The 57,671-nt window shown below is 62.4% G+C and carries 26 protein-coding genes (1 of these 26 running past the window's edge); 14 read left to right on the top strand and 12 right to left on the bottom strand.

Annotation, left to right across the window (positions count from 1 at the left end):
* A protein-coding gene (locus tag AC07XZ_RS21050) for a DUF2797 domain-containing protein (RefSeq protein ID WP_102687417.1) crosses the window boundary here: on the top strand, positions 1-404 show its final stretch. It extends 427 nt beyond the left edge of the window; the window shows 404 of its 831 coding nt (coding positions 428-831); the start codon falls outside the window, past its left edge; the stop codon is at positions 402-404.
* Between the two features lie 10 nt (positions 405-414).
* A complete protein-coding gene (gene pepN / locus AC07XZ_RS21045) occupies positions 415-3,072 on the top strand; it encodes an aminopeptidase N (protein WP_102687418.1) in 2,658 nt (885 codons plus the stop codon).
* Between the two features lie 322 nt (positions 3,073-3,394).
* On the opposite strand, the gene katG is transcribed toward pepN, so the two are convergent.
* Positions 3,395-5,662, bottom strand: coding sequence for a catalase/peroxidase HPI (gene katG, locus AC07XZ_RS21040; protein ID WP_102687419.1), 2,268 nt, complete (start codon positions 5,660-5,662; stop codon positions 3,395-3,397).
* Between the two features lie 326 nt (positions 5,663-5,988).
* On the opposite strand from katG, the gene AC07XZ_RS21035 reads away from it, so the two are divergent.
* Positions 5,989-8,025 carry a TonB-dependent receptor gene (locus tag AC07XZ_RS21035; protein ID WP_102687420.1) on the top strand — a complete coding sequence of 679 codons (2,037 nt, stop codon included), beginning with the start codon at positions 5,989-5,991 and terminating at the stop codon, positions 8,023-8,025.
* 49 nt (positions 8,026-8,074) lie between these two features.
* On the opposite strand, the gene AC07XZ_RS21030 is transcribed toward AC07XZ_RS21035, so the two are convergent.
* Positions 8,075-10,285 carry an LTA synthase family protein gene (locus tag AC07XZ_RS21030; RefSeq protein ID WP_102687421.1) on the bottom strand — a complete coding sequence of 737 codons (2,211 nt, stop codon included), beginning with the start codon at positions 10,283-10,285 and terminating at the stop codon, positions 8,075-8,077.
* A gap of 437 nt (positions 10,286-10,722) precedes the next feature.
* On the opposite strand from AC07XZ_RS21030, the gene AC07XZ_RS21025 reads away from it, so the two are divergent.
* Together AC07XZ_RS21025 and AC07XZ_RS21020 are read left to right on the top strand one after the other, a co-directional pair.
* Complete coding sequence (locus tag AC07XZ_RS21025) at positions 10,723-11,736, top strand: ABC transporter substrate-binding protein (RefSeq protein WP_102687422.1); 1,014 nt, start codon at positions 10,723-10,725, stop codon at positions 11,734-11,736.
* 157 nt (positions 11,737-11,893) lie between these two features.
* Complete coding sequence (locus AC07XZ_RS21020; protein WP_007956881.1) at positions 11,894-12,310, top strand: organic hydroperoxide resistance protein; 417 nt, start codon at positions 11,894-11,896, stop codon at positions 12,308-12,310.
* 83 nt (positions 12,311-12,393) lie between these two features.
* On the opposite strand, the gene AC07XZ_RS21015 is transcribed toward AC07XZ_RS21020, so the two are convergent.
* The 4 genes from AC07XZ_RS21015 to AC07XZ_RS21000 all read right to left on the bottom strand — a co-directional run bounded on the left by AC07XZ_RS21015 (position 12,394) and on the right by AC07XZ_RS21000 (position 15,902).
* Positions 12,394-12,870 carry a copper chaperone PCu(A)C gene (locus AC07XZ_RS21015; RefSeq protein WP_007956880.1) on the bottom strand — a complete coding sequence of 159 codons (477 nt, stop codon included), beginning with the start codon at positions 12,868-12,870 and terminating at the stop codon, positions 12,394-12,396.
* On the bottom strand, positions 12,870-13,475 hold the full coding sequence (locus AC07XZ_RS21010; protein WP_085748385.1) for an SCO family protein: 606 nt from the start codon (positions 13,473-13,475) through the stop codon (positions 12,870-12,872). Before AC07XZ_RS21010 ends, AC07XZ_RS21015 begins: the two co-directional genes overlap by 1 nt.
* 151 nt (positions 13,476-13,626) lie before the next feature.
* Complete coding sequence (locus AC07XZ_RS21005; RefSeq protein ID WP_102687423.1) at positions 13,627-15,045, bottom strand: efflux transporter outer membrane subunit; 1,419 nt, start codon at positions 15,043-15,045, stop codon at positions 13,627-13,629.
* A 62-nt stretch (positions 15,046-15,107) separates the two neighbouring features.
* Entirely contained in the window at positions 15,108-15,902 is a 795-nt protein-coding gene (locus tag AC07XZ_RS21000; protein ID WP_102687424.1) for a helix-turn-helix transcriptional regulator, read from the bottom strand.
* A gap of 490 nt (positions 15,903-16,392) precedes the next feature.
* Here AC07XZ_RS21000 and AC07XZ_RS20995 point away from each other — a divergent pair, with 490 nt between their 5' ends.
* The 5 genes from AC07XZ_RS20995 to AC07XZ_RS20975 all read left to right on the top strand — a co-directional run bounded on the left by AC07XZ_RS20995 (position 16,393) and on the right by AC07XZ_RS20975 (position 47,457).
* A complete protein-coding gene (locus AC07XZ_RS20995) occupies positions 16,393-22,803 on the top strand; it encodes a non-ribosomal peptide synthetase (protein WP_102687425.1) in 6,411 nt (2,136 codons plus the stop codon).
* Positions 22,804-22,988: 185 nt separating this feature from the next.
* Positions 22,989-35,987, top strand: coding sequence for a non-ribosomal peptide synthetase (locus AC07XZ_RS20990; RefSeq protein ID WP_102687426.1), 12,999 nt, complete (start codon positions 22,989-22,991; stop codon positions 35,985-35,987).
* Positions 35,984-44,284, top strand: coding sequence for a non-ribosomal peptide synthetase (locus AC07XZ_RS20985; RefSeq protein ID WP_207252674.1), 8,301 nt, complete (start codon positions 35,984-35,986; stop codon positions 44,282-44,284). Before AC07XZ_RS20990 ends, AC07XZ_RS20985 begins: the two co-directional genes overlap by 4 nt.
* 66 nt (positions 44,285-44,350) lie before the next feature.
* Complete coding sequence (gene macA / locus AC07XZ_RS20980; protein WP_102687428.1) at positions 44,351-45,499, top strand: macrolide transporter subunit MacA; 1,149 nt, start codon at positions 44,351-44,353, stop codon at positions 45,497-45,499.
* 2 nt (positions 45,500-45,501) lie between these two features.
* Complete coding sequence (locus AC07XZ_RS20975; protein WP_102687429.1) at positions 45,502-47,457, top strand: MacB family efflux pump subunit; 1,956 nt, start codon at positions 45,502-45,504, stop codon at positions 47,455-47,457.
* 65 nt (positions 47,458-47,522) lie between these two features.
* On the opposite strand, the gene AC07XZ_RS20970 is transcribed toward AC07XZ_RS20975, so the two are convergent.
* Entirely contained in the window at positions 47,523-48,293 is a 771-nt protein-coding gene (locus AC07XZ_RS20970; protein WP_102687430.1) for a helix-turn-helix transcriptional regulator, read from the bottom strand.
* A gap of 255 nt (positions 48,294-48,548) precedes the next feature.
* Between AC07XZ_RS20970 and AC07XZ_RS20965 the strand changes: the two genes are divergently transcribed.
* A complete protein-coding gene (locus AC07XZ_RS20965; protein ID WP_102687431.1) occupies positions 48,549-48,776 on the top strand; it encodes a hypothetical protein in 228 nt (75 codons plus the stop codon).
* Between the two features lie 16 nt (positions 48,777-48,792).
* Here the strand turns inward: AC07XZ_RS20965 and glcF are convergent, their stop codons facing one another.
* From glcF to glcD, 3 genes are read right to left on the bottom strand one after another with little or no spacing between them, the layout of a single operon-like run.
* Positions 48,793-50,010 carry a glycolate oxidase subunit GlcF gene (gene glcF, locus AC07XZ_RS20960; protein ID WP_102687432.1) on the bottom strand — a complete coding sequence of 406 codons (1,218 nt, stop codon included), beginning with the start codon at positions 50,008-50,010 and terminating at the stop codon, positions 48,793-48,795.
* Between the two features lie 3 nt (positions 50,011-50,013).
* Positions 50,014-51,078: a glycolate oxidase subunit GlcE gene (gene glcE, locus AC07XZ_RS20955; protein ID WP_102687433.1), complete on the bottom strand. Its 1,065-nt coding sequence runs from the start codon at positions 51,076-51,078 to the stop codon at positions 50,014-50,016.
* Positions 51,078-52,577, bottom strand: a complete 1,500-nt coding sequence (glcD, locus tag AC07XZ_RS20950; RefSeq protein ID WP_102687434.1) for a glycolate oxidase subunit GlcD — start codon at positions 52,575-52,577, stop codon at positions 51,078-51,080. The genes glcE and glcD overlap by 1 nt, the downstream gene beginning before the upstream one ends.
* 350 nt (positions 52,578-52,927) lie before the next feature.
* Here glcD and AC07XZ_RS20945 point away from each other — a divergent pair, with 350 nt between their 5' ends.
* Positions 52,928-54,055, top strand: coding sequence for a saccharopine dehydrogenase family protein (locus AC07XZ_RS20945; RefSeq protein ID WP_102687435.1), 1,128 nt, complete (start codon positions 52,928-52,930; stop codon positions 54,053-54,055).
* Between the two features lie 2 nt (positions 54,056-54,057).
* Entirely contained in the window at positions 54,058-54,549 is a 492-nt protein-coding gene (locus tag AC07XZ_RS20940; protein ID WP_085748370.1) for a DUF2269 family protein, read from the top strand.
* Between the two features lie 54 nt (positions 54,550-54,603).
* Here AC07XZ_RS20940 and yghU read toward each other — a convergent pair whose 3' ends face one another.
* Positions 54,604-55,443 carry a glutathione-dependent disulfide-bond oxidoreductase gene (yghU, locus tag AC07XZ_RS20935; protein WP_102687436.1) on the bottom strand — a complete coding sequence of 280 codons (840 nt, stop codon included), beginning with the start codon at positions 55,441-55,443 and terminating at the stop codon, positions 54,604-54,606.
* Positions 55,444-55,609: 166 nt separating this feature from the next.
* Positions 55,610-56,455, bottom strand: a complete 846-nt coding sequence (locus AC07XZ_RS20930; RefSeq protein WP_102687437.1) for a helix-turn-helix transcriptional regulator — start codon at positions 56,453-56,455, stop codon at positions 55,610-55,612.
* 97 nt (positions 56,456-56,552) lie between these two features.
* Here AC07XZ_RS20930 and AC07XZ_RS20925 point away from each other — a divergent pair, with 97 nt between their 5' ends.
* Positions 56,553-57,509 carry a threonine dehydratase gene (locus AC07XZ_RS20925; RefSeq protein WP_102687438.1) on the top strand — a complete coding sequence of 319 codons (957 nt, stop codon included), beginning with the start codon at positions 56,553-56,555 and terminating at the stop codon, positions 57,507-57,509.
* The last annotated feature ends 162 nt before the right edge of the window (positions 57,510-57,671 follow it).

Here is a 57,671-nt window from a genome sequence, read left to right as displayed (position 1 = left end):
CGATCATGCGCGTTTCGACGCGGCAGCAGTCGGGTTTCGTCGAAGACCTGTTCCGCAGCCAGGTGGCGGACAAGACCAACTGGCGCGCCTTGCTCAAAGGCGACGCGGCGGCGGTGGATCTGGCGCAGGTGCGCGATCAACTGTTCGAAAGCTGCGCCCCGGGTCTGCAAGGTTTGCAGGAGCGATTCGGTCTCCAGGCCATTCAGACAATTGCCGATGTCGAGCCGTTGGAAATCCGCTACCCGGTCGAGCAGTACCCGGCCAAGATCGTCAGCTTCAACCTGGACAAGAACCCGATTGCCGAAGGCACGCTGCTGGGGATCAAGGGCCAGTACCTGATCTTCGACACCGGCGTGATCAACATTCGCAAGTACACGGCCTATCAGCTCGCCGTGCATCAATAAGGACTTCAGCATGCGCACCGAACAACCGAAGATGATTTACCTGAAGGACTATCAGGCGCCCGAGTACCTGATCGATGAAACACACCTGACCTTCGAGTTGTTCGAGGACCACAGTCTGGTCCACGCGCAACTGGTGATGCGCCGCAACCCGGCCCGTGGCCCGGGCCTGCCGCCGCTGGTGCTCGATGGCCAGCAGCTGGAATTGCTCTCGGTGACCCTGGCAGACCAGGAACTGAGCGCGAGCGATTACCAACTGACTGAAAACCACCTGACCCTGCAACCGGCCAGCGAAACCTTCACGGTCGACACCAGCGTCAGGATCCACCCGGAAACCAACACCGCACTGGAAGGCCTGTACAAGTCCGGCACGATGTTCTGCACCCAGTGCGAGGCCGAAGGCTTCCGCAAGATTACCTATTACCTCGACCGCCCGGACGTGATGAGCAAGTTCACCACCACCGTGGTCGCCGAGCAGCACAGCTATCCGGTGCTGCTGTCCAACGGCAACCCGATCGCCAGCGGCCCCGGCGAAGACGGCCGACACTGGGCGACCTGGGAAGACCCGTTCATGAAACCGGCGTACCTGTTTGCGCTGGTGGCCGGTGACTTGTGGTGCGTTGAAGACAGCTTCACCACCATGACCAACCGCAACGTGGCGCTGCGCATCTACGTCGAGCCGGAAAACATCGACAAGTGCCAGCACGCCATGAACAACCTGAAGAAGTCGATGCGCTGGGACGAAGAGGTCTACGGTCGCGAGTACGATCTGGACATCTTCATGATCGTCGCCGTGAACGACTTCAACATGGGCGCGATGGAGAACAAGGGCCTCAACATCTTCAACTCCAGCGCCGTGCTGGCCCGTGCCGAAACCGCTACCGACGCCGCGCACCAGCGCGTTGAAGCGATCGTCGCTCACGAATACTTCCACAACTGGTCGGGCAACCGCGTGACCTGCCGCGACTGGTTCCAGCTGTCGCTCAAGGAAGGCTTCACGGTGTTCCGCGATGCCGGTTTCTCCTCTGACATGAACTCGGCCACGGTCAAGCGCATTCAGGACGTGGCGTACCTGCGTACCCACCAGTTCGCCGAAGATGCGGGTCCCATGGCCCACGCCGTGCGCCCGGACAGCTTCATCGAGATTTCCAACTTCTACACCCTGACCGTGTACGAAAAGGGCTCGGAAGTGGTCGGCATGATCCACACCCTGCTGGGCGCCGAAGGCTTCCGCAAAGGCAGCGACCTGTACTTTGAACGCCACGACGGCCAGGCCGTGACCTGCGATGACTTCATCAAGGCCATGGAAGATGCCAACGGCGTCGACCTGACCCAGTTCAAGCGCTGGTACAGCCAGGCCGGCACACCTCGTCTGGCGGTGAGCGAGTCTTACGACGCCGCCGCGAAAACCTACAGTCTGACCTTCCGCCAGAGCTGCCCGGAAACCCCGGACAAGGTTGAAAAACTGCCGTTCGTGATCCCGGTGGAGCTGGGCCTGCTCGACAGTCAGGGCAACGAGATTGCCCTGCGTCTGTCCGGTGAAGCCTCGGCCCAAGGCACTAGCCGAGTGATCTCGGTGACCGAAGCCGAACAGACGTTCACCTTCGTCGACATCGCCGAACAGCCGCTGCCGTCGTTGCTGCGTGGCTTCTCGGCGCCGGTGAAACTGAGCTTCCCGTACAACCGCGATCAACTGATGTTCCTGATGCAGCATGACACCGACGGTTTCAACCGCTGGGATGCCGGTCAGCAACTGTCGGTGCAGGTGCTGCAAGAGTTGATCGGCCAGCAGCAGAAGGGCGAAAGCCTGGTGCTCGACCCACGTCTGGTTTCCGCGCTGCGCACCGTGCTGTCGGACGAGTCGCTGGATCAGGCGATGGTCGCGGAAATGCTCTCGCTGCCAAGCGAAGCCTACCTGACCGAAATCAGCGAAGTCGCCGACGTGGACGCGATCCACACCGCCCGCGAATTCGCCCGTCAGCAACTGGCGGACAATCTGTTCGAGGCGCTGTGGCTGCGTTATCAGGCCAACCGCGACCTGTCGAAGCAAACCCCGTACGTGGCCGAGGCCGAGCACTTCGCCCGTCGCGCGTTGCAGAACATCGCGCTGTCTTACCTGATGCTCAGCGGCAAGCCGGAAGTGCTGGCGGCAACGCTGGAACAGTTCGACAGCTGCGACAACATGACCGAGCGCCTGACCGCGCTGGCGGTGCTGGTCAACTCGCCGTTCGACGAGCAGAAAGCGACCGCACTGGCCAGTTTCGCCGAGCACTTCAAGGACAATCCGCTGGTCATGGATCAGTGGTTCAGCGTGCAGGCCGGCAGCACCTTGCCGGGCGGTCTGGAGCGGGTGAAAGCGCTGATGCAGCACCCGGCGTTCAACATCAAGAACCCGAACAAGGTGCGTGCGCTGGTCGGTGCGTTCGCCGGGCAGAACCTGATCAACTTCCACGCGGCGGACGGTTCGGGTTATCGCTTCCTGGCGGATCTGGTGATCGAACTGAACGGCTTCAACCCGCAGATCGCGTCGCGTCAATTGGCGCCGCTGACGCGCTGGCGCAAGTATGACGGTGCTCGTCAGGCGCTGATGAAGGCGGAGCTGGAGCGGATTCTGGCTTCGGGGCAGCTGTCTAGTGATGTTTATGAGGTGGTTAGCAAGAGCTTGGCTTGAGGCTGGTCGTTTGGGGTTGGTCTTGAGATGGTGTTTCAACTTTAGATCCAGCCCTCACCCTAACCCTCTCCCGGAGGGAGAGGGGACTGATTGCGGGATGCTTCAGATTTACGCCGACCTGATCCTGCTTTACCGAATCTATAATCGACTCGATTCTTCAGGTCGATGTATCGCGCAATACACCTCGGTCGGCTCCCTCTCCCTCGGGGAGAGGGCTGGGGTGAGGGGGTTGGGTTTCAGCTCCACCGCATTACTTCCGCAGAACCGGCTATAAAAAACGCCGCTCGATGAGCGGCGTTTTTTGTGGGTGGATGAAAAAGGTTTATTGGCGCAAATCAAATCGATCCAGATCCATCACCTTCGCCCAAGCGGCAACGAAGTCGTTGACGAACTTTTCCTTCGCATCGGAGCTGGCATACACCTCTGCCAGCGCCCGCAGCACCGAGTTGGAACCGAACACCAGATCGACCCGGGTCGCCGTCCACTTCACGCTGCCGGTTTTACGGTCGCGGCCTTCGAACTCGGTTTTCGACGTCGGTTTCCATTCCACGCCCATGTCCAGCAGGTTGCGGAAGAAATCGTTGGTCAGTGATCCGGGCTTGTCGGTAAAGACCCCGTGTTTCGTCTTGCCGACGTTGGTGTCCAGCACGCGCAGGCCGCCGATCAACACGGTCATTTCCGGCGCCGAAAGGGTCAGCAGTTGCGCCTTGTCGATCAGCAACGCTTCGGCCGGCACGCGGTAGGTGTTGGCGGCGTAGTTGCGGAAGCCGTCGGTGTGCGGTTCAAGGAAACCGAACGACTCGACGTCGGTTTGCTCCTGAGTCGCATCGGTGCGCCCCGGATTGAACGGCACGGTCACCGTGTGCCCGGCGTTTTTCGCCGCTTGTTCGACACCGGCATTACCCGCCAGCACGATCAGGTCCGCCAGCGAGACTTGCTTGCCTGCCGCCCCGGCGTTGAACTCGTTCTGAATGCCTTCGAGGACTTTCAGCACCTTGTCCAGTTGCTCCGGCTGGTTGGCCTGCCAGAACTTTTGCGGTGCCAGACGCAGACGTCCGCCATTGGCACCGCCGCGTTTGTCCGAGCCCCGGAAGGTCGATGCGGCCGCCCAGGCAGTGGAAACCAGTTCCGAAACGGACAGCCCCGAGGCCAGTACTTTGCCTTTCAGAGCCCTGATATCGCTGTCGTCCACCAGTGGATGCTTGGCCTCGGGAATCGGGTCTTGCCACAGCAGTTCTTCCTGGGGCAATTCCGGGCCGAGATAACGCGACAGCGGGCCCATGTCACGGTGAATCAGCTTGTACCAGGCGCGGGCGAAGGCGTCGGCCAGTTGATCGGGATTGGCCAGGAAGCGCCGCGAAATCTTCTCGTAGGCCGGGTCGAAACGCAGGGCCAGGTCGGAGGTAAGCATGGTCGGGTCGATGCGTTTGTTCGGGTCGTGGGCGTGGGGAATGGTGCCGGCCCCGGCGCCGTTTTTCGGTTTCCACTGATGGGCACCGGCCGGGCTCTTGGTCAGTTCCCATTCGAAGCCGAACAGGTTTTCCAGATAGTTGTTGCTCCACTTTGTCGGGGTGGTGGTCCAGGTCACTTCCAGGCCGCTGGTGATGGTGTCGGCGCCTTTGCCGGTGCCGAAGCTGTTTTTCCAGCCCAGGCCTTGTTCTTCGAGGCCGGCGGCTTCCGGTTCCGGGCCGACGTTATCGGCGGGGCCGGCGCCGTGGGTCTTGCCGAAGGCGTGGCCGCCGGCGATCAGGGCGACGGTTTCCTCGTCGTTCATGGCCATGCGGCCGAAGGTTTCGCGGATATCCTTGGCCGAGGCCACCGGGTCGGGATTGCCTTCCGGGCCTTCCGGGTTCACGTAGATCAGGCCCATCTGCACGGCGGCGAGCGGGTTCTCGAGGTTGCGTTCGCCCTGATTGGTGCGGCTTTCCTCATTGCCGTGTTCGGCAGGTTCCGCGACCAGTGTTCCTTCGCCCGGCGGCTGCATGGATTCCGGGTCCTTGCCGTAGCGATTGTCGCCGCCCAGCCATTTGTTTTCCGAACCCCAGTACACGTCTTCATCCGGTTCCCAGACGTCCGCGCGGCCACCGGAGAAACCGAAGGTCTTGAAGCCCATCGATTCCAGCGCGACGTTGCCGGTGAGAACGATCAGGTCGGCCCAGGAAATGTTGCGGCCGTATTTCTGCTTGATCGGCCACAGCAGGCGGCGGGCCTTGTCGAGGCTGACGTTGTCCGGCCAGCTGTTGAGTGGGGCGAAGCGTTGCTGGCCGGAGCCGGCGCCGCCACGGCCGTCAGCAGTGCGATAGGTGCCGGCGCTGTGCCAGGCCATGCGGATGAAGAGCGGGCCGTAGTGGCCGAAGTCCGCTGGCCACCACTCCTGGGAGTCGGTCATCAGCGCCGTCAGATCGCGTTTGAGGGCCTGGAAATCCAGGCTTTTGAAAGCCTTGGCGTAGTCGAAGTCCTTGCCCATCGGATCGGATGCGGGCGAGTGCTGACTCAGGATTTTCAGGTTCAGTTGATTCGGCCACCAATCGCGGTTCGTCGTGCCACCGCCGGCGGCGTGATTGAACGGGCATTTCGATTCATTTGCCATGTTCGGGATCCTTATCAGGTCTTCTGCGGCCGGCTCGTGCCGACTTCGGACTAGTAAGGCTAGACCCGACTTGGCAAGTCAGCTAATAGGCCGACTATTGGTGCCTGATAGGCGCAGTCTCTTATGCGAAGTGCGGGGAACCTGCAGGGGCAGGGCGCTGAAATGCCCGTGCTTGAGCGCTGGTTTGCATTTGTCTGGGCGAAACGGGATGGTCATTGGAAATGTTATTGTATAACATAAAAATGATTTCATCTGATTGCCGCCGGTAATACACCCTCTGTAGCGCCGGCATCGATCCTCTCTTTTCTGCCTGACGGATTTCTGAAATGCCTTCCCGTTTCCACACCTTCCAACCCCGCCTGACGCTCATGGCCTCGGCGCTGCTGATCGCTTCACCCGCATTCGCCGCCGACCCGCTGGAACTGCAACCGCAAGTCATCACCGGCAATCCGCTGGGCAGTCAGACGCTGGCCTCGCCCTCGAACGTGTTGAGCGGCGACAGCCTGACGCTGCAGCAAAAGGGCAGCCTCGGCGAAACCCTGAACAAGCAGCCGGGCGTGTCGTCGTCCTACTTCGGCCCGGGTGCGAGTCGCCCGATCATTCGCGGGCAGGACGGTGATCGCATTCGCATCCTGCGCAACGGCGTCGGCGCGCTGGACGCCTCGTCGCTGTCCTACGATCACGCGGTGCCGCTGGATCCGGTCAACGTCGAGCGCATCGAAATCGTCCGTGGCCCGGCAGCCTTGCTGTACGGCGGCAGCGCCATCGGCGGGGTGGTCAACACCTTCGACAACCGCATCCCGACCGAAGCCATCGACGGCATTCACGGTGCTGGCGAGTTGCGCTACGGCGGCGCCGACACCACCCGCAGCAGCGCCGGCAAACTCGAAGCCGGTAACGGCCAGTTCGCCTTGCACGTGGACGCCAGCGCCCGCGAATTCAATGACCTTAAAATCCCCGGCTACGCCAAGACCGGTCGTGAGCGGGCGAACGACGATGGCGATTCGAAGAAGCATCGGCTGGCCAACAGCGATGGTCGTCAGGACGGCGGTGCTGTGGGCGGGTCGTACACCTGGGATGACGGTTACGCGGGGCTGTCGTACAGCAATTACGATTCGAACTACGGCTCGCCGGCCGAAGACGACGTGCGCATCCGCATGGAGCAGGAGCACTACGCGTTTGCCTCGGAAATTCGCAACCTCGACGGCCCGTTCAGCTCGGTGAAGTTCGACGCCGGCTACACCGATTACCAGCACCGCGAAATCGAGGGCGGCGAGGTCGGCACCACGTTCAAGAACAAGGGCTACGAGGCGCGGGTCGAGGCCCGGCATCAGCCGCTGGGGCCGTTCAACGGGGTGATTGGTGCGCAGGTCAGTCGCAACGAATTCTCGGCGCTGGGCGAAGAAGCCTTCGTGCCGCACACCGATACCGATGCCGGTGCACTGTTCATTCTCGAAGAGCTGCAAGCCACGGATCGCCTGCTGTTCACCCTCGGCGGACGCCTTGAACACACCACGGTCGACCCGGACGCCAAAGGCAACGAGCGTTTCGCCAATGCCGATCGCTCCAGCAGCTTCACCGCCGGCAGCCTGTCATCCGGCGCGGTGTACACGCTGACGCCGGTCTGGTCGGTCGCCGCCACGCTGGGCTACACCGAACGCGCGCCGACGTTCTATGAGCTTTACGCCAACGGCGCCCACGTCGCCACCGGCACTTATGAAGTCGGGGACGCGGGGCTGTCGAAAGAGAAAGCCGTCTCCAGCGACCTGGCCCTGCGTTTCGACAACGGCACCCACAAGGGCAGCGTTGGCGTGTTCTATAGCCATTTCTCCAACTACATCGGCTTGCTCGGGACCGGGCGCACGCTCAACGACGAAGGCGAGGAAGACGCCGACGGCATCCCCGAATACACCTACTCCGGCGTGCGGGCGCGCTTCAGCGGTATCGAAGCGCAGGATCGCTGGACCCTTGGCGAAAACGCCTACGGCAAGTTTGCGCTGGAACTGTCGGGTGATTACACCCGCGCCAAAAACCTCGACAATGGCCAGGACCTGCCGCGCATCGCGCCGCTGAGGTTGAACACCGGTCTGTTGTGGGAGCTGGATCGCTGGCAGGCGCGGATCGATGTGGAACACGCCAGTTCCCAGCACCGGGTGCCGGACAACGAAAGCAGCACCGACGGCTACACCACGCTGGGGGCGAATGTGGGTTATCACTTTGATGTTGGCCAGAGCAAATGGCTGGCCTTCGTCAATGCCGAGAACCTGACCAACCAGACCGTGCGTTATGCCAGTTCGATCCTGCGGGATATTGCGCCGGCAGAAGGGCGCAGCATTCAGGTCGGTCTGCGCACCACGTTCTGATCGTTCACACCGGACGGGCGCCAGCGTCGTTGCGAAGCTGGCGTTCACCTCAACTCGATTGAGCTGTGTCTTCTTCCGGGATCTCGTCCAGCAGATCCTGTTGCCCCGGCAGCTCGGTGATCACGCTGAAATCACTGACCTCCACGGCGCCCAGGCCATACCCCAACAAGTGGAACGAAAACGCCTTGCGCGGTTGCGGGTTGTCGAAACTGAAGTCCATCTCCAGCGGCTGATCCGCTGTGGCGACCATCTCGGTCGGCAGGCCCAGTTGCACGTCCTGCTCGAACTCCTTGGCCTTGAGCTGAATATACGCCGCCTGCTGCGGATCGACCGAACGCACGGTCAGGCGCACGCGGGTGTGGGAGCCTTTGGGCATCTCCAGGTATTGCGCGCCGATCAGGTTGTCGGCCCAGTCGTCCTTGATCTGTGCTTGCAGCGGAATGACGTTGGCGCTGCCGAACTGGTAGCGCTGGTTCAGCGGGGTGCGCAGCAGCGACAGGTCCAGGGCCGAGGCGCGGGCGGCGATGTCCCGGGCGTTCTGGCCGCTGGCATTGCCCTTGAACGTGGCGCTTTCGGCGATGAACCCTTCGCTGGCGTAATTGCGGCAACGGCGCGGCATGTCGCATTCAGTCAGCAGGCCGCGACCGTCGTGATAGCGCAGCTTGCCGTTGGTGAACGACATGATTTCGCGGCCCGAATCGTAATCGCGAAACAACGAGCGCCCGCTGAGGGCGGAAGGCACCGGAAAATCGAAGTAATCCAGAATCGACGCGCTCAGATCGACGTGACCGTAGACCCCGGCGTTCAGGCGCGGCAGTTGCGCCTGCTCCGGCGCGAGGGTCAGGTTGAAGCCCCAGGACGACGCGAGGCGTACGCCGTCGATGCCGTGGGACTCGTCCGAAGTGATCACCACCAGCGTGTCTTTCAGCACGCCCTGGCGTTCGAGGCCGCTGAGAAACTGCTCCAGCGCATCGTCCAGATAACCGACGGCGGCCTGCTTGGGCGTGTCGTAGCGTTGCAGGTAATCCTCCGGCGCGGAGTAGGGCTGGTGAGTGCCGACGGTCAGCAGCGTGAGCATCCACGGCTGTTTCTGCTTCTTCAGTTCGCCGACGTATTTCAGTGCGCCTTCGAAAAACGCCTTGTCATCCTTGCCCCACGGGAATTCCAGGTAGTTGGCGTTGGTGAACCATTCCAGGCCATGGGTCGCATCGAACCCGATGTGCGGCATGATCTTGTCTTTGGCCATGAACCGCAGCCCTGCGCCTTGCAAGTAATGCGTGGCAAAACCGTGCTGACGCAACTGGGCCGGCAGGCACGCCTGATTGCGTTCGCGCTGGGTCAGCATTTCCACGCCTTTGGGCGTGCCGTTGTCGAGCTTGTCGTAATCGCCGCAGAGCATGGCGTACAGACCGCGAATGGTCTGGTGGGTGTGTAGCACGTAATCCGGTGTGTTCATGCCGCGCTCGGCCCAGCGGCTGAGGTTGGGCATCAGGTCTTCCTGATAATGGCTGCCGATGGCCTGGCGATTGGCGCCGATGTAGGCGCCGGGAATGCCTTCGAGCGCGACGATCAGGACATTGCGCGCCTGGCCCTTGGCCGCCAGCAGCGGATGACCGTTCAGATCGACATCGGTGAGGCCGGCCATCGGTGGGGGAGCAACCTGAGTGTCGCCGTCCAGCCATTCTTCGGCCTGCATCTGCATGTCGGCGACCTGCGCGGCGAGCAACTGGTGCGGCAGGTTGTACAGACGCCACGGGTCGGCATCGCTCGGGTTTAAGTGCTGCGCGCCCCAGTACGCGGAGAACAGCAGTACCGGCGTCGCCCAGGCTGCGCGGGGCAGAGCGGGGAACTTTGTCGCGCGTCGAGTCCAGTGACTCAGCAACCACAGGGTCAAAGCCACCAGCAGCGCAACCGCCACACCGGGATGGGCGAAGCCGCCGCCGGTGGAGTTCTCCACGAACTGCGGGTCGATCAGGTAATGCAGGTCTGCCACGGTCGGCAGGCGCCCGACCGCGCTGACCAGTTCAGCGGTCGCCACCGCCAGCAATCCCCAGAACAGCAGCACCGGTAGCGCCAGCCACCAGGGACGACGATGTAACAAAACCACCAGCAAACTGCCGATGGCCAGATCCGACAGATAACCGAACAGGCTCGACCAGCCGAGCGCCGCGCGAAGACACACCGGCACGATCAGTACCAGGAAAACCAGAGAAAGAAGGCGGGCATCCAGGCGCCGCAGCCGTTGAAAAAGAGCGCTCACAAAAAAGACCTTCCAGCCATTAAACCGTCATAAAAGTGTGGGCGATGATACCAAGCGTCGGCAGTCTGATCGCCTTTTTAAACGGCTGGGTGATCCGGTCCCGAAGATCGCTGTGATCCATCCGCAAGGGGCGGGGCCTTGATCGGCGACCGTCTTGGCGGTTTTCCGGCCTGAGTGCGGCGGCGGTTTTATTGTTTCAGGCTGTTTAAGCGGCATTCACCTGCTTGTGACATTGCCCCCCCGAAGCGGTCAGCGTAAAGGCATCGGCGAGCAGCGGGTTGCAGCGGTGTTCGATGGCTAGGGCGCGGACTTGCAAGTGTTTCTGCAAGGCTGACGTTCAGGTGATATCAATATGCGATAACGGTATTTAAATTTCGTTTTTTATAGCGATAAAGTCCGGCCTCACAGATTTTCCTGGAAATCACTGCGAGGTTGTCATGGCCCTACCGTTCAAACGTTCTGCACTGACGCTGCTGGCCGCTTCGCTGGCTGGTTCGCTACTCGGCAACACCGCTCAGGCCGAAGGCAAGATCAGCATCGCCCAGCAATTCGGCATCGGTTATCTGATTCTGGATGTGGTGCGCGATCAGCACTTGATCGAGAAGCACGGCAAGGCACAGGGCCTGGACATCGAGGTCGACTGGAACAGCATTTCCGGCGCCACCGCCATGAACGAAGCGTTGCTCACCGGATCGCTGGACGTGGTCTCGGCCGGCGTGCCGCCGATGCTCACCGTGTGGGATCGCACCAAGGGCAAGCAGAACGTCAAGGCCATCGCTTCGCTGGGCTCGATGCCCAACTACCTGCTGACCAATAACCCGAACGTGAAAACCCTCAAGGACTTCAGCGACAAGGATCGCATCGCCGTGCCGGCGGCGGGTGTGGGCTTCCAGTCGCGCACGCTGCAGATCGAAACGGCCAAGGAATTCGGCAATGACCAATACAAGAAATTCGACGACATCTCCGTCAGCCTGCCGCACCCGGATGCGACGGCCGCGTTGATCGCCGGCGGCTCGGAAATCAACGCACACTTCTCCAGCCCACCGTTCCAGTACCAGGCACTGCAGAATCCCAACGTGCATAAGGTGCTGAGTTCCTACGACGTGCTCGGCGGCCAGGCCACATTCAACGTGCTCTACACCACGGAAAAATTCCACGACGAAAACCCGAAAACCTACAAGGCGTTCTACGACGCCCTGGCCGAGGCCGAGAAGATCATCAAAGCCGACAAGCCTGCGGCGGCTCAAGCTTACATTCGGGTTGAACAGTCGAAACTACCGCTGGCGCTGGTTGAGAAAATTGTCACCGACCCGGAAATCGATTTCACCGTGGTGCCGCAACGCACCTTTATCTATGCAGAGAAACTGCAGGAGCTGGGCGTGCTGAAAAACAAGGCGGACAGCTGGAAGGATTATTTCTTTGAAGAGGCGCATGGCGGGGCGGGGAGTTGAACACTCGTCTTTTCTGAGCAGTCCGCACGTCCGTTCGCCGGGTGAGCGACAAACCCGCGTCTATAGTCAGAGGGCTGTGTGAAACCGGTGGCGCACCTCAAGCTGCGACGGGAGGCGCCGAGTGAACAATCTGCTGTTTTTCATTCAGGAGATCGCCATGAGTCAGATCGAAAAAGTCCTCTACACCGCGAAAACCCACACCACCGGCGGACGTGACGGCGCATCGCGCAGTTCCGACGGGATCCTCGATGTAAAACTGTCTTCGCCCGGCTCCAGTGGCGGCGGGACCAATCCGGAACAATTGTTCGCAGCAGGCTGGTCGGCGTGTTTCATCGGCGCGATGAAAGCGGTGGCGGGGCAGCAGAAAATCAGCCTGCCGGCAGACCTGGCGGTGGATGCCGAAGTGGACCTGGGCACTAATTCGGGAGGGTATCTCCTGCAGGCGCGACTGAATGTAAGCCTGCCGGGCATGGAGCGCGGCGCGGCGCAGCAGCTGGTGGATGCGGCGCATCAGGTGTGCCCGTACTCCAAGGCCACGCGCAACAATATCGAGGTCGAATTGAAACTGGTCTGATATCCAGATGCAAAAGGGGCGGCATGATCGTCGATCATGCCGCCCCTTTTGTTTTTTGAAGCCGTAAATCTGTCCGTCGACGATCAATGCATCTTGCTGTGATCGTGGCCTTCCATGGTCAGCGCCTTGACCGGCGCTTTCACTTCAACGGTTTCCTTTTCGCCCTTGGCGTTTTCCACGGTCAGGGTCAGCGGCACGCTGTCGCCTTCTTTCAACTGAGCGGTCAGGCCCATCAGCATTACGTGGTAGCCATTCGGGTCGAAGTTGACGGCCTTGCCCGCTGGCAGGTCGACCGATTTCACCGGGCCCATGCTCATCACGTCGTTCTTCATGGTCATCTCATGAATCTGCACGTCCTTGGCCGCTGGCGAGGCAACGCTGAGCAGCTTGCTGTCGCTGTCTGCGGTGACGGTCATGAACGCGCCGCTGGCCGACTGGTTTGGCACGGTCGCGCGCACCCAGGCGTCGTCGACCTTTGTCTGCGCCGATACCTGGAAAGCCAGGCCCAGCAGGGACAGGCCCAGTGCGGCACGTTTGATGTTGTTCAGAAAAGGGTTCATCAGCAGACCTCCATGACGGTAAGCAAATCTTCCGTGCACTCTTGTGCAGAAAGCGATTGAGACAGGCCCACACGCAAGTTGCCCCGGGTGTCGTAGACATAACTGGTGGCGGTGTGGGAGAGGGTATAGGTGTCGCCGGCCGGGACTTTTTCGTAGAACACGTCGAATTCCTTGGCGGTGGCCTTGGTTTCTTCGAGGGTGCCGTACAGCGCGACGAAGCTTGGATCGAAGGTCTTGACGTAGGCGTCGAGGATTTCCGGGGTGTCGCGTTCCGGGTCGAGGGTGATGAACACCACTTGCAGGATGTCGCCGTCCTTGCCCATCAGCTTCTTGATTTTTGCGGCGCGGGCCAGCGTCGTCGGGCAAATCGCCGGGCACTGGGTGAAACCGAAGAAGATCATCGGCATCAGGCCGCGAAAGCTCGACAGCGTCACGGTGTTGCCTTCGGTGTCCTTGAGCTTGAAGGTGCGTCCGAGGATCTTGTCGCTCAGATCCTTGCCGTACTTGTACGACAGTTCGCCGCGGGTGTCGCAGCCGGCGAGCAGGCCGAGACCGAGTACGCCCATTCCCGCAAGCACCTTGCGGCGAGTCAACAAAGCCGTCATTTCATACCGCCCTTTGGAGCCCGCCGGTCGGCAGGACAGGCGGGGGGGTTAACCGTAAAAGCGGCGCATGATACCAAAATGATCCGGCAGGTCGGTTTTTGATCACCTGTCAATGTCGGAACAGGCGACAAAAGGTGTAAGAAAAAATGACTCAAGGCGATGGTGGAAGCGGCTCGACCGGGCTCCAGCCACCACCCAGCGCGGTGTACAGGTTCACTTGCGCCACCAGTTGCGCCAACCGGTCGGTGATCAGTCCTTGCTGGGAACTGAACAGCGAACGCTGGGCATCGAGGAACGTCAGGCTACTGTCGACGCCGCTCCGGTAACGGTGCTGCGCCATGTCGTAATAATCCTGGGTCGCCTGCACCAGATCGCGTTGGGCCTGGAGTTGCTGTTCGTAGGTCTGGCGCGCCGCGAGGTTGTCGGACACTTCCTGGAATGCCGTCTGAATGGTCTTTTCGTACTCGGCGACGGTGATGTCTTTTTGCAGTTTCGCGTAATCCAGGCTCGCGCGCAGACTGCCGGCGTTGAAGATCGGCAGGTTGATCTGCGGCTGGAATGTCCAGGCCCCGGAGCCGCCCTTGAACAGCCCGGACAGATCGCGGCTGGATGTCCCGGCATTGGCGGTCAGGCTGACACTCGGGAAAAACGCCGCCCGCGCCGCGCCAATGTTGGCATTGGCGGCGCGCAGTTTGTATTCGGCCTGGAGAATGTCCGGCCGGCGTTGCAGCAAGTCCGAGGGCAGTCCGGCCGGCACGGTTGCCACCAGATCACTGTCCAGCGGACGCGCCGGCAGGTTTTCCGACACTGGCGCACCCACCAGCAGCGTCAGGCTGTTCAAGTCCTGGGCGACCTGACGCTGATAACGGGCCAGGCTCGCGCGGGTGCCGTCGACACTGGTTTGTGCTTGAATCTGATCCAGCGCCGAAGACTTGCCGGCCTCGCGGTTGCGGGTGGTCAGGTGCAGGCTTCGTTCGTCGGCGGCCAGCGTTTCCCGGGCCAGCGCCAGCAACTCCTGATCGGCGCGCCAGGTCAGGTACGCGTTGGCGACGTTGGCCACCAGACTCAATTGCGCACTGCGCCGGGCCTCTTCGGTGGACAGCCAGGTCAGCAAGGCCTGCTCGCTGAGGCTGCGCACCCGGCCGAAGAAGTCCAGTTCATAGGCGCTGATGCCCAGATTCACCGAGTAGGTCGAGGTGATTGCCGCTTGGGTGCGAGTCACGCTGGACGGCAGCCGCTGACGCAGCTCGTTGGCGTTGGCCGACACCGCCGGCAGCAGGTCGGCGCGCTGGATGCGGTATTGCGCCTGAAACGCCTCGACATTCAGGGCAGCTACCCGCAGATCGCGATTGTTGACCAGCGCGCTTTCAATCAATTGCTGCAACGCCGGGTCATTGAACAGCGCGCGCCAGTCTTCCACCCGGGGCGTGACCGGGGATTGCGCGGCATACGCCGGACCTTGCGGATACTGCGCAGCGCTCGGCGATGCCGGTCGCTGGTAATCGGGAATCAGTGAGCAACCGCCCAGCAGCAGCGCAGCGGACAGCAGGGAAATCGGCAATCTGAACATCAAACAGCCTCGTTCACGAATGAGAGCGGACGCCGGGCGCCCGTGATGAGAAAAACGCCGGATCAGGCCCCGGCCATCCATTTCGCCAGACCGTGTCGCCCGCTGACCCCAAGCTTGGCGGCCGCGCGCTTGAGGTAGGTCTCGATCGAGCTGTTCTTGACTCGCAGCTTTTCCGCCATCTGCGGCACGGTGCCGCCGGTCAGCAGACCCAGGCAGACTTCTTTCTCGCGCACCGACAATGTGATGTCGCCCAACGCCAGGCGTTCGTCGAACACCTGTTGCAACGGCGTCTGGGGTTGATCGGCTTGTGGCGCGCGGGGTTGGCGGGCGATGGCTTGTCGACTGATGTGCGCGTGGCGCTCGATCAAGGGCAACAGGGTGTCGGACAGGCGCTTGAGAAACGACAGCTCCGGCAGGGAAAACACCCGATGCGTGTGGGGACGGTAGAACGAAATGACGCAACGGCGATTGGACGTGCGAGACACCAGATTGCATTGGTGGACGCTGTGGTGCGGGTGTCGATGCTGGAGCGAGGCTTTCAGTTGAATCAGTAGCGAGTCGTTCATCTCGATCATCTGTTGCAGCAACGGGTGGTCGTCCGGGTGCTGCAACGGATCCGGGGGCGGAAAGGTGTCCGGCAAACCGGCACTGCCCAACGCCTTGATCTCGACCACGCTTGAGTCCCGTTCATCCAGGGTCCATTCACTGAGATGGACGCGATTGACGGGTACGAGGTTGTCGACCAACTGGAACATATTCGTGGCAAAACGCTCGTTGCCGGTGCTGGCGATCAACTCCCCCAGCTGCCAATAAAAGTGCGGATTTTCCATGTTGCGAAGAATGCCGGTCAGATTCATATCCTTGTCATCCCTGATTTAGAGCCATTGCCGAATCGTCTGCCGTGCATGCACCCGTGAAACGCCCACCCAGTTTTTTCTCCTTGAAATCGTCTGGAGCGGGATTTAAGCCTATGCATTTGTCCTACGTCTGTAGGGGAAAACAGGGACACAAAGTGCCACCATTTCCGAAAAAATGGCGTCACGTTTCTGTCAGGTGAATGTGCAAGGTCGCGTAGTCCGTGACTGTACGGTCTAGTACGAACCCCGAAATCCGGGGATCGGACCGCCGCACCCTTCAGTGCGGGACGCTGGCGGGCAGGCAAGTGTGGCGATTGTCCTACAGGATTTTCAGTCATTTCTTTCCGAACTTTTAGGGAAATCGCTGACTTCTCAGGCCCTGTTGGCTCGCACAACTGTACAAAGTGGGGAGTGTTGTCCGGGTTTTTCGTGTCACGCGGATTTCGGGGCCGATGCTTGAATACGCGCCAAATCACGTGAGATGGATCTTATGAACCAATTTGCTGCCGATGCGGCGGACGGTCTGTCCGCGATCTCCGAGGCCTTCCCGTTGACCGCTGCGCAGCGTGACATCTGGCTCGACCAACTGCGTCAGGGGAATTCGCCGATGTACAACATCGGTGGCTATGTCGAACTGACCGGGTCGCTGGATCCGGCGCTGATGCAGGCGGCGCTTGAAGGTCTCGTGGCCCGGCATGACGCGATGCGCACCAGCCTGCTGCCGGGGGCCGGCGATGATGGGCTGCCGTTGCAGCGTTTTGCCAGGTCCATGCCGGTGCCGATGCCGGTGCACGATTTACGCAGCCATCCCGATCCATACGCCGCAGCGCGCCAACTGACGCAGGAAAACATCGAGCAGCTGTTTACGCTGGACGGCGGGCCGTTGTTCCGGTTTCGTCTGCTCTGGCTCGATGACGACTGCCATTGGCTGTCACTCCAGGCCCATCACCTGATCGTCGATGGCTGGGGTTTCGGCGAGATGCTCAAATCCCTCGACGAGATCTACAACGCGCTGGCGCTCGGGCAATTGCCGCCCGATTCGGCGCCGTCCTATGTCGATTTCATCCGTGACGATGCGCGGTATTTTCAGTCCGACCGTTACGCCCGTGACCGGGCGTATTGGCTGGACAAATACCAACATCGGCCCGAGCCGCTGTTGTTGCCGCGCTATCAGGAACGCTTTGCCAGCGCTGCGGCACCGACCCGGATTTTCTCGCAAGTCTTTCCGGCTCGCTTGCACGAGCGCATGAAGCAGGTGGCCCGAGAGTACGGCGCGTCGGCGTTTCATGTGTTGCTGGCAGCGATCCATGTGTATTTCAGCCGCAGCGCCCAGCGTGACGAATGGGTGGTGGGCGTGCCGCTGCTCAACCGCTCCGGCGCCCGGTTCAAATCGACCCTGGGGCTGTTCACCCAGGTCAGCGCGGTGCGCATGGGGTTTGGCCGCGAGTTGTCATTCAAGACGCTGGTCAAGGCGATTCACGACGAGTTGAAAAAAGACTTTCGCCACCAGCGTTTTCCCTTGAGCGAAATGAACCGTGCCCTCGGCTTGCTGCGCGAGGATCGCTCGCAGTTGTTCGAAGTGACCGTGTCCTATGAGCGCGATGCGCATGAATACCGCTACGGCGAGGCGCAGGGGCGGGTGGTCAAAGTGTCGAACCACGCAGAGGGCACGCCGTTGTCGGTGCACCTGCTGAGCAGCCGTGGTGACTACGAGGACAGTTTGTACATGGTGTACAACGAGGCCTACTTTGACGCCGAAGAAATCGCGGCGCTGAGCGGGCGCTTGCTGTGGGTGCTGGAGCAGGGGCTTGAAGACCCGGCGCTGATGGTGGGTGATTTCAGCCTGAGCCTGCCGACCGAATCGGCGCTCTTGCAGCAGTGGAACGACACACGCGCGCAATACCCTCAAAACCTGACCATTCACCAGCGCATCGAAACGCAAGCGGCGACACGACCGGATGCGGTAGCGGCTGAATCCCGAGGACAACGGCTGACCTATGCCGAGCTGAACCGACAGGCCAACGCCCTGGCCCATCATTTGATCGGGCTTGGCGTACGACCCGACGCCCGCGTGGCGCTGGTCGCGCGCCGAGGGCTGGACACGCTGGTCGCGCTGCTGGCGATTCTCAAGTCCGGCGCCGGTTATGTACCGGTCGATCCGGCTCATCCTGCGGAACGGCTGAGCTATTTATTGCGCGACACTGCTCCGGTCGTGGTCCTGACCCAGCGCGATCTGCGCGAACGTTTGCCGGTGCTCGACGTGCCGGTGATTGAAATCGACACGCGCGCCTGGCCGATCAACGATCTCAACCCTGACGTTTCGGGTCTGACCACTGCACATCTGGCCTACGTGATCTACACCTCCGGCTCCACCGGCCAGCCCAAGGGCGTGATGGTCGAGCATCACACGTTATCGAATCTGGTCGACTGGCATTGCACGGCCTTCGACCTGAGCGCCGGTTGCCACACTTCAAGCCTCGCCGGCTTCGGCTTCGACGCCATGGCCTGGGAAGTCTGGCCCGCGCTGTGTGCTGGCGCGACCCTGCACCTGGCGCCGTCTCGTGACGGCGGCGAAGACATTGACGCGCTGCTCGACTGGTGGCGTGCGCAACCGCTGGACTTGAGTTTTCTGCCGACCCCGATTGCCGAGTACGCCTTCAGCCGTCACCTCGAACACCCGACCCTGCGCACACTGCTGATCGGCGGTGATCGACTGCGCCAGTTCAATCGCGAGCAGACGTTCGCGGTGATCAACAACTACGGCCCGACCGAAGCGACGGTGGTCGCGACCTCGGGCCGAATCGAACCGGGCCGGACGCTGCACATCGGCAAACCCGTGAGCAATGCCACGGCCTATCTGCTGGATGACCGACAGCGTCCGGTGCCGATTGGCGTGGCCGGCGAGCTGTACGTCGGTGGCGCCGGGGTGGCGCGGGGTTACTTCAATCGCCCTGAGCTGACCGCCGAACGTTTCCTCGACGATCCATTCAGCCGCCAGCCCAACGCGCGGATGTATCGTACCGGCGACCTCGCACGCTGGTGCCCTGACGGCACTATCGAATACCTGGGCCGCAACGACGATCAGGTGAAGATCCGTGGCGTGCGCATCGAGCCCGGTGAGATCGAAGCCGCTTTGAGCAGCCATGAATCCGTGCGCGATGCGGTGGTGCAGGTGCGCGACGGGCAATTGCTGGCCTGGTTCACCGAACGCCAGCCGCTGGATATCACGCAGCTGCATGCTCACCTCAAGACCCGTCTGCCCAGCGCGATGCTGCCATCGGCCTACGTGCGCCTGACGGCGCTGCCGCTGACGGCCAACGGCAAACTGGATCGTCAGGCGTTGCCGGCGCCGGGGCCGGAGGCGTTGATCCGCCGCGAATATGAAGCCCCGCAAGGCGATGTCGAAATCCTCCTGGCGCAGATCTGGGCCGAGGTGCTGCAAGTCGAAAAGGTCGGGCGTCACGATCACTTCTTTGAACTGGGCGGGCACTCGTTACTGGCGGTCAACCTGATCGAACGCATGCGTCAGCTGGGGATGAGCAGCGATGTGCGCGTGCTGTTTGGCCAGCCGACCCTGGCGGCACTGGCCGCGTCGGTGGGCAGTGGCCGCGAGGTCGAAGTGCCGGCCAACCGCATTCCGCAAGGTTGCACGCGGATCACGCCGGACCTGTTGCCGTTGGTTGAACTGGATCAGGCCACCCTCGACCGGATCATCGCCACGGTGCCGGGCGGGGCGGCCAACGTGCAGGATATTTATCCGTTGGCGCCGTTGCAGGAAGGCATTCTTTATCACCACATCACTGCCGCGCAGGGCGATCCGTACCTGCTGCAATCGCAGCTGGCGTTCGACAGCGTCGAGCGGGTCGAGGCCTATGCGGGCGCGTTGCGTCAGGTCATGGCGCGCCACGACATCCTGCGCACTGCGGTGGTCTGGGAAGGTTTGACCACTGCGGTGCAGGTGGTCTGGCGCGAAGCCGAACTGCCGGTGCAGGAAATTACCTTCGATCCGGCCGAGGGCGATGTCCTCGCGCAACTACACGCGCGTTTCGATGCTCGTCGCTATCGCATCGACGTCAGTCAGGCGCCGCTGATCCGGCTGATGTATGCGCGCGATCCGGCCCACGGGCGGATCGTGGCGATTCTGTTGTTCCATCACCTGGCGCTGGATCACATCGCGCTGGAAGTCCTGCGCCATGAAATGCGCGCCAACTTGCTTGGGCTGAGTGAGACCTTGCCGCCAGCGGTGCCGTATCGCAATTACGTGGCCCAGACCCGGCTCGGTGTCAGCGAGCAGGAACATGAAGCGTTCTTCCGCGAGATGCTCGCCGACATCGACGAGCCGACCTTGCCGTTCGGTTTGCAGGATGTGCAGGGCGACGGGCGCGGCACCGATGAAGCCGTGCGCATGCTTGCGCCGGAACTGGATCGGCGTTTGCGCCTTCAGGCGCGGCAGGCCGGCGTCAGCGTGGCCAGCCTGATTCACCTGGCCTGGGCCCAGGTGCTGGCGGCGACCTCGGGGCAGGAGCACGTGGTGTTTGGCAGCGTTTTTATGGGCCGGATGCAAGGCGGCGAGGGCGCGGACCGGGCGCTGGGCGTGTTCATCAACACCTTGCCATTGCGGGTGGACATGAACCGTGGCGTGCGCGATGCGGTGCTGCTCACCCACGCCCGACTGACCGATTTGCTTGGGCACGAACATGCGTCACTGGCGCTGGCCCAGCGTTGCAGCGGCGTTGCGTCACCGGCGCCGCTGTTCAGTGCGTTGCTCAACTATCGGCACACCGAACTTGAGGCGCAGGAAGCGGCGTCGGACCCAGCCTGGCAAGGCATTCAGACCCTGGAGAACGAAGAACGCACCAACTACCCGCTGACCCTGAGCGTCGATGATCTGGGCAGCGCTTTGCAGATCACCACGCGAACCCTGATGAGCATCGGTGCGCAGCGCATCGGCGACTACGTGCAAACCGCGTTGCAGACGCTGGTGGATGCGCTGGAGCAAACTCCGCAACAGCCGCTGAATCGCTTGCCGATCCTGCCGGCGGCGGAGCTTGAGCAACTGCTGGTCGAGTTCAATGCCAGCGAAGTCGATTGCCCGCTCGATCAGCCGCTTCAGGTGTTGTTCGAGCAACAAGTACAGCGCAGACCCGACGCCATCGCGTTGCAGGCTGGCGAGCAACAATTGACCTATCGCCAGCTGAACGAACAGGCCAACCGTCTGGCGCATCATCTACGCGAGCACGGCGTGCAGCCCGATTCGCGGGTGGCGATCTGTGTCGAGCGCAGCCCGGATCTGATAGTCGGCCTGCTCGGCATTCTCAAGGCCGGCGGTGCTTACGTGCCGCTGGATCCCGACTATCCGCTGGAACGCCTGCATTACATGCTGCAGGACAGCGCCCCGGTGGCGGTGCTGGTACACGAGACCACCCGCAATCTGTTGGGCGAGCCGGGTGTGCCGGTCATCGACTTCGACCGTTGCACCTGGCAGGGCGCCTCGACTGAAAACCTGAAAGGACCGGGTCTGAGCGCTTCAAACCTGGCCTACATGATCTACACCTCGGGCTCCACCGGTACGCCGAAAGGCGTGATGATCGAGCACCGAAGCGCCTGCAACATGGTGCACTGGGGCTCGCAGATCAGTCCGCCGACCGAACATGGCGCGCTGTTGCAGAAGGCCCCGTTCAGCTTCGACAGTTCGGTGTGGGAGATTTTCTGGCCGCTGTGTTCCGGCCTGCGGCTGGTGCTGGCGCGGCCCGACGGCAACCGCGATTCGGCCTATGTCACCCAAGTGATTCGCGAACGGCAGATCACCGTAGTCAAGTTCGTGCCGGCGCTGCTGCAACAGTTCATCGAACAGGACGATGTCAGCCAGTGCACCAGCCTGACTGACGTGCTCAACGGTGGCGGTGAACTGACCGCCGCACTGGCCCGGCGTGTCCGCGAGCGCCTGCCGTGGGTGCGTCTGCACAACGTCTATGGCCCGACCGAAACCACGGTCGACAGCACCGGCTGGACGCTGGAACCGGATCAACCGGTGCCGGAAACCGTGGTGCCGATCGGCAAGGCCCTGAGCAATACCCGGCTCTACGTGCTGGACGCCCACGATCAACCGGTGCCGTTCGGTGTCAGCGGACATTTGCACATCGGCGGGGTCGGGGTCGCGCGGGGTTATCTGGGGTTGCCGGACATGCAGGCCGAGCGCTTCATCGACAGCCCGTTCGTGGCCGGTGATCGCTTGTACCGCACCGGCGATCTGGTGCGCTACCGGGCGGACGGCAACCTCGAATTCCTCGGCCGCAACGACTTCCAGATCAAGCTGCGTGGCCTGCGTCTGGAACCGGGGGAAATCGAAGCGCGGCTGATCGAGCACCCGGCGGTGCGTGAAGCGGTGGTGCTGGTGCGTGACGAGCGACTGGTGGCGTATTTCACCGTGCGTGAAGGCTTTGATGCGCCACACATCGAAACCTTGCGCGCCCATGTGCTCGAGCGTTTGCCGGAGTACATGGCGCCGGGCGCCTACGTAAAACTCGACGCATTGCCCCTGACCCCGAACGACAAGGTCGACCGCAAGGCCTTGCCGGCACCGGGGGCTGAGGCGGTGCTCAGTCGCCGCTACGAGGCGCCCGAGGGCGAAGTCGAAATCCGCCTGGCGCAGATCTGGGCCGAGGTGTTGCAACTGGAGCAGGTCGGGCGCAACGACCACTTCTTCGAACTCGGCGGGCATTCGTTGCTGGCGGTCAGTCTGGTGGCGCGCATGCGTCAGGCCGGGCTGCACGTCGATGCGCGGACGCTGTTCAGCCAGCCGACGCTGGCCGCGCTGGCGGCGCAAACCTCGGACCAGGCCAAACAGGTGGAAGTCCCGCAAACCACCATACCGACGCTCAACCGCAAACGTCGGCTCTGAGGCGACATCGGCGTCGACTCGCGGTTCCCGTGAATCGACGCCATGACTGTCCGGTCACGGGGCTTGTCCCTGCTTCCCATGTCAGACACCCAAGCCCCGATGTTTTAGCTTTTCCGGGCTGCGCGCGGCCGCACGGACTCACTGCTGCGCGCTCCTTTTTCCCGAATTTACAGCAGGTTACCCCCATGCAATTTCGCGAGCTGATGGCTGTTATTTCCACCCATGCAATCCGCCTTCAACAGGACGATGAAGACCTGGTCATTCTGGGCGATGACGACGCACTGGACGATGCGTTGTGGGACAGCCTCGCCAAACACAAGGCGCAGTTGCTGGAACTGGTGGCGAGCCACGGCGGCGACTGGTCGAGCCCGGCGCTGCGCATCACCCCGGACATGTTGCCGCTGGTGCAGCTGGATCAGTCGGCCATCGACCGTATCGTCGCCACCGTGCCGGGCGGCGTGGCGAATGTGCAGGACATTTATCCGCTGGCGCCGTTGCAGGAGGGGCTGCTTTATCACCATCTCTCCGCGCCGGAGGGGGATCCCTACGTGTCGCAGGCGCGGTTCACGTTCGACAGTCGCGGACGGCTGGATACATTCACCGACGCGCTGCGTCGGGTGATCGGGCGCCATGACATTTTGCGCACCGCCATCCTCTGGGAGCATCTGGACGATCCCGTGCAGGTGGTCTGGCGTGAAGCCCCGCTGGTCAGTGAGGAAGTCGATCTGAATGATCGCGAGGACGTACTCGCGCAATTGCTGGCACGCCACGACCCGCAGTACTTTCGCCTCGACCTGCAACAGGCCCCATTGTTGCGGCTGGTGTTCGCCGAGGATCCGGCCAACGACCGGGTGGTCGCATTGTTGCTGTTCCATCACATGATCATGGATCACGTCGCGCTCGATGTGGTACGCCGGGAAATTCAGGCCTACCTGTCAGGCCGCGATGCCGAAGTCGCGAGGGCGGTGCCGTTTCGCGACCACCTGGCGAGGGCACGTCTGGGGTCGGATGAGCAAGCGCACCAGGCATTTTTTCGCGAGATGCTCGGCGACATCGACGAGCCGACGCTGCCCGGTGGCTTGCATGATGTACAAGGTGACGGTCAGGGCATTGAGGAAGTCTCGTGCATGCTCGACAGCGATCTGAGCCAGTGCCTGCGTACCCAGGCGCGACAATCAGGCGTGAGCGTGGCGAGCCTGATGCACCTGGCCATGGCGCGGGTGCTGGGTCAGCTGTGCGGGCGCTCGGCGGTGGTGTTCGGCACCGTTCTGTTGGGACGGATGAATGCGGCTGACGGTGTCGAGCAAGCATTGGGGATGTTCATCAATACGCTGCCTTTGCGGGTGGATGTCGGCGGGTCGAGCGTTCATGACGGCGTGCTGGCGACGCACCGACGCCTGACCGCGCTGCTCGCCCATGAGCAGGCGTCTCTGGCACTGGCCCAGCGTTGCAGCGCCGTGGCGGTGCCGACGCCGCTGTTCAGCGCCATGCTCAACTACCGCCACAGCAGCGTGGAGGAAGTTGCCGAGGTGATCGAGCTGTCGCCGGGGGTGCACGTATTGGGCGCCCGCGAGCGCACCAACTACCCGCTGACGGTCAACATCGATGACCTTGGTCAGGACCTGCGCATCACGGTACTGGCCGATGTGACGCTTGGCGCCTCACGAATCGCCGGTTACCTGCGCACGGCACTGGAAAGTCTCGTCGATGCGTTGCAGAACAACCCGCAAGCCGCATTGCACAGCCTGAACATACTGCCGCCCGCCGAGCGTGAGCACTGGCTGTATGGCGTCAATACACCGAGGGCGAGTTTTCTCGACACGCCGTTGATCCATCAGCAATTCGAAGCGCATGCGCACACCCGGCCCGAGGCAGTCGCGTTGCTGTTCGAGGGCCGTACTTACACTTATGAAGCCCTCAACCGCCAGGCCAACCAGGTGGCCCATCGTTTGCTCGCCCTCGGCATTCGTCCGGATGACCGGGTAGCGATCTGCGTCGAGCGCGGCCCGCAAATGATCGTCGGCCTGCTCGGCGTGCTCAAGGCGGGTGCCGGATATGTGCCGATCGATCCGGCTTATCCGCTGGAGCGCATCACCTTCACCCTGCAAGACAGTGCGCCGGTGGCGGTGCTGATGCAGGCAGCGACTCTGGATCGGATTGCCGGGCTATCCGTGCCGCAGATCGACCTCGATAACGACGATTTGCAGACCGAACCTGAATTCAACCCGCAGATCCCGGACTTGAATCCGGCGCATCTGGCCTACGTGATCTACACCTCTGGCTCCACCGGGCTGCCCAAAGGCGTGATGGTCGAGCACCGCAACGTGGCACGGCTGTTTGGCGCGACCCACGATTGGTTCCGGTTCAATGCGCAAGACGTCTGGGCGTTGTTCCACTCGTTTGCCTTTGATTTCTCGGTCTGGGAAATCTGGGGCGCGCTGGCGTACGGCGGTCAGTTGCTGGTGGTGCCGCAACACATCAGCCGCTCGCCGGACGAGTGTTACGCGTTGCTCTGCCGCTCGGGCGTCACTGTACTCAACCAGACGCCAAGCGCGTTCCGCCAGTTGATCGCCGCCCAGGGCCGCAGCCCGTTGCAGCATTCGCTGCGCGAAGTGATTTTTGGCGGTGAGGCGCTCGATCCGGGATCGCTCAGACCCTGGTACGCGCGGATCGGCAACGCCGGCACCCGGCTGGTGAATATGTATGGCATCACCGAAACCACGGTGCATGTGACCTATCGACCGCTGGTGGCGGCAGACGCGCAACTGACCGCCAGCAGCCCGATCGGCGTGCGCATTCCCGACCTGCAGTTGTACGTCCTCGATGCCCGGCGGGAACCGGTGCCGGCCGGAGTGACCGGTGAGTTGTACGTGGGCGGCGCCGGGGTTGCCCGAGGGTATCTGAATCGTGAGGCGTTGACCGCCGAGCGCTTCATCGCCGACCCGTTCAGCGGGCATGCCGAAGCGCGTTTGTACAAGACCGGCGATCTGGCACGCTGGACGGTGGAGGGCGAACTCGAATACCTGGGACGCAACGATGATCAGGTGAAAATCCGTGGTTTCCGTATCGAGCTTGGCGAGATCCAGGCACGTCTTGCCGCCTGCGACGGCGTGCGCGATGCGCTGGTGATCGCCCGCGAGGACAGCCTCGGCGACACGCGTCTGGTGGCCTACTGGCTGGCCGCCGAAGGTGTCGAACCGAGCGTTGCGCAATTGCGCGATCACCTGCTGGTATCGCTGGCCGAGCATATGGTGCCGGGTGCGTTCGTGCGCCTCGATGCCTTCCCGCTGACGGCCAACGGCAAACTCGATCGCCGGGCGTTGCCGCAGCCGGACAACGAAGCCTTCGCCCAGCGGGCGTTTGAAGCACCGCTCGGCGAAATCGAAACCCGCATCGCTGTGATCTGGCAGACCTTGCTCGGACTGGACCGGGTGGGCAGGCATGACAATTTCTTCGAGCTGGGCGGTCATTCGCTGCTGGCGGTGAAGCTGATCGAGCGCATGCGTCAACAGGACATGCAGTGCGACGTCCGTGTGCTGTTCGGCCAGCCAAGCGTGGCGGCACTCGCCGCGACGCTGGGAGGGGACGCCACGATCAGCGTGCCGGCCAACCGCATCGAACCCGGTTGCACCCGCATCACCCCGGACATGCTGCCGCTGGCCACGCTGGATCAAGCGGCCCTCGACCGTATCGTTGAGACCGTCGAGGGCGGTATCGACAACGTGCAGGACATCTATGCCCTGGCACCGTTGCAGGCGGGGATCCTCTATCACCACTTGGCCATTGCCGACGGTGACCCGTACGTGTTGCAAGCGCAGTTCGCCTTCGACGGACTGGCGCAGATCAAGGCGTTTGTTCGCGCGTTGAACAGCGTCATCGCTCGGCATGACATCCTGCGTACCAGTGTGGTCAGGGAAAACCTCGACGAGCCAGTGCAAGTGGTGTGGCGTTCGGCGCCGCTGGCACTGGAGCGGGTGGATGCCGATCCGCAGGACGGTGATGTGTTGCAGCAAATGCAGGCGCGCTTCGATCCGCGACACTATCGCCTGGACTTGCAGCGTGCGCCGTTGATGCGCTTCGCCTACACCGAAGACCCTTTGCAAAACCGCTGGGTCGGAATCCTGCTGTTGCACCACATCGTGCTCGATCACACCGCGCTCGAGGTGTTGGTGGCCGAGATGAGCGACGCACTTGACGGGCAAGTCGGCGCGCTGCCGCCCCCCGTGCAATACCGCAACTATGTCGCTCAGGCCCGTCTCGGTTCGAATGCCGAGGCACATGAAGCGTTCTTTCGCGAGATGCTCGGCGACATCGTCGAACCGACCCTGGCGTTCGGCCTGCGAGACGTACTCGGCGATGGCACAAACATCGTGGACAGCGAGCTGGCACTGGATGAGCGTCTTGCCACACGCCTGCGCAAACAGGCCCGCACGCTGGGCATCAGTGTTGCGAGTCTGGTGCATCAGGCCTGGGGTCAGGTACTTGCCCAGGTCTGCGGGCGCGAGGAGGTGGTATTCGGTACGGTGCTGCTGGGGCGCATGCAGGGGGGAGAGGGCGCCGATCGTTCGTTGGGCATGTTCATCAACACTCTGCCGCTGCGGGTCCATGTCGGGGCCACGGCGGTGGAGGCGGGTGTCAGGGCGACCCACGAGCGTCTGGCGCAGCTGCTGGTGCATGAGCAAGCGCCGCTGATACTGGCTCAACGTTGCAGTGGCGTGACGGGATCGGAACCGCTGTTCAATACCTTGCTCAACTATCGCCACAGCGCGCAGCAGACGGCGACGCCGGGATGGGAAGGCATCCGGATTCTCGATTCTCGTGAGCGCAGCAACTATCCGCTGGTGGTCAGCGTCGATGACCTTGGACAGGGCTTCCGGCTTGCTGTGCAGGCAGTGCCCGAAGTGGATGGCATGCGGGTCTGCGACTACCTGCAAACGGCATTGCACAATTTGCTGAGCGCGCTGGAACAGGATCGCCATGCGCCAATGAATCAGGTGTCGATTCTGTCGGCGGCCGAACGCCAACGCGTGCTGGTCGGTTTCAATGTCACCGGTCGCGACTTTGCCCACGGCCATGTGGTGCACCAATTGTTTGAAGCGCGAGCGGCGAGCCAACCCGACGCTGTGGCAGTGGTGCAGGGCGGGCAAAGCCTGAGCTACGACGGCTTGAACCGCCGCGCCAACCGCCTGGCCCATCACCTGATCGGCCTCGGTGTGCAACCGGACGACCGCGTCGCGCTCTGTGTGCAGCGTGGTCCGCAGATGCTGATCGGGCTGCTGGCGATCCTCAAGGCTGGCGCCGGTTATGTTCCGGTCGATCCGGCACATCCGGCAGAACGGATCGCTTACCTGTTGCAGGATAGCGATCCGGTGGCGGTGCTGGCACAGACGGCTACTCGCGACCTGCTGGGTGCCGTGCCGGTGATCAATCTTGACAGCGACGCCTGGCAGCATCTGCCGGACAGCAATCCACAGTTGCCGGACCTGACCCACGAGCATCTGGCCTACGTGATCTACACCTCAGGCTCCACCGGCCAGCCGAAAGGCGTGATGGTCGAACACTCGACCCTGGAAAACCTTGTGCACTGGCACGCCGAAGCCTTCGACCTGCACGCGGGCAGCCACACCGCCAGCGTGGCCGGTTTCGGTTTTGATGCGATGGCCTGGGAAGTCTGGCCGGCGTTGTGCGTCGGCGCGACGTTGCACCTGCCGCCGGAAACGGTGAGCAATGAGCACCTGGACGGACTGCTCGACTGGTGGCGGGCGCAGCCGTTGCAGGTGAGTTTCCTGCCGACACCGGTAGCCGAATATGCCTTCAGCCGCGAGCTGCAACATCCGACCCTACGCACCTTGCTGATCGGCGGCGACAAGCTGCGGCAGTTCAACCGCGAACAGAGTTTCGCGGTGATCAACAATTACGGTCCGACCGAAGCCACGGTGGTCGCCACATCCGGGCCGGTCGAAGTCGGCCAGCCGCTGCACATCGGCCGGCCGATGGCCAATGCCAGAGTTTACATTCTGGATGACCAGCAACGCCCCGTGCCCGTGGGTGTGACGGGTGAGTTGTACGTCGCTGGTGCGGGCGTGGCGCGGGGTTACCTGAACCGTCCCGATCTGACCGCCGAACGCTTCCTGAAGGATCCGTTCAACGAAGGGCGCATGTACCGCACCGGCGACCTCGCACGCTGGTTGGCGGACGGCAACATCGAGTACCTGGGGCGTAACGACGATCAGGTGAAACTGCGCGGCGTACGGGTTGAACTGGGGGAAATCGAAGCGGCGCTGGCCAGCCATCCGGCAGTGCAGGACGCAGTGGCACTGGTGCGCGACGGCCAGTTGCTGGTGTGGTTCACCGAACGTGCGCCTGCCGATATCGAAGCCTTGCGCAATCATCTGCAAACCCGTTTGCCGCAAGCATTGATCCCGGCGGCTTACGTGCGACTCGACACCTTGCCGCTGACCGCCAACGGCAAACTCGACCGCAAGGCCTTGCCGGAGCCGGATCAGAACGCCTGGCTCAGCCGCGAATACGAGGCCCCGCAAGGTCCGGTGGAGACTGCGTTGGCACAGATCTGGACCGATGTCCTGAAGCTGGAGCAGGTCGGACGTCACGACAACTTCTTCGAACTGGGCGGCCACTCGTTGCTGGCCGTGAGCCTGATCGAACGCTTGCGCCAGATCGGCCTCAACACCGACGTGCGCGTGCTGTTCAGCCAGCCGACTCTGGCTGCATTGGCTGCGGCAGTAGGGAGCGGTCGCGAAATCGAAGTGCCGGCCAATCGCATTCCTGCCGACTGCACCCGCATCACTCCGGAGTTGCTGAGCCTGACCGAGCTGGATCAGCCGAGCATCGACCGGATCGTTGCCACGGTGCCCGGCGGCGCCGCCAACGTGCAGGACATTTATCCGCTGGCGCCGTTGCAGGAGGGCATTCTTTACCATCACCTGAGCGCCGCCGAGGGCGATCCCTACTTATTACAGTCATGTCTGGCCTTTGCCAGCGTCGAGCGCCTGCGCGCTTTTGCCAACGCCTTGCAAAAGGTGATTGCGCGCCACGACATCCTGCGCACCAGTCTGGTTTGGGAAGGATTGCCGAGCCCGCAGCAAGTGGTATGGCGAGAGGCCGCGCTGGCGGTGCAATCGGTCGATTTGAGTCCGCTGGATGGCGATATCCTCGATCAGTTGCGCGCACGCTTCGATGCCCGGGATTATCGCCTCGACCTCGGTCAGGCACCGCTGATCCGTCTGGTGTATGCCGAAGATCCGCTGCATGACCGTGTGGCAGGCGTGCTGTTGTTTCATCACGTCGTGCTGGATCACACCGCGCTGGAGGTGGTTCGCCGGGAAATGCAGTTGTATCTGCCGGGGCAGGTTGAGTCTTTGCCGCCCGCCGCGCCCTACCGCAACTACGTCCATCAGGCCCGCCAAGGCATCAGCGAAGACGAACACGAAAGCTTCTTTCGCGAGATGCTCGGTGATATTGACGAGCCGACCCTGCCATTCGGCTTGCAGGACGTACAGGGCGATGGCCGCAACATCGAGGAGCATTCGCTGGCGCTGTCAGTGGAATTGAATCGGCACCTGCGCCGCCAGGCGCGGCAATACGGGGTCAGCGTCGCGAGCCTGTTTCATCTCGCCTGGGCGCGGGTGCTGGCGGCGACTTCCGGACGCCGGGACGTGGTGTTCGGCACCGTGCTGCTGGGGCGCATGCAAGGCGGCGAGGGCGCGGATCGGGCTTTGGGGATGTTCATCAACACCTTGCCGCTGCGCGTGGAGGTTGACGGGCAGAGTGTGAGTGAAGCGGTTCGCACGGTTCATGAGCGGTTGGCGGCTTTGCTGGGACATGAGCATGCGTCGCTGGCACTGGCTCAGCGTTGCAGCGCCGTGGCCGCGCCTTTGCCGCTGTTCAGCGCAGTACTCAACTATCGACATGGCGGGCATGACGCTGAGCGACAGACTGTTGATCAGGTCTGGCAAGGCATCGAATTCCTGGCCCAGGACGGGCGCACGAATTATCCGTTGACCCTGAGCATCAACGACCGGGGCGATGGCTTCAACCTGTCAGTGCTGACCCCGGATCATGTGGGGGCGCAGCGGGTCTGCGAGCTGATGCACACCGCTCTGACGGAGCTGGCGACAGCATTGGCCGACAACCCCGGACAGGCCTTTGAACGTCTCAACGTGCTGTCAGCGGCGGCGCGCGCGCAGCTGCTTGGCGACTTCAACGCGAGCACGTCGGTTTACCCGTCAGCGCAAGGTGTTCATCGTCTGTTCGAAGCGCAGGTTGCGCGCACGCCGGAGGCCGTGGCGGTTCAGGCCGGCACGCAGCGCCTGACGTTCAGGCAATTGAACCAGCGCGCCAATCGCCTGGCCCATCATCTGCAGGGGATGGGTGTTACCACCGATACGCGAGTGGCGATCTGTCTCAAACGCAGCCCGGACATGCTGGTCGGTTTGCTGGCGATCCTCAAGGCCGGCGCCGCCTATGTACCGGTCGACCCGGCTTATCCACCCGAGCGAATCGCTTACATGCTGGCCGACAGTGCGCCGAGGGTGTTACTGGTTCGCGATGTAGCTTTGCCGAATCAGGCTGGCGTACCTGTGATTGATCTTGCCCATGAGACCTGGCAAGACCTGTCGGTTGCTGATCCGCAGGTCGCCGATTTTACGCCGGACAACCTGGCCTACGTGATCTACACCTCGGGCTCCACTGGCCAGCCAAAAGGCGTGATGGTCGAACACGCGACCCTGGAAAACCTTGTGCACTGGCACACCGAAACCTTTGACCTGCACGCCGGCAGCCACACCGCCAGCGTGGCCGGGTTCGGTTTCGATGCGATGGCTTGGGAAGTCTGGCCTGCGCTTTGCGTCGGTGCGACGTTGCACTTGCCGCCGGAATCGGTGAGCAACGAGCATCTGGACGAACTGCTTGACTGGTGGCGGGCGCAGCCGTTGCAGGTCAGTTTCCTGCCAACTCCAGTGGCCGAATATGCGTTCAGCCGCGAACTGCAACATCCGACCCTGCGCACGTTGCTGATCGGCGGCGACAAGCTGCGTCAGTTCAATCGCGAGCAGACCTTCTCGGTGATCAACAACTACGGCCCGACCGAGGCTACGGTGGTCGCCACGTCCGGGCCGGTCGAAGTCGGCCAACCGCTGCACATCGGCCGGCCGATGGCCAACGCCCGAATCTATCTGCTCGATGACCAGCAACGTCCGGTGCCAGTAGGTGTCACGGGCGAGTTGTACGTCGCCGGCGCTGGGGTGGCGCGGGGTTATCTGAACCGTCCCGATCTGACCGCCGAACGCTTCCTGAATGATCCGTTCAACGAAGGACGCATGTACCGAACCGGCGACCTCGCACGCTGGCTGGCGGACGGCAACATCGAGTACCTGGGCCGCAACGACGATCAGGTGAAACTGCGCGGCGTGCGGGTTGAACTGGGGGAAATCGAAGCCGCCCTGAGCACCCATCCGGCAGTGCAGGACGCAGTAGCGCTGGTACGCGACGGGCAATTGCTGGTGTGGTTCACCGAGCGAGCGCCGACCGATATCGAAGCCCTGCGCAATCATCTGCAAACCCGGTTGCCGCAAGCGCTGATCCCGGCGGCTTACGTGCGACTCGACACCTTGCCGCTGACCGCCAACGGCAAACTCGACCGCAAGGCCTTGCCGGAGCCGGATCAAAGCGCATGGCTCAGCCGTGAATACGAGGCCCCGCAAGGCCCGGTGGAAACCACGCTGGCACATATCTGGGCCGACGTCTTGAAACTGGAGCAGGTCGGTCGCCACGACAACTTCTTCGAACTGGGCGGCCATTCACTGCTGGCCGTGAGCCTGATCGAGCGTCTGCGCCAGATCGGCCTGAACACCGACGTGCGTGTGCTGTTCAGCCAGCCGACTCTGGCTGCACTGGCCGATGCGGTAGGCAGCGGTCGCGAAATCGAAGTGCCGGCCAACCGCATTCCCGATGGCTGCACCCATATCACCCCGGGCCTGCTAAGCCTAGCCGAACTGGATCAGCCGAGCATCGACCGGATCGTCGCCACGGTGCCCGGCGGCGCCGCCAACGTGCAGGACATTTATCCGCTGGCGCCGTTGCAGGAGGGCATTCTTTACCACCACTTGAGCGCAGAGCAGGGCGACCCGTATCTGCTGCAATCGCGGCTGGCCTTCGACAGCGTCGAGCGTGTGGAAGCCTTCGCGGCAGCGCTGCGTCAGGTCATTTCCCGTCACGACATCCTGCGCACGGCGGTGATCTGGCAGGAACTCGCGGAGCCGATGCAAGTGGTGTGGCGTCACGCAGATCTGCCTGTGCAGGAGATCGTGCTTGATCCGGCGGATGGCGACATTCTCGAGCAGTTGCATGGGCGTTTCGATGCCCGTCACTACCGCCTCGACATCAGTCAGGCACCGTTGCTGCGTCTGGTGTACGCGCGTGATCCGGCCCACGACCGGGTGGTCGCGATGTTGCTGTTCCACCATGTGGTGATGGATCACACTGCGCTGGACGTGGTGCAGCACGAAATGCTCGCCTGCCTGCAAGGGCATGAAGCCTCGCTGGGCGCGGCGGTGCCTTACCGCAACTACGTGGCGCAGGCGCGGCTGGGTGTCAGCGAGCAGGAGCACGAGGCGTTCTTTCGCGACATGCTCGGCGACATCGACGAGCCGACCCTGCCGTTCGGTTTGCAGGATGTGCAAGGTGACGGTAGCGATATCGAGGAAACGCGACAGGCCCTGACCGAAGCGACCGGCCAGCGTCTGCGCAGCCTCGCACGGCAACTGGGCATCAGCGTGGCCAGCCTGTTCCACCTCGCGTGGGCACAGGTGCTGGCCGCGACATCCGGGCAGGATCGTGTTGTATTCGGCACGGTGCTGATGGGCCGGATGCAGGGCGGCGAGGGTGCCGACCGGGCGTTGGGGATGTTCATCAACACCTTGCCGCTGCGGGTCGATCTGGGGGCAACCCCGGTGCGCGAAGGGGCTCGGACGACGCATGCACGACTGAGCGCATTGCTCGGCCATGAGCACGCTTCACTGGCGCTGGCCCAGCGTTGCAGCGGTGTGGCCGCGCCGTCGCCGCTGTTCAGTTCGATGCTCAACTACCGGCACAGCGCCGACGAGGCGCAACAGCAAAACCTGCGTCAGGCCTGGCAAGGCATCGAGACCCTGAGCAGCGAAGAACGCACCAACTATCCGCTGAGCCTGGGCGTCGATGATCTGGGCAGCGGTTTTGTGCTCACCGCCATGACCCCGGCGGGCGTCGGCTCGCAACGGATCTGCGACTACATGCAGACCGCGCTGGAGACACTGGTGGATGCTCTGGAGCAGGCACCGGATCAGCCGCTGAACCGCTTGCCGATCCTTGACGGCGCAGAACGTCAGCGGGTGCTTTACGACCTTAACGTCACCGGCACCGCCGACAATCTGGAGCAAACCGTTCACGGGTTGTTCGAGGCGCAAGTACAACGCACACCGCAAGCCGTTGCGTTGCAGGCCGGTGAGCAGCGGCTGACCTACACCGAACTCAACACACTGGCCAATCGTCTGGCGCATCACCTGCGCGAGCTGGGCGTGGGGCCGGATTCGCGGGTGGCAATCTGTGTCGAGCGCGGGCTGGAACTGATTGTCGGTCTGCTCGGCATCCTCAAGGCGGGCGGCGCCTATGTGCCGCTGGATCCTGCGTACCCGGCGGAACGTCTGGATTACATGCTCAAGGACAGCGCTCCTGTGGCGGTGCTGGTGCATGGGGCGACGCATGAGTTGCTGGGCGAGAGCACCGCGCTGGTGATCGATCTGGATCAGGCGCACTGGACATGCAACCCGGATGACAACCCGCAAGTGCCGGGCCTGAGCGCTTCGAACCTGGCCTACGTGATCTACACCTCCGGTTCGACCGGTGCGCCGAAAGGCGTGATGGTCGAGCATCGTGGCGTTGGCAATTTGTTGCACTGGAGTTCGCAGCTGTGTCCCGCCGTGACGGACGGCGCCCTGTTGCAGAAAACCCCGTTCAGTTTCGATGCCTCGGTCTGGGAGCTGTTCTGGCCATTGAGCGCCGGTTTGCGGCTGGTGCTGGCGCGTCCTGACGGGCACCGCGAGCCGGCGTATCTGGCGCAGGTGATTCGCGAACAGCGGATCAGCGTGATCCAGTTCGTGCCGGTGCTGCTGCAACAGTTCCTCGAGCAGGACGATGTCAGCCAGTGTAGCAGCCTCACCGACGTGTTCTGTGGCGGCGGCGACCTGACGCCGGCGCTGGCTCGCCGTGTGCGCGAGCGTTTACCGCAGGTGCGTTTGCATAACGTTTACGGCCCGACCGAAGCCACGGTCGACAGCACGGTGTGGACGCTGGAACCGTCGATGCCGGTACCGGACAGCGCGTTGCCGATCGGACGGCCGATCAACAACACCCGTCTGTATGTCCTCGATGCCGCCAAGCGGCCGGTGCCGATGGGCGTGATCGGTCAGTTGTTCATTGGCGGTGCCGGGGTTGCGCGGGGTTACCTGGGGTTGCCGCAGTTGATGGCCGAACGGTTTATCCCGAGCCCATTTATGGATGGCGACCGTTTGTATGCCACCGGCGACCGGGTGCGCTATCGCACCGATGGGCAGCTCGAATTCATCGGGCGCAACGACTTCCAGGTCAAGCTGCGTGGCCTGCGCCTGGAACCGGGTGAGATCGAAGCGCAGCTGCTCAGCCATCCGGCCGTGCGTGAAGCCGTGGTGCTGGTGCGTGAGGGGCGTCTGGTGGCGTACTTCACCTGGCATGCCGACGCCGGGCAACCGGGGGTCGAGGCGTTGCGCGAACACTTGCTGGCACGCTTGCCCGATTACATGGTGCCGTCGGCGTTTGTCGCGCTCGACAGCCTGCCGCTGAGCCCCAACGGCAAGGTCGATCGCAAGGCGCTGCCCGCACCGGATTCGGCTGCAGTCAGCATTCGCGAATACGAAGCCCCGGTCGGCGAGATGGAAATCCTCCTCGCGGGACTGTGGTGCGAATTGCTCAAGGTCGAGCGCGTCGGGCGACAAGACCATTTCTTTGAGCTGGGTGGGCATTCGTTGCTGGCGGTCAGCCTGATCGGGCGTCTGCAACAGGAAGGTATCGAAGCCGATGTCCGGACGTTGTTCGAGCAACCGACCCTGGCTGGTTACGCGGCTATCACGGAAAGAATGGAGATCGTCCTGTGAACCTGAATGAACTGTTGGCGGCGCTGAAGACAAAAGACATCCAGTTGGCAATCACGGACGGGCAATTACGGGTCAATGGCAACAAGCAGGCCCTGAGTGAACCGGCCTTGCTGGCCGCATTGCGCGAGCACAAACCGGCATTGATCGAGCTGATCGAGGCGGGCGGTTACTCGGCCGCACGAGAGGGGCAGGTTGAAGTGCCGGTCAATGCAATTTCACCGGGCACGATACGGATAACTCCGGCGATGCTGACGCTGGTCGATCTGAGCCAGGACACCCTCGATCAAATTGTCGCGCACATCCCTGGCGGCGGCGCCAATGTCCAGGATATCTACCCGTTGACGCCGTTGCAGGAGGGCATCCTCTACCACCACGCGAGCGCTGCACAGGGTGATCCGTATGTGATGCAGGCGAAATTCGCGTTCAGCGGACTCGAGCGGTTCGAGGCATTCGTCCAGGCCCTGCAGACCGTCATCGAGCGCCACGACATTCTGCGCACCGCCATCGTTTGGGAAGGACTGGACACGCCGGTGCAAGTGGTCCTGCGACGTGTCGGGTTACCTGTGGAAGAAGTGCAGCTCGATGTGGCTCAAGGCGATGTTCTGGAGCAGTTGCATGCGCGATTCGACGCCCGGCATTTCCGTCTCGACGTGACACGTGCACCGCTATTGCGCCTGGCCCATGCCTGGAATGCAGAGTCCGGGCGTATTGTCGCGATATTGCTGTTTCACCACATGGCAATGGACCACTCGGCGCTCGCTGTGGTCAGCGAGGAAATGCAGGCTTGCCTGTCAGGGCAGAGCGCGAGACTGGGAGCGCCCGTACCGTTTCGCAATTATGTCGCCCAGGCGCGGCTAGGCATCAGCGAGTCGGAGCACGAGGCGTTTTTCCGCGAGATGCTTGGTGACATCGACGAGCCGACGTTGCCGTTCGGCCTGCAAGGCGTACATGGCGACGGCAGCGACATCGAAGAGTGCGGTGTGCCACTTGACCCGTTGCTGGGGCAGCGCCTGCGAGCCAGTGCCCGGTCGCTCGGCGTGAGTGTCGCGAGTCTGTTCCATCTCGGCTGGGGGCAGGTCCTCAACGCACTCACCGGAAAATCTGCTGTTGTGTTCGGTACCGTGCTGATGGGGCGGATGCAAGGGGCGGAGTCGACCGACCGCGCGCTGGGTATTTTCATCAACACCTTGCCGCTACGGGTCGAGGTCAGCGCGCTGGCAACAAGCGACTCGGTGAAGGCCACCCATGCACGTCTGACCCGTCTGATGCGCCATGAGCACGCCCCGCTGGTGCTGGCCCAGCGTTGCAGCGGGGTGGTCGGGTCATCGCCGCTGTTCAGTTCGCTGCTCAACTACCGGCACAGCACCTCGAGTGCCAATGCCAGTGCCGAAGCGCTCTCGGCCTGGGAGGGGATCAGCGTCCTGCATGCGGAGGAACGCACCAATTACCCGCTGACCTTGAGCATCGATGACTTTGGCGATCACTTCAGCCTGACGCTGCTGGCCAGTCGTGAAGTCGAGGCGCAGCGCATCTGCGGCTATATGGTGTGTGCGATGGAAAACCTGTTGCAGACGCTGGAGCGAGCTGCGGATACGCCGTTGAGCCAACTGTCGGTTCTGCCCGCCCCGGAGCGCGAACAGCTGTTGACGGGGTTCAACGCCAGCGATGTCGAATACGTTCGCGGACAGACGATTCATCAACGCTTCGAGGCGCAGGTCGTCGCGCGACCGCAAGCGCTGGCGGCGGTGCATCTGGACAAGCAACTGACGTTTGACGAACTGAACCGCCAGGCCAACCGTCTGGCGCATCGCTTGATCGATCTGGGTGTGCAGCCGGATGACCGGGTAGCCATCGTCGCCCGGCGAGGGCTGGATACCCTGGCCGGATTGCTCGCAGTCCTCAAGGCAGGCGCCGGGTATGTGCCGATCGACCCCGCGCACCCGGCCGAACGCCTGAACTATTTGCTGAGTGATTGCGCACCGGTGGCGATCCTGACCTCACGTGATTTGCTCGCACGGCTACCGGCGCAGGAGCTGCCGGTGCTTGATCTCGACCCGCGCACCTGGCGCTCAGGCAATGACGCAAACCCGGTGGTACCAGGTCTGTCCGAGGCGAACCTGGCTTACGTGATCTACACCTCCGGCTCCACCGGTTTGCCCAAGGGCGTGATGGTCGAACACCAGACACTGGCCAATCTGGTCGACTGGCACTGCAACGCGTTTGACCTGTGTGCCGGCCGCCATACGTCGAGTCTGGCCGGGTTCGGCTTCGACGCGATGGCATGGGAAGTCTGGCCAGCTCTGTGCGTCGGCGCGACCCTGCACCTGGCGCCTGCGCAGGACGGCGGTGAAGACGTCGACGGGCTGCTGGCCTGGTGGTGCGCGCAACCGCTGGACGTTAGTTTCCTGCCGACGCCCGTCGCCGAATACGCCTTCAGCCGGCATCTCGAGCACCCGACATTGCGCACCTTGCTGATCGGCGGCGACCGCTTGCGTCAGTTTTCGCGCAATCAGCATTTCGATGTGATCAACAACTATGGCCCGACCGAAGCCACCGTAGTCGCAACATCCGGACGGATCGAGGCGGGGGAGGCACTGCACATCGGTAAACCGGTGAGCAATACCTCGGTGTACCTGCTCGACGACCAACAGCGTCCGGTGCCGATCGGCGTATCCGGCGAGCTGTATATCGGTGGCGCAGGCGTGGCGCGCGGTTACTTGAACCGTGCGCAACTGACCGCTGAACGCTTTCTGCCGGACCCCTTCAGTGAACGACCGAATGCGCGTATGTATCGCGCTGGCGACCTTGCTCGCTGGCGCCCGGACGGGACGATCGAATATCTGGGGCGCAACGATGACCAGGTGAAAATCCGCGGCATGCGCATCGAATTGGGGGAAATCGAAAGCCGTCTGCATCAGCTTCCCGGTCTTCAGGAAGTGGTTGTCCTGGCTCGTGAAGACGAGCCAGGACAACCGCGGCTGGTGGCCTATTTCACCGAACAGGCCCAGGTGCAGCCACTGGCGGTAGCGCAGCTGCGCGAGCATTTGCTGGGCCAGTTGCCCGAATACATGGTGCCGGTCGCGTTTGTCAGGCTCGACAGCTTGCCGTTGACCGCCAATGGCAAGCTCGATCGCAAGGCCTTGCCGTTACCGGAGCGCACGGCCCTGCTCACACGCGAATACGAGGCGCCACAAGGCGAACTGGAATGCACACTGGCGCAGATCTGGGCCGAGGTTCTGCAGGTCGAACGGATAGGGCGTCAGGATCATTTCTTTGAGTTGGGCGGCCATTCGTTGCTGGCCATGCGCATGGTCGCGCAAGTGCGTCAACGGCTGGGTGTGGAGCTTGCGCTCGGCGAGTTGTTCGCCAATGCCGAACTGGCGTCGGTGGCGCAGTCGCTGACCCGGGCCGGACGCTCTACGCAGCCGCCGATCCTGCCGGTGCCACGGGAAGGCGCATTGCCGCTGTCGTTTTCCCAGCAGCGCTTCTGGTTTCTGGCGCAGATGGAAGGTGCCAACACGGCTTACAACATTCCGATCGGTCTGCGTCTGCGCGGTGTGCTCGACGCCGATGCGCTACAGCGGGCGCTGGCCCGGATTGTCGCCCGCCACGAAAGCCTGCGCAGCCGTTTCATGCCGTACAACGGCGAAGCCCAGGTGCTGATTACTCCGCCCGACAGTGGCGTGCTGCTGCGGGTCGAGGACCTGCGCCAGCACCCGCAGGCTGACGAAGCCTTGCAGGCGCTGATTCAGGGGGAAGCTTCCGGCCCGTTCGACCTGCAGGACGATCCGTTGATTCGCGGACGGCTGGTGCGTATGGCCGACGATCACCATGTGTTGCTGATCACCTTGCATCACATCATCTCCGACGGTTGGTCGATGGAAGTGCTGACCCGCGAGCTGATGGCGTTGTATCAGGCTTTCAGTCAGGGGTTGGCGGACCCTTTGCCGCCGCTGGCGTTGCAATACACCGACTATGCCGTCTGGCAGCGACGCTGGCTGAGCGGGGAGGTTTTGCAGCGCCAGAGCGAATATTGGCAACGCACGCTGGCCGATGCGCCAGCCTTGCTGACGTTGCCTGCCGACCGACCGCGACCACCGCAACAGGATTACGCCGGCAGCAGCGTCGAAGTGTGCCTGGACGAGCGCTTGAGCGCCGGCCTCAAAGCCTTGAGCCAGCGCCATGGCGTGACGCTGTACATGACGATGCTGAGCGCGTGGGCGATGCTGCTCAGCCGGTTGGCCGGGCAATCGGACGTGGTGGTCGGTTCGCCGGTGGCCAACCGTTTCCGGGCGGAAATCGACGGACTGATCGGGTTGTTCGTCAATACCCTGGCGTTACGCATTGATACTTCCGGTGAGTTGAGCACGTCAGCGCTGCTGACGCGGGTCAAGGCGCTGACCCTGCAGGCCCAGGCCCATCAGGACCTGCCCTTCGAGCAAGTGGTCGAAATCGCCCGCCCGGCCCGCAGCCTGGCCCACAGCCCGCTGTTCCAGACCATGTTCAACTGGCGCAACAGCGACGGACCGGTGTTGGCGCTGGGGGATCTGACCCTGGAAGCGGTGGCCGAGCCGAGTCACTTCGCCAAGTTCGATCTGACCCTGACCCTGGGTGAGTCGCCCAACGGAATAAGTGGCTGGATGGAGTACGCCACAGCGCTGTTCGATGAGGCGACGGCACGGCGTTATGTCGGTTATTTCCAGCGCTTGTTGCAGGCCATGGTCAACAACGACCAGGCAGTGCTGGAACACGCGCAGATAATCGAGGATCAGGAACGCACGCAGTTGCTCGACGAATTCAACGCCAGCGCGCGGAACAGTCTGCAAGTGCTGACCGTGCACCGTGTATTCGAGATGCAGGCCGCCGAGCATCCGCAAGCCGTTGCCGCGGTGCACGGGACGCAGGTGTTGAGTTACGCGGAACTGAACCGCAGCGCCAACGGCCTGGCTCATCATCTCATTGCCCAGGGTGTGCAGCCCGGCGATCATGTGGCGATTCTGTTGCCACGCTCGCTGGAGTTGTTGGTCGCGCAGTTGGCGATCATCAAGTGTGCGGCGGCCTATGTGCCGCTGGACATCAACGCACCCGCCGAGCGTCAGGCATTCATGGTGCAGGATTGTCGGGCGGTCGCGCTGTTGACCGGCAGCGATCAGGTCATCGAGTACCCGGTACGACGAATGGATCTGGATACCCTGGCGCTTGCCGGAAGTCCTTCGCACAACCCGGATCTGCCTCAGTCCTCGGAGGCGCTGGCGTACATCATGTACACCTCGGGCTCCACGGGCATCCCGAAGGGGGTCATGGTGCCGCATCGCGGCATTACCCGCCTTGTGATCGACTGCGGCTACGCCGATTTCAACTCGAGTGACAGGGTGGCATTCGCTTCGAACCCGGCGTTCGATGCGAGCACCATGGATATCTGGGGCGCCTTGCTCAACGGTGGCCAGGTGGCCGTGATCGATCATGCGACCTTGCTCGACCCACAGGCATTCGGTCGGGAGCTTGCCCGGTGCGGGGCGACGATCCTCTTCGTCACCACCGCGTTGTTCAATCAGTACGTGCAATTGATTCCCGAGGCGCTCAAAAGGCTGCGCATCCTGCTGTGCGGTGGGGAGCGTGGCGATCCGGCGGCGTTTCGAAAGCTGCTCGCCGAAGCACCGGACCTGCGCCTGGTGCATTGTTATGGCCCGACCGAAACCACGACGTACGCCACCACCTTCGAAGTGCGTGAGGTGGCGCCGGATGCCGACAGCGTCTCGATTGGCGGCCCCATCGGCAATACCCGCGTGTATGTGCTGGATAACCGGCAACAACCGGTGCCGTTCGGCGTCACCGGCGAGTTGTACATCGGTGGTCAGGGGGTTGCGCTGGGCTATCTGAATCGGCCTCGACTGAGTGCCGAGAAATTCCTCCGGGATCCGTTCAGCGACAACCCGCAAGCCTTGATGTATCGCACGGGCGACCTGGTGCGCTGGCAGGCGCCGGGGCGACTGGAATGTATCGGCCGCAATGATGACCAGGTGAAGATTCGCGGCTTCCGGATCGAACTCGGAGAAATCGAAAACCGTCTGTTGAGCTGTCCGGGGGTCAAGGAAGCGGTGGTTCTGGCCCGACGCGACGGACAGGAACCAACGCGGCTGGTGGCCTATTACACGGCGCACGATCCTGCATTGCAGGGCGCTACCCTCCGCGCGCTGCTGCAAGCCAGGTTACCGGAGTACATGGTGCCGACCGCCTGGGTGGCGCTGGAGAGCCTGCCGCTGAACAACAACGGCAAGGTCGATCGCAAAGCCTTGCCGGCGCCGACACACCAAGCGCTGGTCATGCGTGACTTTGAAGCGCCGGCCAATCCTCTTGAGGAATCACTGGCCGGGCTATGGGCTGAAGTGTTGCAAGTCGGGCGGGTAGGCCGCCATGACAACTTCTTCGAACTGGGCGGGCATTCGCTGCTGGCGGTGCGGCTTGTCGACCTGATGCAAAAGTCCGACAGGCCGATTTCGTTGGCCGAGCTGTTCCAGCATCCCACGGTCGAGGGGACTGCCACGCTGCTGTACCAGCGCAGTGACGCTGTGCCGCTCCATGACGGCGTGGTCGTGGTGCGTGCAAGTGACCAAGGCACGCCGTTGTTCCTGGTGCATGAGTTCAGTGGTCGGGACCTGTATTTCCCGGCGCTGGGCCTGCATATCGGCGGCGAGTTCCCGATTTACGGCTTGCCGGGTATCGATCCCGGTATGGCGCAACTGCGCACCATGGAGTGCCTGGCGGCCCGGCTGGTCGAGGTGATCCGCGCCACACAACCCCACGGCCCTTATCGGCTTGCCGGCTGGTCGTTCGGTGGCGTGCTGGCTTATGAAATCGCGGCGCAACTGCTCGGGATGGACGAGTCAGTGGCGTTCGTCGGGCTGATCGATACCTACGTGCCGCGCCTGGCCGATCCGAACAAGGCGCAGTGGAACGATGCACATGTGCACAAGCGCCAACTGCTTTTGCATTGCACGGCGCATTGGGCCGGGCACGAAACACAGGGGCAGCAAGCATTGGCGCGTCTGGCGGTGTTGCAGACCGAACTTGAGCAGTGGGCGTTCGCCGATTTGTTCAACCATTGTCACGAACAGCAGTTGCTCAGACCCGAGCTGGCGGCTGTCTCGTCGGCGGATGCCTGGCATTACCTCGACCGGGAAGTGGCCCACGGGCATGCGTTGGCCCATTACCGGATCAACCCGATCGGTCTGCCGTTGCATCTGCTGCGTGCCACGGAGCGTTCGGCGCAAATGTCACGACTCAGCGCCACGCGCGGTTGGGCTGAGGAATTGCCAGGTGCGCAGCTGCACTGCATCGACGTACCGGGCGATCACCAGAGCATGATGAAAGCACCTCACGTTCAGGCTCTGGGGCAGGCCCTGACTCAGGCGCTGGAAACGGCAACTGCGCCCGCGCCGCCGGCGTATCAGCCGATCCTGACCATTCAGACCGGTCACACCGGACATGCACCGATTTTCTGCGTCCCGGGTGCCGGCGACAGTGTTACCGGGTTCCTCCACCTGACCGAGGCGCTGGGGCCGGAGTGGCCGATTCATGGGCTGCAACCCCGAGGCCTGGACGGCGCGACGGTGCCGCACAGCCGGGTCGAAAGCGCGGCCACGTTCTACCTGCGGGCACTCGAGCAGTTGTATCCGCAAGGACCGGTGCATCTGATCGGGCATTCGTTCGGTGGTTGGGTGGCTTACGCCATGGCGGCGCAGTTGCAGGCGGCGGGGCGCGAGGTGGCGTCCCTGACCCTGATCGACAGCGAATCACCGGGCGGCAACAGCGTGGTGGGCAAGCCTTACACCACCACGGCAGCGCTGCTGAGACTGATCGAGTCGCTGCAATTGTCCAGCGGCAAGTCTCTGGGTATCGATGCGCTGGCCTTCGCCGAAGCCGACGACACCACGCAAATGCGCCTGCTGCACGAGGGAATGGTGCGCGCGGGTGTGCTGTCGGAGCGCGCGTTACTCGATGCGATGCAGGGCCCGGTGCGCACGTTCGCCACCGCACTGCGTACGGTCTATCGGCCGGCGCTGGCCTACACCGGTCCGGTGCGTCTGGCGCTGGTAGACGACCCGACGCTGGACGCAATGGGCAACCAGCGCGAACAGGCGGCGATGCTCGAAGGCTGGCAGCGCGAGGTCAGGGATCTGGCGGTGTGGTACGGCCCCGGCAACCACTTCACGATTCTCAAGGCGCCCAACGTCTTCAGTCTCGCGGCGTGGTGGCATGACGGGCTGACGGTGGCGGCGGGGCAAGTGTTGTCCTGATTGAAGTGTTTATCCTGGAACCCGGCCGCTGGCCGGGCTCAACCCTGAACGGAATTGTGGTCATTTATGGAACAGTCGAAGGTGCGCAAAGTCGGTCTGGGAATCGCGTTGACGCTGGTGGCCGGGTTGGTGTTCTACACGGTGCAGGCGCCGGCCGAGGCACCGCAATACCTGACCGCCACGGTCGAACGCGCTGACATTGAAAACGCAGTGCTGGCCACCGGTTTGCTGGAGGGCATCAAGCAGGTGGACGTCGGTGCCCAGGTTTCGGGGCAGTTGAAGTCGCTGAAGGTCAAGGTCGGCGACAAGGTCAAGAAGGGCCAGTGGCTGGCGGAAATCGATCCGTTGGTGCTGCAGAACACCCTGCGTCAGGCACAGGTCGATGAGGAGAATCTGCAAGCCCAACGCCGGGCGACCCAGGCTCAACTGCGCCAGACCAAGGCGATCTACGAGCGCTATAAGAACCTGCAGGAGGACGCCTCGATCTCGCGGCAGGATTTCGAAACCGCGCAATCGAACTACGAAGTGCAGCAGGCCAACCTGTTGTCGCTGGACGCGCAGATCAAGAGTGCGCATATCCAGATCGACACCGCCAAGGTCAACCTGGCCTACACGCGGATCGTCGCGCCCATCGATGGCGACGTGGTGGGCATCGTGACCCAGGAAGGCCAGACCGTGATCGCCAACCAGCTGGCGCCGATCCTGCTGAAACTGGCGGACCTGGACACCATGACCGTCAAGGCTCAGGTGTCGGAGGCCGATGTCATTCACATCGCACCGGGGCAGGAGGTGTACTTCACCATTCTTGGCGAGGACAAACGTTATTACGGCAAACTGCGGGGCACTGAGCCTGCGCCGCAGAACTTCCTCGAAACGCCGCCCGCCGGCACGCCGAAGCAGAACACGGCGGTGTTCTACAACGCGCTGTTCGAGGTGCCCAACCCCGATCACCGTTTGCGCATTTCCATGACGGCTCAGGTGCGGGTGGTGCTCGATACCGCGAAATCGGTGCTGACGATTCCGGTAGCGGCGCTGGGCCCGCGCAACAACGACGGCAGTTTCCCGGTGCGGGTGCTGGACGCCAAAGGCCAGGCGCAGTCGCGCAATGTGCAGACCGGGATCAACAACAACGTCAAGGTGCAGGTCAACGAAGGCCTGGCCGAAGGCGACCGGGTGGTGATCGGTGATCCGGTGACGAAAGTGGCAGGGGCATGAGCATGAGCGAACCTCTGCTGCAACTGACCGACATCAGCCGCAGTTTCACTGCGGGCGACCGTGAATTTCTGGCGCTTAAGAACATCAACCTGACGATCCACGCCGGGGAAATGGTGGCGATCATCGGCGCCTCGGGCTCCGGCAAATCGACCTTGATGAACATTCTCGGCTGCCTCGATTACGCCACGGCCGGCAGCTACAAGATCAACGGTCGGGAAACCCGGGATCTGGACAATCAGGCACTGGCCGAACTGCGCCGTGACTATTTCGGCTTCATCTTCCAGCGCTACCACTTGCTGCCGCACCTGAGCGCGATGCACAACGTCGAGATGCCGGCGATCTACGCCGGCACGCCGGAACCACAGCGCCATGCCCGAGCCCGGGAGCTGTTGGCGCGCCTGGGGTTGGAGGGGCACCTGACCCATCGCCCGAGCCAACTCTCGGGCGGTCAGCAGCAGCGGGTGAGTATCGCCCGCGCGCTGATGAACGGCGGCGAAGTGATCCTCGCGGACGAGCCCACCGGCGCTCTCGATACCACCAGCGGCAAGGAGGTGATGCGCATTTTGCTGGAACTGCACGCGGCCGGGCACACGGTGATTCTGGTGACCCACGACCCCAAGGTCGCGGCCAACGCCGAGCGCATCATCGAAGTCAGCGACGGCGAAATCCTCAGCGACCGTCGCAACGAGCGCGACACCACGGCACTGACCAATGAGGACGCGGTGCCCAAATCCACGGCAGCGCGGCGTCTGGTGGCCAGCCTCGGGTTGTTCAAGGAAGCGTTCAACATGGCCTGGGTCGCGCTGATCTCGCATCGCATGCGCACACTGCTGACCATGCTCGGGATCGTCATCGGCATCACCTCGGTGGTGTCGATCTCGGCCATCGGCGAGGGGGCCAAGCGCTATGTGCTCAAGGACATTCAGGCCATCGGCAGCAACACCATCGATATCTATTCCGGTACCAGTTTCGGCGACAGCCGTTCGGCGGCCATCGAAACCCTGGTTCCGGCGGATGTGGCGGCGCTCAATCAGTTGTACTACGTCGACAGCGCAACGCCGGTGGTCGGGCGCAATCTGTTGCTACGCTACCGCAACATTGACCTCGATGCCCAGGTCAACGGCGTCAGCGATCTGTACTTTCAGGTGCGCGGAATCAAGATGGAGTCGGGCATCCCGTTCAGCGAAAACGATGCCCGACGCCAGGCGCAGGTGGTGGTGATCGATCACAACACCCGCCAACGGTTATTCGGCGAGGGAGTCGATCCGCTGGGGCAGGTGATCCTTATCGGCAACCTGCCGTGCACCGTGATCGGTGTCGCGGCGGAAAAGAAGAACATCTTCTCGGCGAGCAAGTCCTTGAATGTCTGGGTGCCTTATGAAACCGCAGCCGGGCGGTTATTGGGCCAGCGTTACCTGGACAGCATCAGTGTGCGGATCAAGGACGGCCAACCGAGCAAGGTCGTGGAGGACAACGTCAACAAGCTGATGCTGCAGCGCCACGGCACCAAGGATTTCTTCACCAACAACCTCGACAGCGTGATGCAGACGGTGCAGAAAACTAGCCGCTCACTGGCCTTGTTGCTGTCGCTGATTGCGGTGATTTCGCTGGTGGTCGGCGGCATAGGGGTGATGAACATCATGCTGGTATCAGTCACCGAACGTACCCGCGAGATCGGTATTCGCATGGCGGTGGGGGCGCGGCAGTCGGATATTCGTCAGCAGTTTCTGGTTGAGGCGGTGATGGTCTGTCTGCTGGGCGGGGCGATTGGAATTTCGTTGAGTTACGCCATCGGCCATTTGTTTTCGCTGTTCATCAAGGAATGGGAGATGGTGTTCTCGCTGGGCTCGGTGCTGACAGCGGTGTTCTGCTCGACGCTGATCGGCATCGTGTTCGGCTTCGTGCCGGCGCGCAATGCTTCGCGGCTCGACCCGATCGAGGCATTGGCGCGGGACTGAAAGGCAGGCATGAAAAAGCCGCCGTCCCTGACAGGGCGGCGGTTCTTTTACAGGCGTGCGAACAATCAGGCCGCGTTAGACGGGTCGCAGGCGGCCGGGCAGTCTTCAGGTGAATACATCCAGCGCATCAGCGAATGTCGACCGCTGATCCCCAGTTTGATGGCGGCACGCTTGAGGTAGCTCTCGACGGTGTTGACCTTCAGTTGCAACTGTTCGGCCAGTTCAGGCGCGGTGCGACCGGCGAGGAGGCCGACGCACACTTCCATTTCACGGTTGGACAGGCTCAGGCCCAATTGCTGCACGCGCTTGCAGAAGCGCAATCGCAGGGTTTCCAGGCCTTGGAGCGATGCTTCGGTCGCTGCGGCTTGCGCCTCGGGATCCGCATTCGCCGGTTGCAGCGCGTGGATGTGCTTTTCCACCATCGGCAGCAATACCGGGGAGATGTCCTGCAACAGGCTGCGCTCCCGGGCGGAAAACCGCTTCGACGGCCCGCAGCGGTACACGGAAATCACATAGCGGTAACCGTCCTTGCGTCGGGTCAGGTGCAACTGCGAAGCATCGGTGACCGTGGAGGGTTCGGGGGCGGGCACTTCGCTGTTGCCGGGATCGGTGCTCAGTTCGGAATACACCGTCTCGGCCGTCAGCGTCGCGTCTTTGGGGCATTCAGGATCGGTGCGCGGTTGCGCACGTCCGACCGGCTCCACGCGCATCTGCCGGATATGTGTGGCATCCACGGCCAGTTGGGTGAGGATCAGATCATGCAGCATCCGCGGAAAATGCCGGCTGCCGGTGCTGGCGATGACCTTGCCGATGTGAGGGAACAGATGTGAGTTCATGTGTTTCATCCATGAGTAGCAATGGGGGAATTGCGCTTTCCCGACTCTCCGGCTGATGTCCTTGGCCGGCGACCACAAATCGGGAAATTTGGATCCTATCCTAGTACAACGTTTGAGCGACCGTTTAATGAAGGGGTTATTAGCTCATAACGAACATTGAGTGCAGCAACCGCATCGCCTTCCACTCGTCGCATGTATCGAACGACGCAGAACCGAACCGGCTCTACCCGATGTCATCTTCGCGAGGCATTCGATATGTTTGATCAACGCAAAAAAGACTCCCTGTCGGCCTGGCGCAATCTGGCAACACAGTCCCGGGAGCAGCTCGACCCACAGGATCAATATGATGAGTTGCTCAAGGGGGCCGACGAGATGCTGGAGCAGGGAATTATCAACGCTTCCGAGTGGCGACAGTTGGTGCGCGATGCAGGCCACATCTTTATCCGTCACGAAGACTTGTCTGCGCCACCGCTTGAAGGGTAGCAGGCACTCCGGACATTCAGCGGCAATGCGCGTCCACCAGTTCGATCCAGTGCCTGACGGGCGTGCGGCCGGCGCCGTCGAGGTGTGCCTGACAGCCGATGTTGGCGGTGGCGATGATCTCGGGATGACCACTCTCCAGCGCAGCGAGTTTGTTGTCGCGCAGTGACCTGGCCAGCGCCGGTTGGGTGATCGAGTAAGTACCTGCCGAGCCGCAGCACAGATGAGCGTCGGGGACGGCAGTCAGGTCGAAGCCCAGTCGGACCAGTACCGACTCCACCACACCGCCAAGTTTCTGCGCGTGCTGCAAGGTGCAGGGGCAATGGAAAGCCACACGTTGATTGGCGTGGATGCCGAAGGATTCGAGCGGCTCTTCACGCAGCACCTCAACCAGATCTTTTGCCAGCGCGCTGACGGCTTTGGCCTTTTCGGCATAAGTTGGATCGGCGTGAAGCAAATGCCCGTAATCCTTGATGAACGCACCGCAACCGCTGGCGGTCTGCACGATCGCCTCAGCCCCCTGTTCGATGGCCGGCCACCACGCATCGATATTGTGACGGGCGCGGTCAAGGCCGGTGGCCTGGGCGTCGAGGTGATAATCCACCGCGCCGCAACAACCAGCCTCGCGGGCCGGGATCACGCTGATGCCCAGACGATCCAGCACCCGTGCCGCTGCTGCATTGGTATTGGGTGACAAACCCGGCTGTACGCAACCCTCCAACATCAGCATTTGCCTTGCATGGCGGATGTCGGGACGTGATGCAGGCATCACCGCGTTGCGTGGCAGTTTGTCTTGCAGGGCATCGGGCAGTAGCGCCCGGAACATCTGCCCGCCATTGACCAACCCTTTGAACAACCGCGGATTGGGCACGACGCTTCGAAGCCCTTCGCGCAACAGGCGTTGCCCGAGCGGCCGCGGGACGGCTGCGTCGACCACTGCTCGGCCAATGTCGAGCAGGCTGTGATAGTCCACGCCGGAAGGGCAGGTGGTTTCACAGTTACGGCATGACAGGCAGCGATCCAGGTGTTGCTGGGTTTTCGCCGTAACTTCGTTGCCTTCGAGTACTTGCTTGATCAAATAGATGCGTCCGCGCGGGCCGTCCAGTTCATCGCCGAGCAATTGATAAGTCGGGCAGGTCGCGTTGCAGAATCCGCAATGAACGCACGTGCGCAGGATGCTTTCGGCCTCTTCGGCGCGGGGCAGTTGTCGGGCTTGCGGGCTGAGGGTGGTCTGCATGGCTCAAAGCTCCGCGTACTGACGCCCGGGATTGAAAATGCCCCGGGGGTCGAGTTGTCGTTTGAGTTGGCGGTGATAGCGCAGCAGGGCGGGCGCCAGAGGATGGAACGGTTCATCGATCAGGCCGTGGCTGTAGCAGGTCGCATGCCCGCCGACGTCACCGACGACTTTGCGAATGGTCGCCGCTTCGGCTGTCGATTTGAGCCAGCGTTGCGCGCCGCCCCAGTCGAGCCACTGCTCGCCGGGCAGGTTCAGCGGCGGCGTGTTCAGCGGCACGGACAGGCGCCAGAGCGGTTGGTCTTCATCGAAGAAGCCCAGGCGTTGCTCGTTGAGGTCGGCCCAGAACGAACTGTCGATCAACTCGCCGCCAAGGCGATCATGGGCGGCCGCCACTGAACCTTCGCCACCCTCCAGACGCAAGTGCAATTGCCGGCCATCGTGACAGGCGGAGCTGATCGGCAACGGCTGCTGGCCCCATTCGGCCAGGCGCAGCAGGGCTTGTTCGCCGGTCATTTCCAGACTGAGACTCAGGCACGCGCGCGGTTTGGGCAGCACCTTGAGCGAGACTTCAGTGATGATGCCCAGCGAGCCGTAACTGCCTGCCATCAGACGTGACAAGTCATAGCCGGCGACGTTTTTCATGACTTCGCCGCCGAAGCGCAAATGCTTGCCATGTCCCGTGATGATCCGCGTGCCCAACACGAAATCGCGCACCGATCCCGACCAGGGCCGACGCGGCCCGGACAGGCCCGTGGCGATCATGCCGCCGACCGTGGCGTCGTCGGCGAAGGCGGGTGGTTCACAAGCCAGCATCTGTTGCGAAGCGTCCAGCACGGCCAGCAATTCTGCCAGTGGAGTACCGCAGCGTGCGGTGATTACCAGTTCGGTCGGGTCGTAGCTGACGATGCCGCGATGGGCGCGGGTGTCGAGAATCTCGCCACCGACGAAGCGCCCGAGAAACGCCTTGCTGTTGGCCCCCTGGATGCGCAGCGGGGTAGCGTTTTCCAGTGCCCGGTTGACCTGTTCGAGCAACGCGGCGCTGTCATCGAAATCCTTCCTTTCACCCATCAGAACCGCTCCAGCTCGGGGAAGGGCAATTGCCCGTGGTGTACGTGCAGGGCGCCGAATTCGGCGCAGCGATGCAGGGTCGGAATGTTTTTGCCGGGGTTAAGCAGGCCGCCCGGGTCGAAGGCTTTCTTCACAGCGTGGAACAGGGTCAGCTCATCACCGTTGAACTGCGCGCACATCTGGTTGATTTTTTCCCGGCCCACGCCGTGTTCGCCGGTGATGCTGCCGCCGACCTTCACGCACAGTTCGAGGATCTTGCCGCCCAGCACCTCGGCACGTTCCAGTTCGCCGGGCTGATTGGCATCGAACAGAATCAGTGGATGCATGTTGCCGTCGCCAGCGTGGAATACATTGGCGACCCGCAAGCCATATTCGGCTGAAAGCTGCGCAATCGCGTGCAGTACGCCGGGCAATTCGCGGCGCGGGATGGTGCCGTCCATGCAGTAATAGTCCGGAGATAACCGTCCTACGGCGGGGAAGGCATTCTTGCGTCCGGCCCAGAATCGCACGCGCTCGGCCTCATCCCGGGCCTGGCGCACCTCGGTGGCACCGGCGTGGTCGAGCACCTGTCGGACCCGCGCGCAATCATCGTGGACATCGGCTTCAACGCCATCGAGTTCGCAGAGCAAAATCGCTTCGGCATCCACCGGATATCCGGCGTGGATGAAGTCTTCGGCGGCGCGGATCGCCAGGTTGTCCATCATCTCCAGGCCGCCGGGAATGATGCCGGCCGCGATAATGTCGGCCACTGCGCGACCGGCCTTTTCCACGGAGTCGAATGCCGCCAGCAGCACTTTGGCAGTCTGGGGTTTGGGCAAGAGTTTGACCGTGACTTCGGTGATGACGCCGAGCAGGCCTTCGGAGCCGGTGAACAGTGCCAACAGGTCGAAACCGGGGGAATCCAGCGCGTTCGAGCCCAGCGTCAGATGTTCGCCATCGACGGTAAGAATCTCGACCTTGAGTAGATTGTGCACGGTCAGACCGTACTTGAGGCAATGCACCCCGCCGGCGTTTTCCGCCACGTTGCCGCCGATGGAGCAGGCGATTTGCGAGGAAGGATCAGGCGCGTAATACAGCCCGAACGGCGCAGCGGCCTGGGAAATCGCCAGGTTGCGCACCCCGGGTTGAACCCGCGCGGTGCGGGCTTCAGGGTCGATGTGCAGGATGTTGTTGAAGCGCGCCATTACCAGCAACACGCCTTTCTCCAGTGGCAGGGCTCCGCCGGACAAACCGGTCCCCGCGCCTCTGGCCACCACCGGAACCCGCCGCTCATGGCAGATCCGCAACACGCCCTGAACTTCATCGATGTGCCGTGGCAGTACCACCAGCAACGGCGTGGTGCGATAGGCGGAGAGGCCATCGCACTCATACGGCTTGAGTTCCTCAAGCTGATGCAGGACTTCAAGATCCGGCCACTGGCGCTGCAGGGCTTGCAACAACGCGGCTTTGTCGACGTCGGGCAAAACGCCGTCGACCTGTTCGTCGTAGAGAATGTTCATGATCGGTGGACGACCCTCCGTTGTCGTTATTCGAGGTCGGTGCCGTTTTCTATCATTGGGCCGCTGACCCCGAGAAGTAAAGCGTAGCGGCCGTTGGTCCGTTGTCCCGCGTGCTCCTGTAATATGCGGCGTTTCACTCCGACGAGATGAAAATCGAGGCAAGGATCAGAAACTGCGGCAGCAATGTCGCGCCTTGATCGGGCGTTGTCGGTGACATCCTTGACGCTCTACGCGGCGCTCGGCTCCCGCGCCAAGGGCGTGTTGACCCGGCCTGCGCTGTCCCGCTGGGTCAGTCGCATAAGTAAAAGATGTCCGATTGAAATCAGTTATCCATTTCAAGGAAGTATTGCGTGGCACTCAGGGTTTTAGTGGTCGGCGGTTATGGAAATTTCGGCAGCATTGTCAGTCGGCATCTGATTGAGATGCCGGACATCGAGCTGGTGATCTCCGGCCGCGACCCGCAGAAATTGGTGCGCAAAGTCGACGAGCTGAAAGCCCGGTCGGGCGTTGTCTGCCAGAGTTGGTGCGGCAACGCGATGGGGGACGGGTTTGAAGCGGCTCTGAAATCGATGGGCATTCAACTGGTCATCCACACCGGCGGCCCGTTTCAAGGGCAACCCTATGCGGTCGCCGAGCGTTGCATCGACGCGGGTGTGCATTATTGCGACTTGTCCGACTGCAGAACCTTCGTCAACGGCATCGAAGCCCTCGATGCCCGCGCGAAACAGGCCGGCGTGGCGATTCTCAGCGGTTGCAGTTCGGTGCCGACACTTTCATCGGCCCTTATCGATGAACAGCGGCATCGCTTCTCCCGCATCGATTCGATCGAACATGGTATTTCCTCGTCGGCGAAAATGCCGGGCCTGTCGACGGTTGAAGGTGTTCTGGCCTACGCCGGCAAGCCGATCAGGCAACTCAGGAATGGCCAGGTTCATGAGGTGGCAGGCTGGCTGGATCTGACGTTGCGCAGGATGCCTCAGTTGGGCGTTCGGGTGCTGGCGAACGTCGATGTTCCGGACATGGATATCTTCGCCAAACGCTACGGCGCACGAACCTTGAGTTTCAAGGCCGGCGCGGGCCTGAAGCTGGGTGGTGTGGCCAACGGTCTGTTCGCCCTGGCCCGCAGGTTTGGTGCGTTTCGTGATCATGTTCCCTGGGCGGCGCGGCTTCATCGCTGGGGTACCTGGTTCGAGCGATTCGGTGATGGCAAAAGCGCGATGTATATCGACGTGACAGGACTCGGTATCGACGGAAAACCGCTGGCCATGACGGTGCAGCTCACCGCCCGGAATGACAAGGGACCGGAGATCCCGAGCTGCGCAGCCGTTGCCCTGGCCGCGAAAATCGCCCGGGGATATCGGCCCGAGGCTGGCGCACGTCCCTGCGTGGGCGAGATCACTGTCGCTGAATACATGGCGGCCATCAACGATCCGCAGAATCTGAGCCTGTCGATGCATTTCTCTGACGGGCAGAACTGACCGTGCTCTATCTGTGCCTCAAATACATTCACATCATCGCCGCGGTTTTTCTGTTCGGATTCGGCATGGGCTCCTACCTCTACCTGATCGCCGCGAGCCGTACAGCCAACCCTCTGGTGATCGCTCACGTGGCGAGAATGGTCGTACGGTTCGACGCCTGGATCACCACGCCGGCGGGCTTTATCCAGATCGCGACGGGTTACGGGTTGACCAGGCTTGCCGGACTGCCCCTGACCACGGAATGGGTGCTGACCTCCTTGATCATTTTCCTGTGTGTCGGCTCGCTCTGGTTGCCGGTACTGGTGCTTCAAAAGCGTTTGCACGTGATGGCTTCGAGCGCGGTCGAGACCGGGGCAGGGCTCCCTGATGAGTACAGCTGCGTGTACCGAAAATGGTTCTGGATGGGGATTGCCGGATTTCTGGGGATGTTCGTGATCGTGCTGCTGATGGTGACGAAGATGACGCCGGGGCAGTGGGCCAACCTGTTGGTGTAGCGAACGCAACGCCCGATAAATCCGCACCGGGCGTCGCGTCGTGTCAGGCGAAGCTCAATCCAGATCGCTTGCTTGATGTCGCTCAGGAACCTGGCTCGCTTCATCGCCCCACGTCCGGTTGATGCGCTGGCCACGAATCACCGCAGGCCGTTCGGCAATCTCTTGCGCCCAGCGTTGCACGTGGGTGTATTCGTGAGCAGAAAGGAACTCGGCGGCGGAGTACACGTTGTTGCGCACCAGTTGTCCGTACCATGGCCAGACCGCGATGTCGGCGATGGTGTAGTCATTGCCGGCAAGGTAGGGGCTTTCGCTCAGGCGGCGATCAAGCACATCCAGCTGGCGCTTGGTTTCCATGGTGAACCGGTTGATCGGGTATTCGAGCTTTTCCGGCGCATACGCGTAGAAATGCCCGAAACCGCCGCCCAGGTAGGGTGCCGAGCCCATCTGCCAGAACAGCCAGTTCAGGGTTTCGGTGCGTCCCGCCAGGTCGGTGGGCAGGAAGGCGCCAAATTTTTCCGCCAGATAGAGCAGGATCGAGCCGGATTCGAAGACGCGAATGGTCGGTTCTACACTGCGATCCAGCAGCGCCGGAATTTTCGAATTGGGGTTGATCTCGACAAAGCCGCTGGAGAACTGGTCGCCCTCGTTGATGCGGATCAGCCAGGCGTCGTACTCGGCGTCGGTGCGTCCGAGCGCCAGCAACTCCTCAAGCAGGATGGTCACTTTCACGCCGTTGGGCGTGGCCAGCGAATACAGTTGCAACGGATGCTTGCCGACCGGCAGCGTCTTGTCGTGCGTTGGCCCGGCAGTCGGGCGATTGATGCTGGCGAACTGGCCGCCGGACGGAGCGATGTGTTTCCAGACCTTGGGTGGTGCGTAGGGCGCCTTGCTCATGAAACGGACCTCATCGGTTGCATGCCGGAATGGAGTGAGCCGGACGGTGAGCGTGCCGGGCTCTTGTCGAACAGGACACCACAGAAGGGCGTTTGAATGCCACTGGTTGTTCGCTGAAATGGTTTGGCTAAAGACATGCCGGGCAGCTGCCGGGTGACCGCTTCTTCTATATAGAAGAATGTTGTTTGTCGGTAACAGAGCTATGGCGCGAATCTGTGCGCAATTGCGCCGGACTCACGCCGAGGCGCTGTTTGAAGGCTGTGGTCATATGCGCCTGCGAGTTGAAACCGCAGGCGAGGGCGATCTGCGAAAGACTGTCCGTTGTATCGCGCATTGACGCTCGGGCTTTGGCCAGTCGTCTGTCGATCAGGTAACTGTGGGGGCTTTTGCCGGTTGCCTGCTTGAAGGCACGCATGAAGTAACCCTCGGACAACTCCAGCAATTGCGCCATCGCCGGGACGGCGAGCGGGCTGCCGAGACCGGCGTCGATGAAATCATCCAGCAGGCGCATGCGGCTGCTGGTGATCGAGCCTGGAGACGACACCGCTTCATGACCTTCGACCCGTTCCGCCAGACCGAGCGCCCAGCGTTCCCAGTCATCATCCAGAGAGGCTTGCAGCAGCGCACTGCGCATTCGCGACGCGAGGTGAATGGCCTGCGGGTCGATGCGATTGTTGAACGCCCGGTCACCCGCCAGTGCTTTGCCGTCGGTGCGTATCACTCGCAGGTACTCGCCGCCCATGGGCGACTCGGACAGCACGTCACATCCAGCCGGAACAAACGCCAGGCCATTGGGCATCGCATCGAAGGGGCGTATCCGGTCAGTACCAATCGCGTGCACGCCGTGCTGGCTGTCGAAGGCAAAGCCGATCGCTGACTGGGTTGCCACGTACCGCGCCGAGTAGGCTGCGCCCGGCAGCAGCTCGATCGCCCACGGACCGGCCTCGATACGACGTATCGGTTCAGCGACGGTTATGGGGTGGCGCCGGTTTCGATGGTTCATGACCACCATAGTAGAGAAGAGGTCGGATAAAAGTCAGGTCAGTTTTTTGAAAGCCGATGTGGTGCGTCCGTGCCTAGACTGGGCCAAAGTTCAGGGAGCCACCTAAATGCACACACTCACTCGCGACGACATCGAAAACGCTGCCCGCCAGGTTTACCAGGTGATGCCGCCTACCGCCCAATACCGTTGGCCGTTGCTGGCCGAGCGGTTGGGCTGCACCGTTTGGGTCAAGCATGAAAATCACACGCCGACCGGTGCCTTCAAGGTGCGAGGTGGTATTACCTTTATGCACTGGTTGCGGTGTGAACATCCGACAGTCAAAGGCATCGTCTCCGCGACGCGTGGAAATCACGGTCAGAGTCTGGCGCTGGCAGCGGGGGCCGTGGGCCTGAAAGCGCTGATTGTGGTGCCGCAGGGCAATTCGCTGGAAAAGAACAACGCCATGCGTGGCTTTGGTGGTGAAGTGGTCGAATACGGGCGCGATTTTGACGAGGCCCGTGAAGAGGCGGCGCGCCTGGCGCAGGAGCATGACCTTTTTCTGGTGCCGCCGTTTCACGTTGAACTGCTCAAGGGCGTGGCGACCTATGCGCTGGAGCTGTTCGGTGCGGCGCCGGATCTGGATACGGTGTACGTGCCCATCGGTTGCGGATCGGGGATCTGTGGTGTCATTGCTGCTCGCGACGCACTAGGACTGAACACTGAAGTGGTGGGGGTGGTGTCGACGGAGGCCGCGGCTGCCAAGCTGTCGTTCGAAGCGAATGTGATCTGCGAAACGGCGTCGGCGAATACCTTTGCCGATGGCCTGGCTGTGCGCAAGCCGATTGCGCAGGCGTTCGACATCTATAAGGAAGGGGCGGCGAGGATCGTCTCGGTCAGCGAAGGCGAGATTGCCGAAGCCATGCGTGTGTATTACACCGATACCCATAACCTAGCAGAGGGTGCAGGCGCCTCAGCGTTGGCTGCGTTGATGCAGGAGCGTGGGAGGATGGAGGGGAAGAAGGTCGGGGTGATTCTGTCCGGGGGGAATATTGACCGGTCGGTGTATGCGAAGGTGATTGGTTGATTTCTGGCGGGCTCGGCATTCAGTGACAGCTATACATTCGCCTCTATATAGAAACGGCCTTTTTCCCTCTCTTGATAGAAAACGCAAATTAAGGGTTGACGGCAGATTCTGAGTCTCTATAATTCGCCCCACTTCCGGCGCAGTCGAAACGGAAAACTCCTT

This window comes from Pseudomonas sp. GW458-11-26-14-LB4 (assembly GCF_059423925.1).
This window is presented reverse-complemented; position numbering and strand designations above follow the sequence as displayed.

Bases quoted from the DNA above. Each gene is read 5' to 3' on its own strand.
- glcD (WP_102687434.1), bottom strand. From the start codon at position 52,577: ATGAACATTCTCTACGACGAACAGGTCGACGGCGTTTTGCCCGACGTC.
- AC07XZ_RS20970 (WP_102687430.1), bottom strand. From the start codon at position 48,293: ATGAACTCACATCTGTTCCCTCACATCGGCAAGGTCATCGCCAGCACC.
- AC07XZ_RS21025 (WP_102687422.1), top strand. From the start codon at position 10,723: ATGGCCCTACCGTTCAAACGTTCTGCACTGACGCTGCTGGCCGCTTCG.
- AC07XZ_RS20925 (WP_102687438.1), top strand. From the start codon at position 56,553: ATGCACACACTCACTCGCGACGACATCGAAAACGCTGCCCGCCAGGTT.
- pepN (WP_102687418.1), top strand. From the start codon at position 415: ATGCGCACCGAACAACCGAAGATGATTTACCTGAAGGACTATCAGGCG.
- AC07XZ_RS21005 (WP_102687423.1), bottom strand. From the start codon at position 15,045: ATGTTCAGATTGCCGATTTCCCTGCTGTCCGCTGCGCTGCTGCTGGGC.
- AC07XZ_RS20990 (WP_102687426.1), top strand. From the start codon at position 22,989: ATGCAATTTCGCGAGCTGATGGCTGTTATTTCCACCCATGCAATCCGC.
- AC07XZ_RS21015 (WP_007956880.1), bottom strand. From the start codon at position 12,870: ATGAACCCTTTTCTGAACAACATCAAACGTGCCGCACTGGGCCTGTCC.
- macA (WP_102687428.1), top strand. From the start codon at position 44,351: ATGGAACAGTCGAAGGTGCGCAAAGTCGGTCTGGGAATCGCGTTGACG.
- AC07XZ_RS21000 (WP_102687424.1), bottom strand. From the start codon at position 15,902: ATGAATCTGACCGGCATTCTTCGCAACATGGAAAATCCGCACTTTTAT.
- yghU (WP_102687436.1), bottom strand. From the start codon at position 55,443: ATGAGCAAGGCGCCCTACGCACCACCCAAGGTCTGGAAACACATCGCT.
- katG (WP_102687419.1), bottom strand. From the start codon at position 5,662: ATGGCAAATGAATCGAAATGCCCGTTCAATCACGCCGCCGGCGGTGGC.
- AC07XZ_RS21020 (WP_007956881.1), top strand. From the start codon at position 11,894: ATGAGTCAGATCGAAAAAGTCCTCTACACCGCGAAAACCCACACCACC.
- glcE (WP_102687433.1), bottom strand. From the start codon at position 51,078: ATGGGTGAAAGGAAGGATTTCGATGACAGCGCCGCGTTGCTCGAACAG.
- glcF (WP_102687432.1), bottom strand. From the start codon at position 50,010: ATGCAGACCACCCTCAGCCCGCAAGCCCGACAACTGCCCCGCGCCGAA.
- AC07XZ_RS20995 (WP_102687425.1), top strand. From the start codon at position 16,393: ATGAACCAATTTGCTGCCGATGCGGCGGACGGTCTGTCCGCGATCTCC.
- AC07XZ_RS20965 (WP_102687431.1), top strand. From the start codon at position 48,549: ATGTTTGATCAACGCAAAAAAGACTCCCTGTCGGCCTGGCGCAATCTG.
- AC07XZ_RS20975 (WP_102687429.1), top strand. From the start codon at position 45,502: ATGAGCGAACCTCTGCTGCAACTGACCGACATCAGCCGCAGTTTCACT.
- AC07XZ_RS21035 (WP_102687420.1), top strand. From the start codon at position 5,989: ATGCCTTCCCGTTTCCACACCTTCCAACCCCGCCTGACGCTCATGGCC.
- AC07XZ_RS21010 (WP_085748385.1), bottom strand. From the start codon at position 13,475: ATGACGGCTTTGTTGACTCGCCGCAAGGTGCTTGCGGGAATGGGCGTA.
- AC07XZ_RS20930 (WP_102687437.1), bottom strand. From the start codon at position 56,455: ATGGTGGTCATGAACCATCGAAACCGGCGCCACCCCATAACCGTCGCT.